The sequence below is a fragment of the Vibrio kanaloae genome (assembly GCF_024347535.1).
In the GTDB taxonomy this organism is placed as follows: Bacteria; Pseudomonadota; Gammaproteobacteria; order Enterobacterales; family Vibrionaceae; genus Vibrio; species Vibrio kanaloae.
In genome coordinates this window covers 2,245,693-2,303,161 of record NZ_AP025497.1, presented here as the reverse complement: position 1 = coordinate 2,303,161, position 57,469 = coordinate 2,245,693, and the positions used below count along the sequence as shown (strand labels likewise).

The following is a 57,469-nucleotide window of genomic DNA, read 5'->3' as shown; positions in this document are numbered from 1 at the left end:
CACACCGTGGTAATCCATTTGCACTTTGTCAGCGTCGCTATGAGGTAGTGATGTTGGTGTCGTGCAACCTAGCAATGCACCACTCATAGCTAAAGCGATTAATTCCTTTTTCATACGATTACCTTGTTATTTCATCAAATAAATCGCGAAGCCTATCCAGCTAGCGATCAGTAGTAGCCACGGTAATTTGCTGCCGAGATTTGATGTCGTTTCAACACTTGTTTCGATCGTGTCTTCTTGGTTTTGGTTCGCTTGTTGAGTCTGTTTCTCTTTCTGTACGCGTTTCTTGGCTTTATCAGCTTGGCGGCTGCGCTCTTTTTGTTGTTTTTTATAGAGTGCGATGCCTTTTTCGATTCCTTGAGCGATCAGCTTAGTTTGTTCTTTAGTTTGAGCTGGCTTTTGAGTCGCTTTGGCTATCTTCATGGCCTCTTGTTGAGATTCAACAGACGGCGTATTAGTCTTCTTTTTCATTCTGGGTTCGATAATTAAAACGGATTAGCTAATAAGATAACGCAAACCTAGTTAAGTATGAATGATTTGCGTTAAAGTGTTGGTTTGAAACTAAGTGAAAGTGAGATTTGTGCGGTACTCCATAGAACAATACGATAAGAACGGTTTTTTGAAAGCCCCAATCTTATTATGGTTGGGGTGGTTATTTCTGGCGAAAGCTTTGGTCGTTTTCATCGTTGCCGGCGCAAGCCGAGAGTCGGGCACTGATATCCTCGAGATCATCTACCCAGATCACCAAATGTTTTATATTGGGATTGCTTTGAGTATTCCTAGCTTGTTACTCATGTGGTTATTTGGACTACGAACTCCTGATAGAAGGCGCCTCAACAAAGTTGTGTCGTGGGGGCGCTGGGTCACTATAATGGCCATCTTGGCACAAGGTTCCCACACGATTTATTTAATCTATTTGGACAACGGATGGTTTCGTTGGTCGAATGGTATCACGTTGTTGTTGCTCTTGTGGTTAGCGCTTTATCTAACCAATAGTCATACTGCTAGAGATTGCTTTAAAGCGGTCGAGCACGAAGACTGATTCTCATCAAAACATTTGTCCCGTTCACAATTATACTTAGAAGCTAAAAATGAAAGGATTAATCTATGCTTAACATCTCAAATGAGCAGTCTCAAATTCAAAGTGCTATTTTGCCAGAATCTGGGCCTTTCGCTCTTTACGTTCAATTAAAAGTGAATGCTAACGCTGCGAATGTATTAGCAGAAATTCAAAAGCTTCCAACTTTAATTGACGAGCTAAACCAAACTCAACCCGATGCGTACTTAACAGCATCAATTGCGTTCTCAAAGGCTTTTTGGGAGCAGTTTGAGCAAGCAGCGCCTTCTGACTTAATTGATTTTCCTGCGCTTGGTGAGGGGGATATCACGGCTCCGAGCACATTGTCTGATGTTCTGATTCACTGTCATTCAAACCGACATGATCTGCATTTCTTCATCCTACGTAAATTGTTATCTGAAGTGGCAGCGGACGTGGAAGTTGTGGATGAAACTTACGGTTACCGCTTCCTTGATTCTCGTGACATGACTGATTTCGTGGATGGCACTGAAAACCCGAAAGATGCACAACGAGCTGAAGTCGCGATTGTTCCTGAGGGTGTATTTGCTGGTGGTAGTTATGTGATGGTGCAGCGTTTTGTGCACAACCTGCCAGCTTGGAATCGATTGAATGTATCGGCACAAGAGAAAGTGATTGGTCGTACTAAGCCAGATTCAATAGAGTTAGATGATGTTCCAGCTGCATCTCACGTTGGTCGTGTGGATATCAAAGAAGAAGGCAAAGGCCTTAAAATTGTTCGTCATAGCCTGCCTTACGGCACAGCAACGGGCGACCACGGTTTACTGTTTATTGCTTACTGTAATATCCGTCATAATTTTGATGCGATGCTGGAGAGCATGTACGGCGCGACAGATGGTAAAACAGACCAACTACTTCGCTTTACTAAAGCAGTGACAGGCGCTTACTATTTTGCTCCTTCAGCAGACATGTTGAGTGCATTAACGATTAAGTAAATCGTCTTAAAGATAGTCAGCAAAAGGAGCCTCAGGGCTCCTTTTTTATTAAAGCTTTATATGAACTGGTCGATATAATACCAATCGTTAGTTTTATTCATCTTTTTTGTAAGTAAAGGTCTATGGCTATAACTGTTAATACAAATGTCTCAGCGCTGGTGGCCCAGAGAAACCTCTCTAATGCCAACAACATGCTGAACCAATCTTTGGAGCGCTTAGCTTCAGGGAGCCGTATTAATAGCGCAAAAGACGATGCGGCCGGCTTACAAATCTCGAATCGATTGGAAGCGCAGATGAGCGGTATTGATGTCGCGGTTCGAAACGCTAACGACGGAATCTCCATTATGCAGACCGCAGAAGGGGCGATGAATGAAACCACCAATATCATGCAACGCATGCGAGATTTGTCATTACAAGCGAGTAACGGCTCGAATAGCCAATCGGAAAGAACGGCGATTCAAGAAGAAATTACTGCCTTAAACGATGAGCTGAATCGTATCGCAGAGACCACTTCATTTGGTGGTAAAAAACTCCTTAACGGTAGCTTTGGTAGTTCTTCGTTTCAGATTGGTGGCAGTTCTGGTGAAGCAGTGCAAATTGGCCTGAAAAGCATGCGTACGGATGACATCAACATGGGCGGTTTTAGTTATGTCGCCAATGGCATGGCCAATGACTCGTGGGAAGTGAAATCTAATCAGAATGATATGACGATGTCGTTTACCGATCGTTTTGGTCAGCCTCAGGAGATCACCATTAACGCGAAAACGGGCGATGATATCGAGGAGTTGGCGACCTATATCAATGGTCAAACGGATCTGGTCTCGGCTTCCGTCAATGATGAAGGGCAGCTTCAGATCTATATGTCTGGTGAAGATACCGCAGGCACGATTTCTTTTTCCGGTTCGCTCGCAAGTGAGCTTTCGATGTCGGCGGGTTATTATGAATCAGTCGATGACATCAATGTAACAGATGTGGGTGGTGCTCAACGCGCTGTTTCTATCTTAGATACAGCAATGAAGTATGTCGACAGTCATCGCTCCGAACTCGGCGCAATGCAAAACCGCTTTGATCATGCCATTAATAACCTTGAAAATGTCCATGAGAATTTGGCGACATCAAACAGTCGAATTAAAGATACCGACTACGCTAAAGAAACCACTCAAATGCTTAAACAACAAATACTGCAGCAAGTCAGTACCACTATTTTGGCACAAGCAAAGCAGGCGCCGAACCTTGCTTTAACGTTATTGGGTTAATAAATTCGTTCTAATCTTATAAAGAGATTTCGGATGAACACCAGTCATTTTAGCTAGTAGCAGCTCAACTTTTTACTCGTCCAACTTTTCCGTAACTTTAGCGTTTTCCTTCTCTTTTTTTGATAATTTTACTACCAGTCACGCTTTCTTCTCTTTTAATGCTATTTCTTTAATTTTATTGTTTTTTTTCTAAAGGTTTCACCATTCGAGCCGTTATTAAAAGTAACTTTGAGAGAACTACTTGGTTTTCCGAGACGTCGGAAACCGCTATACCGGAAAATCAATTGGAGAAATCACCATGGCAGTGAATGTAAATACCAACGTTTCAGCGATGACAGCGCAACGTTACCTAAATAATGCAAACAACGCACAACAAACATCAATGGAGCGCCTATCTTCAGGTTCTAAAATCAACAGCGCAAAAGATGACGCTGCGGGCCTACAAATCTCGAACCGTTTGAACGTTCAGAGTCGTGGTCTTGATGTTGCTGTACGTAATGCGAACGACGGTATCTCGATTGCACAAACTGCTGAAGGTGCAATGAACGAGACAACCAACATCCTGCAACGTATGCGTGATTTGTCTCTACAATCTTCAAACGGCTCAAACTCAAAATCTGAGCGTGTAGCGATTCAAGAAGAAGTAACCGCACTGAACGATGAACTGAACCGTATCGCGGAAACGACGTCTTTTGGTGGTAACAAGCTGCTTAACGGTACTCACGGGACTAAATCATTCCAAATCGGTGCGGATAACGGTGAAGCGGTAATGCTTCAACTGAAAGACATGCGCTCTGATAACGCTCAGATGGGTGGTAAGAGCTACCAAACTGAGAATGCAAAAGACAAAGATTGGAACGTTCAAGCAGGCTCTAACGACCTGAAACTGTCGTTCACTGATAACTTCGGTCAAGCACAAGAAATCGACATCAACGCAAAAGCGGGTGACGACATCGAAGAGCTAGCAACGTACATCAACGGTCAACAAGATTCTGTTAAAGCATCTGTGACTGAAGACGGCAAGCTACAAATGTTCACAGGCAATAACAAAGTGAGCGGCGATGTGTCTTTCTCTGGCGGTCTTGCTGGTGAGCTAGGCATCCAAGCGGGCAAAGAAGTCACAGTGGATACTATCGACGTAACGTCTGTTGGTGGCGCACAAGAGTCTGTAGCAGTAATCGATGCGGCACTTAAGTATGTAGACAGCCACCGTGCTGAACTGGGTGCTTTCCAAAACCGTTTCGACCACGCGATTAGCAACTTAGATAACATTAACGAAAACGTTAATGCTTCTAAGAGCCGTATTAAAGATACCGACTTCGCGAAAGAAACGACTCAGATGACTAAGTCTCAGATCCTTTCTCAAGCTTCAAGCTCGATTCTTGCTCAAGCGAAGCAAGCACCGAACTCGGCACTTAGCCTACTAGGTTAATCGATTGAAAAGCCACGTTGGCTATAAGCTGTGTTGAGCATAAGCGTTAACGTTAGGCTTCCACAAATTAGCTCGTGGTGAGAGATGAGCGCTAAACAGACCCAGCTTCGGCTGGGTTTTTTATTGCCTGTTGTTTGTCGAAATTATACCGCGTGCTCTAACATTAGGGGCAGCGTCTAGGGTGGCTTTAAGTCGCTTTAACAAGAAAGTAAGGGTGATGTTGGCAACTAATGATTGGTATTGCTGTAGTTGACTGAGGGCGTATTTACAACGAGGTGAGGTGTGACTTAGCACAGCTATTCAAGGAACTAGCAAAGTTAGCAGGCACAAAAAAACGCTACCCTTAAGATAGCGTTTTAATTAAAGCAGATAAGTAATCGAGATTACTTAGTTACTTTAAGAACTGGAGTTTCGCCAACAGTTACAGAACCAGAAAGCTTGTTCAGCTCCTTGATTTCGTCCATGTTAGAGATAACAACTGGAGTAAGCGTAGATTTCGCTTTCTCTTCTAGAAGCGCTAGGTCGAAAGTGATGATAGTGTCACCAGCTTTAACAGATTGACCTTCTTCAGCTACGCGAGTGAAACCTTCGCCTTTAAGTTCAACAGTATCGATACCGAAGTGAACGAAAAGCTCAACACCGTCGTCAGACTCGATAGAGAATGCGTGGTTAGTTTCGAAGATCTTACCGATAGTACCGTTAACTGGAGCTACCATTTTGTCGCCAGCTGGTTTGATCGCGATGCCGTCACCAACGATTTTTTCAGCGAAAACTACATCTGGCACATCTTCGATGTTTACGATTTCACCAGAAAGAGGTGCGATGATTTCGATTGCACCAGCATCAGCGCTGTCATCAGATACAAGCTTTTTCAGTTTGTCAAACAGACCCATTGTGTCATGCTCCTAACGTTTAGTTTTATTCTATAGAATATACTATACCAATCTAACAAATTAGACGACTATTTTTAGCCGTCTAACTTTATTAAGCATTTGGCGATTACTGAGTTTTCTCAGCGATGAACTTTTCTACGCAAGCTTCAATTTCAGCAGCTGTTGGTAGAGATAGTGCTTCGTCAGCCATAGCTTTAACTTCAGCGAAGTTAGAGTTACGGATTACTTTCTTAACTTTAGGGATAGAGATACCGCTCATAGAGAACTCATCTAAACCCATACCAAGAAGAAGTAGCGTCGCACGTTCATCACCAGCAAGCTCACCACACATACCTGTCCATTTGCCTTCAGCGTGTGATGCGTCGATCACCTGCTTGATTACTGTAAGAACAGCAGGAGATAGCGGGTTGTATAGGTGAGAAATCATTTCGTTACCACGGTCTACCGCAAGAGTGTATTGCGTTAGGTCGTTAGTACCGATAGAGAAGAAAGATACTTCTTTCGCTAGGTGATGTGCGATTGCAGCAGCTGCTGGAGTCTCAACCATTACGCCGATTTCGATTTCTTCATCGAAAGCTAGGCCTTCAGCGCGAAGTTCAACTTTGTACTCTTCGATTGCTTTTTTCAGTTCACGGATCTCTTCAACAGAAATGATCATTGGGAACATGATACGTAGTTTACCGTGTGCAGATGCACGTAGGATACCACGCAGTTGGTCACGTAGGATTTCACGACGATCCAAGCTGATACGTACTGCACGCCAGCCTAGGAAAGGGTTCATCTCTTGTGGAAGGTCCATGTATGGTAGGTCTTTGTCGCCACCAATATCCATAGTACGGATAATCACTGACTCGCCTTCCATTGCTTCTGCTACTTCTTTGTAAGCAGCGTATTGCTCTTCTTCAGTAGGAAGCGCGTCACGGTCCATAAATAGGAATTCAGTACGGTACAGACCAACACCTTCACCGCCGTTACGTAGGATACCGTCACAGTCTTTTACTGTACCGATGTTGCCACAAACTTCTACACGGTGACCGTCTAGAGTTTCAGCATGCAAATCTTTTAGTTTTGCTAGTTCAGCCGCTTCTGCTTCGAAATCTGCTTTGATTTTCTTAGCTTCTGTTAGTTCTGCTTCAGAAGGGTTGATGATGATCTTGTTGTTCATCGCGTCCAGCACAAGCATGTCGCCGTTCTTAACTTGCTTAGTGATATCGTTAGTACCAACGATAGCTGGAAGCTCAAGAGAACGTGCCATGATTGAAGTATGAGATGTACGACCGCCGATGTCACAAGCAAAACCAAGAACGTAGTCTAGGTTGATTTGTGCAGTTTCAGATGGCGTTAGGTCGTAAGCAACTAGGATAACTTCTTCATTGATGTCTGCTAGAGAAACAATGTTGATGCCTAGTGCATTTTTAACGAAACGAGTACCGATATCACGGATATCAGTTGCACGTTCTTTTAGGTACTCATCATCAAGAGACTCTAGTGCAACAGCTTGCTCTTCGATCACAGTGTGGATCGCGTTGTCTGCGTGCATTTTATCTTTCTTGATGAGTGCTAAAATCTCTTCTTCTAGCTCTTCATCTTCAAGCAGCATGATGTGGCCTTCAAAGATTGCTTCTTTTTCTTCGCCAAAAGTTTCAAGTGCTTTTTGCTTAACAACTTCAAGTTGTTGAGAAGATTTGTTGCGAGCGTCAAAGAAACGCTGAACTTCTGCTTCAACTTGAGCGTCTGAGATAGGTTGAGTGTTTAGGACAATTTCATCTTCTTGAAGTAGTAGTGCTTTACCGAAAGCAATACCAGGAGATGCTAGGATGCCTGAAATCATAGCTTTACCTTAGTTGTTCAACTGTAAACGGGAGAGTGTGTAAATTTAAGTCGTCGACTAATGCCGCGCTTATTCCTATCTATTTCGAACAAAGCCACTTTGATATGCAAAATGGCTTTGAAAGAAGGAGACCGTATTAGTGTAGTTGATCCATAAGAGCAACTAGGTGGTCTACAGCTTGTTGAGCTTGAGGGCCTTCAGCTGAAATAGTTACGTTAGTCCCTTTTACTAGGCCTAAAGTTTGTAGTTTGAACAGGCTTTTCGCGCTAGCGCTTTTGCCGTTAGAAGTCACAGTGATGTCAGCGTCGAAAGATTTTGCTTCTTTTACGAACTGTGCAGCTGGACGAGTGTGAAGGCCGTTTTCTGCTGTGATTTCTACTTGCTTCTCGTACATTTTATATACCCCAATTAATTTATTTTTTGTAAGTTTGTAACCAGATTAGCTTAACTGCTTTAGCCCAAATGCGCTAGAGACTGGTACGCCATGTTCGTGTTAGAACTTAGACTGGTTATAAATTTTTATCCAGCCATGGTCATCTTTTGTTGAGTACTCATGACTTTCTGAATTTGTTTATTGCTTCTTTTATTTTGAAGCGAAAAATAAAACAGACCCGATATTACCAAAGGTAGGGCAGGGATCAACAAAAAAGCCCCTAAACGGGGCTTTTTTGGACGAAAAATTGATTTGACCACATATTATTGTTGGTTCTCTTTTTCCGTAAAGAGACCTGCAAATAGGGCTGTACTTAGGTAACGTTCACCAGAGCTTGGTAGCACGGTAACAATGGTTTTTCCTGCAAATTCAGGGAGTTCTGCAATTCTGTTTGCCGCTACTACTGCGGCGCCAGATGATATGCCTGCTAGGATGCCTTCTTCTTTCATTAGCCGTTGAGCCATCTCAATCGCTTCTTCAGAAGTTACCGATTCTACGCGGTCAATAATGTCTAAATCTAGGTTTCCTGGGATGAAACCAGCACCAATACCTTGGATTTTGTGCGGAGCCGGCTTGATTTCTTCGCCCGCAAGCGCTTGTGCAATCACTGGAGACTCTGCTGGTTCAACTGCTACTGAGGTGATGGCTTTGCCTTTTTCACCTTTAATGTAGCGACTCGTACCAGTGATGGTGCCACCAGTACCTACACCGGCTACAAACACGTCGACTTCACCATCAGTTGCTTCCCAAATTTCAGGACCTGTTGTTTGTTCATGAATTTGTGGGTTTGCTGGGTTGTTGAATTGTTGTAGGAGTAGATATTTCTCTGGATCTGAAGCAACAATCTCTTCTGCCTTGGCGATTGCGCCGTTCATGCCTTTTGGTGCTTCAGTCAGCACTAGGTTTGCACCAAGCGCTTTAAGTAGCTTACGACGTTCTAGGCTCATTGACTCAGGCATCGTTAGCGTTAGCTTGTAACCGCGTGCGGCTGCTACAAATGCAAGTGCAACACCTGTGTTACCACTGGTCGGCTCAACAAGCTCGATACCTGGTTTCAGAGTACCTGCTTTTTCTGCTTCCCAGATCATGTTTGACCCGATACGACACTTGACACTGAAGCTTGGGTTACGAGCTTCGATCTTAGCTAGAACGTTACCTTTGCTTACTTTGTTAAGGCGGACTAGAGGCGTGTTACCAATCGTTAGGGTGTTGTCTTCGTAGATCTTGCTCATGCGATATTCCTTCATTTAATGACAGAACTAAACGTAGTATATCAATCACTTTACCGTCTAGTGTCTTTCGATGTTTGTTTAGCTTGAATTTAGGGTAAACAAGTTGAAAAAAAGTAAAAGGATTAAAAAGTTATATCATATAGATATGTAGCGGAGGTCACGCCTACCTTTATTGAGGTCAGAACTTAAAGAAGATAGGCGTTGTTAAAGAGAGAGTGAAGGTTATAGACGAGAACGCAGAGCTTGGTCTTTAAACTCAACAACCCACATGGCTGTGGCGCCACAAACCGCGACTGGCATCACGATCAGGTTTAAAATTGGGATTGTCGTAAAAACAGAAACAAGCGCGCCGAAGCTATAGGTCTTACCTTGTTTTTGTTTCAAATTGTTTCTCATATCATCAAATTTTATTTTATGGTTATCAAATGGGTAATCAGCGTACTGGATTGCGAGCATCCATGCGGTGAAGATGAACCATAAAAATGGTGCAACGGTTTGCCCCAGTGCTGGAATTAATAAAAGTAGGAATAAGCCGATCGCTTTTGGCAAAACGTAGACAAGCTTGCGCCATTCTCTGGCTAATATACGTGGCGTATCTTTGAGAACATCGAGTAAACCGTCGTCATTGACTTTATTGCCGCTAAGCAGTTCTTCTACCTTTTCCGAGAGCAAGCCATTGAACGGTGCGGCGATGAAGTTAGCGAGTGTGCTAAAAAAATACGAAAATGTTGCCAATACGGTTAGTACTAGTAGTGGCCATAAAATATATGACAACCATGATAAGAAGCTTGGTAATGCCCCAATCCATCCTTCAATCCAAGTGTTTAGGTTAGAGAAGATATAAAACAAAGCACCACCAACAAGTAATACGTTAGCGATAAGAGGAAGTAGCACAAACTTACGAATACTCGGTGATAAAGCGATCTTTATTCCGAAAATAAAGTAGCCAAAGCCTGAGCGAGGAATAGATTCAATAGTCATATTTAAATTGGGTCACATGTGAATTTGGTTAAATAGCAAACATCTCTAGTGTACTCGACCGAAATTAAGAAAAAAAGCGTGGCGAAAATCACATCAAGTAAGGAACTAATTGTATTAAGTTGTTCTAAAACGGTGGCTACTTTTGATAGAGTAGTGAGATTGGTCAAATTAACCTAACTTAGTGACAGCGTTTTAATAGCTAGTGACTACGAAAGCTGAGAGCGAAAAATGCAGGAATTGCGATTTGTACTCATTATTGTTGGCGCATTAGCTATCGCCGCATTATTGTTCCACGGTCTGTGGACGAGTAAGAAAGAAGGGAAAGCAAAGTTTGGAGATAAGCCGCTTGGTAAGCTTGAAAACGATCGCTTAGGTGAGCCTGAAAATATCCCAAACCGCTCATTCGCCCCAGAAGATGATTTCGAGATAATCAGAAAAGAACGTAAAGAGCCGGATTTTGCTGCTTCACCATCCGAGACTGATCCTTTGATTGACTCAGATCCGCTAACAGCACCACCAACGAAAGAAGTTTACGAAGATGATATTGAATTGAATGATCTTCCTTCTTTCAGTGTTGAAGAGCCAATCAAGGTTGAAAGCGAATCTAAAGAGATTGAAGAACAGAAGGTTGTTGAGCCTGAAGTTCCAAGTTTTGAGCTGACCGATGAGCAAAAAGAAAGTCACGCTGGTTTTCAAGAACAATATGGCTCGCTTGATGAAAAAGTAGATGAAACGATTGAAGAACCATTGGTGTCCAGTGAGCCGGTCGTTGCTGAAGAAACCATTGTTCCACAAGATGCCTCATCAATTGAGTCAGAAGTAAAGCAAGATGAAGACCTTGGTCTTGAAGTGATCGTTCTTAATGTACATTGCGCTGGAGAGGTTCCATTTATTGGCACTGAACTCTTCCGTAGCATGGAGAACAATGGTCTAATTTATGGTGAAATGTCTATCTATCACTGCTTTGCACAACCTAGTGATGATCCAAAAGTTATTTTCAGCGTAGCAAATATGATGCAACCCGGTACCCTAGAACACGATGATCCTGCTGACTTTACAACGAAAGGCATTTCATTCTTTATGACGCTGCCATGCTACGGTCAAGCTGATCAAAACTTCAATGTGATGTTGAGTGCAGCGCAAAAAATTGCTGACGATATGGGTGGAAATGTCCTAGATGAGTCTCGCAATTTAATGACACCAAGCCGTTTGTCTGACTACCGTAAACAAATCAGAGACTTTATGATGGCATCGAATGCCTAGCCGTATTCTTTAGCCTTGTAAATAATCTATATTTATAGAAAAGGGCTCCTAAGGGAGCCCTTTTTGATATTTCAATCACGATAGAGAATGATATGAAAGAATCGATTCAAGTTACCTTAGAGCAGTTAAGAGAAACTCTGCATTATCATGCCGTTCGTTATTACGTAGAAGATACTCCAGAGATTCCTGATGTCGAGTACGATCGATTAATGCAACAGTTGCTAAAAATCGAACAAGAAAACCCTGAACTCGTGACGGCTGATTCGCCAAGTCAACGTGTCGGCGGTCAGCCTTTAGATGGCTTCACTCAAGTGACCCATGAAATCCCAATGCTTTCTCTGGACAATGCATTCTCTGACGAAGACTTGGATGCGTTCAATAAGCGCATGTCTGATAGAGCTCCAACCGCAAACCTCAAAACTTTCTGTTGTGAACCTAAGCTTGATGGCCTTGCAGTAAGCTTGCTCTATGTGAATGGAACCTTGGTTCAGGCTGCGACTCGTGGTGACGGTGCTGTTGGTGAAAACATCACAGAAAACGTGCGCACGATCAGTTCGATTCCACTTAAGTTGCAAGGCAAAGGTTGGCCAGAGCGTATTGAAGTTCGTGGTGAAGTATTTATGCCAAAAGCGGGCTTCAATAAACTGAACGAACTGGCGTTGAAAAAAGGTGAGAAAGTCTTTGTTAACCCACGTAATGCCGCTGCTGGTAGCCTACGTCAGCTTGATTCACGTATTACGGCTAAACGACCTCTGGCTTTTTATGCCTACAGTGTTGGTGTTGTAGAAGGCGCAGAGCTTTCCAAGAGCCACTATCAACGCTTCTTGCAGCTGAAAGGCTGGGGTTTGCCAATGTGTCCTGAAACTAAACAGTTGAGCTCGTTAGAGGATGTAAAGGCGTACTACCAAGATATTATGGCACGTCGTGATGCTCTGTCTTATGAGATCGATGGCGTGGTTATCAAAGTCGACGATATTGCGGCGCAAGAAGTGCTTGGCTTTGTTGCTAGGGCGCCTCGTTGGGCTATTGCTTACAAGTTTCCGGCTCAAGAAGAAATCACTCTGTTAAATGACGTTGAGTTTCAAGTTGGCCGTACAGGGGCTATTACGCCTGTCGCTAAACTAGAGCCTATCTTTGTTGGCGGCGTAACGGTAAGTAATGCCACGCTGCACAACGCTGATGAGATAGCTCGTTTAGGTGTGAAGGTAGGCGACAGCGTTATTATCCGCCGAGCTGGTGATGTGATTCCGCAAATTGTGGCCGTTGTACAAGATCGCCGCCCAGCGACGGCGACAGACATTGTTTTCCCTGATGCTTGCCCTGTATGTAGTTCTGCCATTGAGCGTGTCGAAGGTGAGGCTGTTGCGCGTTGTACTGGTGGTTTGGTGTGTCAAGCACAGCGAAAAGAAGCGCTTAAACACTTTGTTTCGAGAAAGGCTCTCGACGTTGATGGGCTGGGCGTGAAAGTAATAGAACAGCTTGTAGATCGCGAAATGGTCGAAACTCCAGCAGACTTGTTTAAGCTCAGTGCAGGCGTGATTACGGTTCTTGACCGAATGGGGCCTAAGTCAGCACAAAACGTGGTGAGTGCGCTTAATAAGGCCAAAGAGACGACATTAGCGCGTTTTCTTTATTCACTCGGTATTCGTGAAGTAGGTGAAGCAACGGCAATGAACCTAGCGCAGCACTTCAAGACGCTAGAGCTGGTTCAAGCGGCAACTCACGAGCAGTTAGTCGAAGTGTCAGATATTGGTAACATCGTCGCTAGCCATATCACTGGTTTCTTTTCACAAGAGAAAAACAGAGCAGTAATCGACCAGCTAGTAGAGCTTGGTGTGAACTGGCCACAGCTCGAAGAGGCTGCCGATGACCAAGAACTACCATTAGAAGGTAAGGTCGTTGTGTTAACAGGCTCACTCTCTCAACTTGGTCGAAGTGAAGCTAAAGCTGCATTACAAGCGCTAGGTGCGAAAGTAACGGGCAGCGTATCTAAGAAAACCGACATCTTATTCGCTGGTGAATCGGCAGGTTCTAAACTAACCAAAGCACAAGATTTAGGTATCGAAATAAGAACAGAAGAAGATCTAATTGCCCTTATTTCGTAAGTAAATTCAGATAAAAAAAGCTCAAAGGCACTCCTTAAAGGGAGTGCCTTTTTTGTGTTTGTTATAAATTGATAGTCTTTTTAATTGTTGAGAATTTTGTTCCTATACGAACTATTAAGTTAGGACAGTGATGGCGCTCAATATTAATGAAATACCATTTTGGTTGTAAGATAAATGCGAGTCACTTCAATTTTATGGAAATTAAATTTAAGTCAAAGCATTGATTTAAATGAACTAAACTGGTTTGTTGTATAGGTTTTACAATTTATCGACTGAGATCACTAAGCACCCAGTAAATTTGCACTAACTCATATTTTTTTAGATGAAAATTAAGTTCTCATTGATCTTTTTGAGGGCGAAGTTAGTCTTAATGCCATGGATGCACACGATGTGTATAACCAGAAAGGAAATAGAGAATTCTGTGTTAAGGGTTCTCAAACAAGAAAAGGTATTTCTCTCTACGGCGGCCAACTTTAGGTGAGGAATATTTAAACAGCTATATCCATTTTTAGGAGTTTTATTCCATGGAACACAAAATTTTCAAACGTACTCTACTAGGTGCCTCAGTTGCACTTTTATCAACAGGCGTAATGGCGAAAGAAGTTGGTATTAACTCTGACTTCAACGTTGATGTTTACGGTGTTGCGGCTATCTCTTTAGTTAACTACAACACAACTGATAATAATGACTCTAGCTCTGGTTACGCAGTAGAGAATGAATCTCGTATCGGCTTCCGTGCTCATAAAGATATGTTTGATGACGTATTAATTACAATGCAGATCGAATCTGGTTACGTAGATAGTACAGACTGGGGACATGGTGGCGTTTCAGGCGGTGTGCTTGGTTTCCGTGATACTTTTGTTGGTGCTTCTGGCTCTTGGGGTAATCTACGTGTGGGTCGTGTTCTTACGCCACTATACGAAATTGTCGACTGGCCATTCTCTAACCCTGGTCTAGGCTCTGTATTCGATTGGGGCGGCATCAATGGTCACTACGATCGTCAATCTAACCAAGTACGTTACGACTCAGCTAAATTTGGTGGTTTCTCTTTTGCAGCTTCTGTTGGTCGTGATGATAACGACAACGGTGGTGGTGCAGCGACTCGTGATGCTAACTTCTTTGGCGCAAGCGCTAAATACAGCTTCGAAAAAGTAACATTTATGGGTGCAGTTGAATCTGGTACTCGTGTAGTTGCCGCTACTGGTGGTGATTGGTCATTTGATGAGAATGGTAATCCTGAGCAAGCTCCTGAAGTCGCTGGCTACGATGATGATACATTCGCATACATCGTTGGTTTTGAGGCTAGCCTACCTGCAGGATTCGGCTTTGCGGCTGCATTTAAAGGTGAAGAGCTAGATAACGGCATCCGTAAGCAAACACAAGATTCTTACTCTATCATTGGCCAATACTGGAATGGTCCAATTGGTTTTAAACTGGGTTACGCAGCGAACCTAGAGTCTGAACTTAACGGTAGCAAAGAAGCTAATACAGATAGCAATACTATCTCTGGTCAGCTAATGGCAGTGCACAACGGATTCGTACCTTACCTACGTGTTGCGGGCCGTACTGTTGGTGACGCTGATACAGATATCGTAACTCGCGTTGGTCTTGAGTACGGTTTCTAAGCTAGAATTATCAGCTTAAACAGTTAGATAAAAACCCAAACGCTGGTAAATTTTTTTGCCAGCGTTTTTCCATAGTGAACATAAGGAATTAGTCATAATGAATAAAGTTAGTGTGGTTGTATTATCATTATTTTTGGGAGCTTGTAGTTCACTCGATTCACAAAGTAATTTCGCAGATTCAGTTGCAGATGTGCAGTCAAAAGGTGGCTACATTCAAGTGACTGGCCAATCTTATGTTGCAGAAAACAGAGCAAATGTAGGCGCAGACATTATCAAGTCATCGCTCTACTTTACGTACAATAAAGAAGTAACACAGAATTCAGCTCCAGAATCGTCAATTACTATGGATGTAAGTTACTTCCAAAGTTACAAAGAGTACCAAACCGTAAGCTTTTTTGGTAAGACGATAGAGTTAGAAGATAGACAAGTTCCAAGAGAGAGCTGCAGCGAACACTGTACAAAAACTCAATATATTAAGTTTCCTCTAAGCGAAGCTGATATCCAGCAAGCAAGAGAAAAGAATTTAGAGTTTACGCTTGATGGACAAAACTCAATAATGAGTACAACTTTCATTGTGCCGAAAGCGTATATCGACACAATTTACAATGGCGCCAATAATCATACTGCGATTGCTATCGCTCCAGTAGCTGCGCCTGTTGCAGCTGTAGTTGCTGAAGAGCCAAAGGCGTCACAAGCTCAAGAGATGGTTAACTACTGGTATGGTCAAGCGACAAAAGAAGAGCAATCGGCAGTGACGAATTGGGCATTCCAAAATCGCAAGAACGCAACACCTGCACTACTAGAAGGCTCCAAAGAAATCGAAATGGTTTCATACTGGTTCAACAAGCTAGACAGTGAAGAAAAATCTCAAACTATGATTTGGCTTTTAGAGCAAGAGTAAGCCTCTAACGTTACGCTCTAGCTATGTTTTTCAACCGCAGTATTGTATAACAACAGTACTGCGGTGATACATTTTAGGCTTACAGGTAAGATTGTGAATATTGGTGAAGTAGCGAAACGTGTTGGTACAACAGCGAAATCCATTCGTTTTTACGAAAGCAAAGGAATGATGAGTCCTCCACTTCGTTCAGAAAACGGCTACAGACAATACGGCGAGATTCACATCGAACAGTTAGAATTTGTATTAAGAGCTAAAATGGTTGGGTTTACCCTTGATGAGTGTAAATCACTGGTTGAGTTGGCAATGAATCCCAATAGGCAAAGCTACGAGGTCAAGCAGAAAGCAACGCAGAAGTTAGATGAAATAGAATTAAAGCTTGCTGAATTAAATAAGATGAAAACTCAACTCCAAGCTTGGGTACAAGACTGCCCCGGCGATGCTTCAACGGAATGCCCTATTTTAAACAATCTATCTGGCCGCAGTTAGTTAGGTTATTTCCGTTACCAATAATTGTCAGGCTGTAAATTATATTACTAGCCTGACTTTAATCTCTTATCACAGCACTTTTCCGCCGTAATGTTTACAGATCAGCAATGGCACATGCGTGACCGCGTTACCATCCAAACACTTAACTATAGGCCCCATATTTCCGTTACCTGGAGACTGACTGCTCGCTAGAGCGCTTCCAAATGATAAACTGAAAACAGCCGTTAGAATTATTAAAAGATGTCTCATACGAACTCCATTAGGTTTATCTCTGATTGAGATAAGTCAAAGTATGGACAAGGAAATAAAAATTTCAAAAACTAGACGGACTTAACATTTTTAATAATTATAATTAAGCGGCAATAAGGCTAACTATTCATATATATAATGGAAAAGAAATCTGACTTTCTTATAGCTTTTTAGCTCAATCAAACTTTTTAGCTTTACGAAATAAGAACTTATTTTCTTTTCAATTCAATCTATCGCAATGATAATTCGAATATTATTAAGACACGAAAATCAAAAAAGCCTGCATCTGTTGAAACTGCAGGCTTTATATAGCACTTTATTATAAAGGTTCTATTATTAGAACTATTCCGTCTAAAGCGACAATCTTAATTTCGGTGCCAGATGGAATATCTTGGCTGGCTTTTGCAGACCAAGAAGAGTCACCGACCCTAATTCTACAGCTACCTTTGTTAACTGCTTCGGTAAGAAAAACGGTTTGACCTACCAGTTGTTTTTCTCTTTGGTTTAACTCTCGCCCCGCATCTGAGTGCTTGTCATTAGACAGTTGTCTTCTCCACCACAACCAAGTGGTGATCAACGAGAAGCTAGCAAAGGATAACCATTGCATCTGCCAGCCAATAGGTAGAGCACCCAAAAGGACACCGACCAGCATGGCAGATATGCCTATCCATAAAAAGTAACCAGCGGTTCCAATTAACTCAAGTGCTAGCAACGCTAGACCAAACGCCAACCAATGCCAATGGTTTACTTGTTCTAGTAATTCGACCATAAGTTAGTCCTTACTGCCTTTGTCACTCTTATGTGCAAACATTTCAGCGATACCAGCTACAGAACCCATTAGGCCTGTGGCTTCGAGTGGTAGCATTATGATCTTGCCGTTTTCAGCTTGGCCAATCGACTTTAGTGCCTCAGTGTAGCCCTGCGCAATAAAGTAGTTTACGGCTTGCATATCACCTTGAGCAATCGCTGTCGAAACCATCTCTGTTGCTTTCGCTTCTGCCTCTGCGGCACGCTCACGAGCTTCGGCTTGCAATATCGCTGCTTGTTTTTCACCTTCTGCTTTCAGGATCTCTGATTGCTTGTGACCTTCCGCTTTCAATATTTCGGCTTGTCTAACACCTTCTGCCTCTAGTATATCAGCACGCTTATTTCGCTCTGCCTTCATCTGGGCATTCATCGCAGCGGTAAGGTCGGCGGGTGGTTGTACGTCTTTAATTTCGATACGCGTCACCTTTACGCCCCAAGGGTTGGTTGCTTGATCGACGATATTCAGTAACTTGGTATTAATCATGTCACGCTGGCTGAGCATTTCATCCAGCTCCATAGACCCAAGTACTGTACGGATATTGGTGAGGGTTAGATTGCGAATCGCATGCTCAAGATCGTTCACTTCGTAGGCCGCTTTAGGGGCATCGATAACCTGAACAAAACAAACCGCATCAATAACTACGTTCGCGTTGTCTTTAGAGATGACTTCTTGCGCAGGGATGTCGAGAACGCGCTCCATCATGCTGATGCGCTGTCCTACTTTATCTATAAATGGAATGATTAGGTTAAGACCCGGCTTGAGCGTTAAGGTATATCGCCCGAAGCGTTCAACTGTCCAGTTATTGCCTTGTGGGACGGTTTTCACACCAGCGAAAATAAATAGTAATGCGACGGCAGTAAAGATGCCAATAGTAATTAATGTATCAATATCCATACAAAATCCTTTGTAAGTGTAAGTTTTTGATAGTCCACTATTGATACTGGCTCATATTTAAAATCTGAGCAAATTTATAAATGAGAAACGGGCTATAAAACATTGATTTTATAGCCCGTTTTGCTTTTTTTTTACGACAAGCTAAAGGGTGACTTTATCACTTATAGTTCATTTCAATAGCATGCTTTACTGATTGTTAGTAGAGCAATGAGTACAGTTGGCGACGGTACTTACTCGCAACGGGATTACCTTGTCCAAGTGCACTTAAAATATCCATGAACTCTTTTTTCATGTCGCCATCGAGAGTGTTGAGATCTTTGGCTAAAAAGGACCACAGTAGGTTCATTGATTCTTCGCTACGGTTTACTTGATGGTATTGCAGTGCCAGTTCAGATGCCGTTTTAGCGTCGCTTGGATTTTGCTGAAGAGCGGTTTCTAATGCTTGTATCTCTGGGCTGTCTGATGCCTGTTTGTGAAGTTCCAGTTTTGCAACTAAGCCTTTGTAGTAGTTGTCTTGGTACTCTAGGGGGATTGTCGCTAGTTGAGTTTCAGCAAGGTCAAACTGTTGCGTTTCTAATAAACATTCAGCGATCGCCAGTTTTACTTCACCCTTACTTGTTAACTCTGCCGGTAATTGCTGTATCGCGGCTAGTGCCTGTGCGTGTGCACCGGTTTGCATTTGTTCTAGAGCTTGGCGTAAAGCGAGTTCATCTTGACTAGGTAGGTGTTTACTAAGCATTTCTACAATTGCTTCTATGCTTTGGGGACCACCGAGTCCATCAACAGGTTGGCCATTAACAAAAAGTGCAACGGTCGGCAGTGCTTGAACACCGAACTGGCTAGCAATGGCTTGTTCTTGCTCACAATTCAACAAGGCTAAGGTGAAAGCGCCATTGTATTGCTGAGTTAATGTTTGTAGTTCAGGAATGATTTGGGCGCTCTCTTGGCTCATTGGTGCCCAAAAATGGATGAGTACAGGGGTCTGCATCGAACCTTCTAATACTTGACGAAAGTTCTGCTCATTAAGTTCAACAACATGCGGAGATTGCATTTACGTTCCTTGAGGTTTGTTTTTGTGGATACGTTGCAAATATGGGGGGATTAGTCGGTAACTTCAAGATCTAACTCGGTTATCTCAGATAAAAAGCCCCAAAAATAGAAAAACGCTATGCTTCGATGTTGATAGAGTTGTTATCTCAACATGGAAGGCATAGCGTTATCATTGAGGTGTTCAGTGAGGCGTAGCGTGGGATACTCAAAACAGAATAAACAACGTAATGGCCAGACTCACACCTACCCAATTAAGGCGTTTTAAAGTCATGAAATATCCAGAAGTCGATTCATCAGTTGGGAATAATTGATGATATTGGCTAAATAATGACATCTTATTGTTACGAATAAATTACATCGTTACATTAAAGTTTGCGATCATGCATTCAAAGTTAGTAATTTATGCGGCTTTTCTCAAAATAGGGTCTAGCAACCGGCTTGGTAGGACCCTTTTTAACACTGCGAACACCTTGGTTGGTGTAGTCACTCGGTACCTTAACTTAGGCTTATCGGCTGTTAGAGCGTGAAAAACGGGCTCAATGCAACTCTCAGCAGGAAGGACAAAAGCGTTGTTCGACGACTCTTTTTCAAGTCGGTCTTTTTGTTGCTGGTAAGCTTCCTGGTGCACACTGCCAGAAATGTTGATCCATTTATTAAACGCTTTCAGGGCGTTGGTTCTAAATTGAGTCTCAATCGGGCCTGGCTGCAATAGCGAGATATGTATTCCACTACCATAAAGCTCTAAACGCAGTGTATCCGTCCAGCCTTCAATCGCGAATTTGGAAGCATTGTAGGCACCGCGATATTTCATAGCGGCGAAGCCTAACACTGAACTGTTCTGTATGATGCGCCCTTCGCCACGTTCACGCATGTGAGGGAGTAGCTGACAAACAAGATGGTGCCAGCCGAAGACGTTCGTTTCGAATTGTTCTCTGAGCCCTTGAGTTGGTAGGTCTTCCAACGCGCCTGCCTGACCGTAGGCGCCGTTGTTGAACAATCCATACAACCCGTTAGGTGCGAACTCAATCGCAAGCTTGGCCCCATGTTCAATGCTTTCTTGGTTGGAAAGATCTATTTGAATGCAGGTGAGACCTTCATCTTGAAGGCGTTGAACATCTTGTGGGTCACGGCAAGATGCAATGACATGAAAACCGCGCTTTTGCAGTGCATGAGCACATGTATATCCAATACCCGTTGAGCAACCGGTGATAAGAATCGACTTTTTCACGCTTAATCCTTTATTAGAGTCTCTATAACTCTAGGGTAAAGAATTAGTCTTGATGTTGTAACAAGTTTTTTAGTGCAGGCTCGATTCTTGAGTAACTAAAGATAAATCCCATTTCGGTGAGTTTCTTTGGTTTGGAGCGAATGCTGTCGAATAATAAACAAGCGGATTCACCCATCAGAAATGACATTACCCATTTTGGCGTGAACAAGAAGTGTGGTCGACCTAATTGTTTGGCTAATGTGCTACTGAACAGCTTGTTAGTCACAGGGTGCGGAGCGCACATATTAAACTCGCCCTGAGCGTGAGGAATAGACAATAAGTGGTTGATGGCTCTCACCATATCCAGCATGTGAATCCATGGCATGTACTGTTTGCCTGAACCCAATGGTCCACCGACACCGAGTTTGTAGGGCATCAGCATCTTCTTTAGCGCGCCGCCATTTTCGCCTAACACAATACCCGTTCTGAGTAGTATTACACGCGTGCTATCTGATTGGGCTTGCCTAGCAATCTCTTCCCAGTGAGCACAAACTTTATGAGGAAAGCTTTCATCCTTTACTTGCAACGATTCATCAAACGGATGCTGCTGTTGATCGCCATAGTAACCGACGGCTGAGCCACTAATAAAAGCCTTGGGTGGGTTGTTGCTAGCATTAATCAACTTGACTAGCTGCTTGGTGATCTGCCAGCGACTGTTACAGATTCTCGCTTTTTGAGCTTCGGTCCAACGTTTGTCTGCAATCGGTTCGCCTGCAAGGTTAACCACCACATCGAAGTCATTGAGATCGCTCAGTTCATCAAGGGACTGAATGTAATGAAGGTTGTTCTGGTTCAGGTGATTTAGGTTTTTCTTTGCATTTTCAGGGCTCCGCGTCAGCAATGTCACATCATCAGTGTTCCAACTCTTGACTAATTCAGACCCAATAAACCCCGTACCACCCGTTAACAATATCTTCATACCAATCTCCCTATTAAACATAATTATAGACATGACTTGTTTTTTATCGCCAATCAATACGAAAAAATCACTATAGCGATCAATTGGTTTCAATCGTGTGATACCTAAATTACGCCTTTTTCAATTTACTAAAGAGTGAAGTTAAATTCATCAGGTCAAGATGTGTATCGCTATCACACTTATGGATTTTACTTGGATATGTTACCAACTGCGTAATATTTATCACATAAGGAATGATAAGGATTTGCCATGATTATTAGTAACCTATAACCAGAACCAATTTAAGCAATAAGGAGTTACGATGACGGCAGTGCTTGCTTTGTTTCGAGCCATGTTAGGTAGCTTGCGAGATCTATTGCCTATCGTCGCGGTGATCGCCTTCTTCCAGCTTGCCGTCTTACAAGAGCCGCTTCCTCATATTTTTTCGATTTTAACCGGATTAGTGCTAGTCGTTTTTGGGCTCACTTTCTTTATCTTTGGCCTTGAAATGGGGCTGTTTCCAATTGGCGAATCGATGGCTCAAGCATTTGCCAGAAAGGGGAGTGTGTTCTGGTTGTTGATCTTCGCTTTTTGTTTGGGGTTCGGTACCACCATAGCCGAGCCTGCGTTAACTGCGGTGGCGGCTGAGGCTGCGGAAGTGGCAGCCGAGGGAGGTGTTATCCCCAATACGTTAGATGAAATGGAAGAATATGCAGACGGTCTGCGTTTCACTGTAGCATTGTCGGTGGGTATCGCCATCTTACTTGGGGTGCTGCGAATCTTAAAAGGGTGGCCAATTCAGTACATGATCATCGGTGGTTATATTGGTGTGGTGGTGCTCACCGCTTTCGCCCCTGAAAATATCATTGGGATAGCGTATGACTCTGGTGGAGTGACTACATCCACGATCACCGTTCCGTTGGTGACAGCTTTAGGGGTCGGCTTAGCCTCAGCAATCAAAGGCCGCAATCCTATGGTTGATGGCTTTGGGTTGATCGCCTTTGCGTCACTGCTGCCGATGATGTTTGTCATGGTTTATGGGATGGTGGTGACATGATCACTGCTCAGCAATTTATTGATACTTTTTTAGGCACCTTGATGGATGTGATTCCAATTACGGTGATCATATTTGGTTTTCAATTTGCGGTGCTGCGTAAGCCAGTCAATAACCTAGCCAAAGTGCTGATCGGTTTCTTTTATGTCATCCTCGGTTTGTCTCTATTCTTGATGGGGTTGGAGCTCGCGTTGTTTCCTTTGGGGGAGACGATGGCAATGCAATTGACCGAGATAAGCTTTCTGACTGATTTTAAGGTCAGCTCTGGCCTAGCATTGGTTTGGTTTGATTACTACTGGGTTTACTTTTTTGCATTCTGCATCGGTTTTAGTACCACTATCGCCGAGCCTTCGTTAATTGCGGTGGCGATTAAGGCGAACCAAGTCTCAGGTGGCAGTATCAGCGTTAATGGGCTGAGAATTGCGGTGGCATTGGGTGTCGCTATTGGTATCTCACTCGGAAGCTATCGGATCGTTGCGGGCGATCCTATCCATTACTACATCATTTTTGGCTATGTCGTTGTGGTCATCCAAACCTTTTACGCCCCTAAGCTTATTATTCCATTGGCCTATGATTCTGGCGGGGTGACGACATCTACCGTGACTGTGCCTTTAGTGACGGCTCTTGGATTAGGGCTCGCTTCAACCGTCCCTGGACGAAACCCAGTGATTGATGGATTCGGCTTAATTGCCTTTGCCAGCTTATTCCCGATTATTTCGGTAATGAGCTATGCCCAAATAACACAATGGTTAAATCGTTCATCCCCCCCTAAGGAGAGTAAAGATGCGCTTTAAACTTATCTTAGCGTTTGTAGAAGAGAGCAAGACAGACAGTGTGCTCGATGCCGCCCGTGATGCTGGCGCCACTGGAGCAACGGTGATTAACAATGCTAGAGGGCAAGGCCTGAACCAAAAACGCACCTTCTTCGGATTAACGTTAGAGGTGCAAAAAGATGTGTTGTTGTTTGTCGTCGAAGAGCATTTGGCGAGACATATTTTAGAAACCATCGGTGAAGTTGGGGAGTTCGACCAAGAATCAGGACAAGGGATCGCAGTACAGATCGATGTAGAAGATGCGGTCGGGGTCGCGCACCAAGTTGAGACTTTAACAAAGGTTGTGGAGGATGAGCTATGAGTACCAGTGAAAAGATCCGAGTAGGCGATGTCATGGCCAATACGTATGTGATTATCGATGGGCTAACCACGGTGTTAGAAGCTATTGATATGGCGAAAAAGCACAAAGTGAAAGCGATCATTGTCGATAAGCGCCACGATGATGACGAGTACGGTATCGTCTTGATGAATGATATTGCCAAGAAAGTGTTAGCGAAGAATCGATCTCCTAAGCGAACCAATGTTTATGAAATTATGACTAAACCAGCTTTGAGTGTGTCTGCAGATATGAATGTGAAGTATTGTGCTCGTTTGTTTGAGCGCTTTGGTATCAGCCGTGCTCCAGTGGTCCGTGAGCACAAAATAGTCGGTATGGTTAGTTACAATAATATCGTGATCAACGGTATGGCGAGAGATGACGTGTAGCATTTAGATACGTACAATAGACTCATAAATTTTATGGAGAAGTACGTGTGAAATTATTTTTTGCTTCAGACCTACACGGTTCGCTGCCAGCAACAGAAAAGGCATTAGAACTCTACCAAGCGTCTGGTGCGCAATATTTAGTGCTATTGGGTGACATTCTGAATCATGGGCCAAGAAATCCGATTCCAGAAGGATACAATCCACCAGCGGTTGCAGAGAAGTTGAATGCGTTTTCTCAAGAGATCATTGCCGTTCGTGGTAACTGCGACAGTGAAGTGGATCAGATGTTGTTGTCTTTTCCAATGATGATGGATTACTCATGGGTGTTATTGGAATCGGGTCAGCGTATTTTCTTAACTCATGGTCACCTGTACAACACAACGAAGCGACCAGCACTGAAAGCGGGCGATATTATTGCTCACGGCCATACCCATATTCCAGTTGCTGAGTACCAAGATGATATCTTCATTTTTAACCCTAGCTCGGTAACATTCCCACGAGAAGGGCACGCAGCAAGCTATGGCTTGTATGAAAACAATACGTTTAAAGTGATCAGCCTTGAGGGAGAGCTACTGGTGAGTGGACTACTCTAAATATATGGTTGCAGCTACGAAAGGTTTACTTTGAGTCTGAGTGGCCCAGATCTCTATCTGGAGCAATGATGTTTCGTACTCTTTGCTTCAGAACTTTAGCCTCAGGAAAACCTCCGTCCGCTTTTCTTTCCCAAATCTGTATCCCATTACAAAAGATCTCGAATCGCCCACCCGTATCTGGGTGAAGACTAACTTGATTAATCTCTTCACTAAAGGTATGGAGCAACTCTTGGCATAGCCAGCTTGAGCGCAACATCCAATTACATTGGCGGCAGTAGTGTATTGCTATCGTTGCTTGCGATACTGTTGGGGTTGTTGGATTTGATTCCGTATTCATAGTTAATCCTTTTAATTTTCTATATCAATAGTTTGACGCCAACGGCAAACGTCAATATTTCAAAGGCCGTTTTGACCGTCTGATTACTTGAACGGTTGGCTAGAAATGCACCTAGGCTCCCGCCTATAAATGAGCTAAGTAGAAGTATCGGTAGCCACAACCAGTATATCGGCGCACCAGCCTGTACGATTGCGATACCACCAATGCCATTCCAGAACAAACCAACGCATATCATAGTTAGTGCCACGGCCTGCTTATAAGTAAAACCAAACCAGCGAACCAGAAATAAGGTCACCAACAGCCCTGAACCGGCAGTAAGTGAGCCGTTGATGATACCAATTAGCGCAAGCCCAATACCACCTATGATGTAACCTTTGGCGTCTCGGTTTTTGAGTTGTTCATCTTGTCCCAACTGCTTCTTTAGTCGGGAGTAAACGCCAAGTGCTAAGATCATCGCCCCAAGCACTTTCTGTGCAATGTCGTCGGGAATCAGGAGCACGATATTAGCCCCACTTACCACACCGATACTACCCACAGCTATCAGGTAACAACAAATTTTCCAGCTTAGCGTTCCGCCTTTAATATGGCTATAGGCAGCCCCCAAACCTAACGCGACACTCGCGACTTTGTGAGTCGCTAAGGCGACCGAAAAGGGTAGGCCAAGAAAGATAAGCAATGGGAATTGAAGCAGCCCGGCACCGCCACCTGATAAGGAGGCGAGGGTATTGGCGATTAATGAACCAAAGAAGAGGGCAAGTGAGTTAATCCAGTCCATAGAGTCTCGTATTTGTCAAAACAGCGAACAAAAAAGGGGCATCATGCCCCTTTTTCTATTGGTCTACCGCTTAATGGTATTCAGCTATTCATATACAGTAAATAGCGCCCCATTATTAGTTTGAAAACAATACGGTAGAACCGTGATTTAAGCTAGTCAGTAACAGCGCTTTCGGATTAATGATATCAATTCGACGGCTTTGTTCAGCATCCATCTTGATCACCTGAGTTATGAGGTCTAATTGATCTTTAGAGAAATCCTGACGTTGAGCCGACGTGACATCTTTAAACTCAGTCGGAGAGATGAGTAAGTAATTATCGTTGATGTCCCACTGGCCAGTTTCGGATATGTTGATCACATTCGCTGGCGCAGTTTGGGTGCTGTAAAGCCTGACTATTGACATTCTTAAGTAGGTACCGTTTGGTAAATATTTCGCATTCGATGACAGTTCTACTTTACGAAGTGGGCCGATAGAGTCGGCTTGCTTGTTGTCGCTAATCAGAGTCACCATTTTTGCTTGCCACTCGTGTTGAGTTAACAGGTGTTCTATTTTTGCATCATTACCCCAATACAACCAACCACTTAAAAACGCGGAAATAACCAGTAGAATAATGGAAACTTTTAATTTCATGTTACTGATCACCTTTACAAATGTCGTTTAAATCCGACTGGTTGGCGTAAATTTTAAGGGTTATATTCTCGCTCGAATATTCTTGTGGGTGGATATAGTTAAGAGCAAGATTATTGGTTTGCCCACCTGTTGCAATCACTTCCGTTGGCTTCAATATACCTGCGTGATTTTTGTTGTAGTACAAGACACACTTTTTAATTGCGGGTAGCCAACTGGTTAGATCTGGGTGGTTGATTGGTGACTGCACTTTCACGCCATCCACTTCAGCTAATGTTTTGAACTCGGATTCTGCCGGGTTAGTCAATGTTAAAACCAGAACCGGCATAATGAAAGCAACAAGTAGCAACCAAAACGTTAACCACTTATTTGTGCTTTTAGTCGGAGTTACATTAGGAGCTCGTGTTGGCTCAGCTTCTACATCGGTTTCTTGAACCTTTGTTACTGGTTCTGGTTCAGCCGTTTCAGCAATGACTTCTTCCGTCATTGTCGTGTTAGCGAACGTTAAGCTAGGTTCTACGTCATCTTCGGTAATTTCAGCGGATACTGGCTGATCATTTGATGACATTGGTGCTGAACGTTCAACGGTCGCAATAAATTGATATCCGCGCTTTGGGACCGTCTTTACAAATTCTGGAGATTTGGTCGAATCTTTCAGCATCTTTCTTAGCGTCGATACTGCTTGAGTTAAGCTTGAGTCATCGACCTCAAAGCCTTGATCTCGCCAAACATATTCATGCAATTCATTGCGAGTGATAACTTCATTGGGCCTTTCTGACAGCATTAGGAGAATGCGGCTTTCATTACTACCAAGACGTACGACTTCGCCATCGCTTAGTTGATCAACAAGTGAATTGCTGTTTGGATCAAATACAAACCGCTGTGCGAGAATAAGCTTTGTGCCGATATTGCTCATTGAATTCTTCTATTTTGGGTGGTTTTGGGTGAGAAATAGACAAACATTAGGTGAAGTTCAGTCAATTCTTCACCAAATCATGGCTTCTTTTATGTTCTTTTATATTTATAACACTCAAGGATAATAAAAACAGATCAAAAAAACAGTGTTTTTATGGTTTTTGACCTTGAATTTACATTTGTCATCCTCATGTTAATGAACACAAGAGTGACATAAAGTGTTACGCCCTTAAAATTATTCAACATAAAGTATAGATGTTTTGGAGTAAAAATGAGCGAAACAGCAACGCAAAATAAAGAGACTCGTGGCTTTCAATCTGAAGTGAAACAACTACTTCATCTAATGATTCACTCACTGTATTCAAATAAAGAAATCTTCCTACGTGAGCTTATCTCTAACGCATCTGACGCGGCTGATAAGCTTCGTTTTCAAGCCTTATCAAATGGTGACCTTTACCAAGGTGATGCAGATTTAGGTGTAAAACTTTCATTCAATGCTGAAGCAAACACCCTAACGATTTCAGACAATGGTATCGGCATGAGCCGCGACAACGTTATTGAACATTTAGGTACGATCGCTAAATCAGGCACTGCGGACTTTTTCTCAAAATTGTCTGAAGACCAAAGTAAAGACTCTCAACTGATTGGTCAATTTGGTGTTGGTTTTTATTCTGCATTCATCGTGGCAGACGCAGTAACCGTTCGCACTCGTGCGGCAGGTTTAGCGAGCAATGAAGCCGTTCAATGGCACTCTGCGGGAGAAGGCGATTACACCATTGAAGACATCACCAAAGAGTCTCGTGGTACTGATATTATTCTTCATATGCGTGAAGACGGGAAAGAGTTCCTTAATGAATGGCGTCTGCGTGAAGTGATTGGTAAATACTCTGATCACATCGGTATCCCAGTTTCTATCTTAACTGCTGTTAAAGATGACGAAGGTAAAGACACCGAAGAGAAACACTGGGAACAGATCAACAAGGCGCAAGCGCTTTGGACTCGTAACAAATCTGATATCGACAAAGAAGAGTACCAAGAGTTTTACAAGCACGTATCTCATGACTTTGCTGACCCACTAACGTGGAGCCACAACAAGGTTGAAGGTAAGAACGACTACACAAGTCTGCTTTACATCCCAGCCAAAGCACCTTGGGACATGATGAACCGTGACCATAAGAGCGGTTTAAAGCTTTACGTGCAGCGTGTATTCATTATGGATGATGCTGAGCAGTTCATGCCATCTTACATGCGTTTCGTTCGAGGCTTGATTGACTCAAATGATCTACCTCTCAACGTGTCTCGTGAAATCCTGCAAGATAACAAGGTAACTCAATCTCTACGTGGTGCATGTACTAAACGTGTTCTAACGATGCTTGAGCGCATGGCGAAGAATGACAACGACAAGTACCTAGAGTTTTGGAAAGAGTTTGGCCTAGTAATGAAAGAAGGCCCAGCTGAAGACATGGCGAACAAAGAGAAGATCGCTGGTCTACTTCGTTTCTCGTCAACGGAAGTGGATTCTGCTGAACAAACTATCAGCCTAGCGTCTTACGTTGAGCGTATGAAAGAAGGCCAAGACAAGATCTATTACCTAACAGCAGATAGTTACGCTGCCGCTAAGAACAGCCCACACTTGGAGCAGTTCAAAGCAAAAGGTATTGAAGTCGTTCTAATGTACGATCGCATTGATGAGTATGTAATGAACTACCTAACTGATTTTGACGGTAAGCAGTTCCAATCGATCACTAAAGCGGGCTTAGATCTAAGCAAGTTTGAAGGCGAAGGAGAGAAAGAGAAGCAAAAAGAGACCGAAGAAGAGTTCAAATCTGTTGTCGAACGCACTCAAGCTTACCTAGGTAATCGTGTTAAAGAGGTTCGTACTACTTTCAAGCTAGCAACAACGCCAGCAGTGGTTGTGACTGATGATTTCGAAATGGGTACGCAAATGGCTAAGCTTCTCGAAGCTGCGGGTCAAGCTGCACCTGAAGTTAAGTACATCTTTGAGATTAACCCTGAGCACGCTCTAGTTAAACAGATGGCAGACGAAGCGGACGAGCATGCGTTCGGCCGTTGGGTTGAGCTGTTACTTGGCCAGGCTATGCTGGCTGAAAAAGGCTCAATGGAAGATCCGTCACAATTCTTGGGTGCAATCAACGAGCTACTAACAAAACGTTAGTCTTTCGACTTTGGGCTAAGCCAATAATTGTATTAAAAAGCTCGCAAATGCGGGCTTTTTTTATGAACGTCTTTGAAAACTCATTAAACGTGGTCAACGTCACCGTTATCGTGGCAATAAATGCTACCAATGCATTCTTTAGTCGTAAATTCAGCCAAATTGAATATTAATGTGATAGAATGCTCGACCTAATCAGCTGAGAGAGAGAAAGCATCGTCTCCAGCTGTATGATTTTTAAACGTTATACCGAAACTTACCGTTTTGCTTCTGTTTACAGTTTTGCTTAACCTCTACTGTTATCTAACGCTTTCTGTTTATCTTAAAAATGAACTAGGAAGGTAGGATAGTGAGCTTCGGTATAAATCATAATTTTATAAGAGGATTAAACATGCGCATCATTCTTCTAGGTGCTCCTGGCGCGGGTAAAGGTACTCAAGCTAACTTCATCATGAACAAATTTGGTATCCCTCAAATTTCAACTGGTGACATGCTACGTGCTGCTATCAAAGCGGGTACTGAGCTTGGTAAGCAAGCAAAATCAGTAATCGACGCTGGTCAGCTAGTTTCTGATGAAATTATCCTTGGTCTTATCAAAGAGCGTATCGCTCAAGATGACTGCGAAAAAGGTTTTCTACTAGACGGCTTTCCACGCACAATCCCACAAGCTGATGGCCTAAAAGAAATGGGTATTGCTGTTGATTACGTTGTTGAATTTGACGTAGCTGACGATGTGATTGTTGAGCGTATGGCTGGTCGTCGTGCTCACCTTTCTTCAGGTCGTACATATCACACTGTGTACAACCCGCCTAAAGAAGAGGGCAAAGATGACGTAACTGGCGAAGAGCTAGTGGTACGTGATGACGACAAAGAAGAAACAGTTCGTGCACGTCTAGGTGTATACCACGATCAAACAGCGCCGCTTATTTCTTACTACGGTAAAGAAGCGGAAGTCGGCAACACTAAGTACCTTAAATTCGACGGTACTAAGCAAGTTGCTGAAGTTAGTGCAGAACTTGAGAAAGCACTAGCATAATTGGCTAACAGCCAGTTTTAGAATTTGATATATTAGAAGCGACCTTATGGGTCGCTTTTTTTGTTCCAAATTTTAGTACGATACCAATCTCGATAAGTTTGATTGCGCTGATTTAAGGTTTTTAGCCCTGATGATGGATAGCAGTTTAGAGTTTGAGGTACCTCACGTTCAGAATGATTATTCAAACATTTGGTATGCTCAATGATCTTGAACTTATGTAGATTAGTATATTACTTTCCAGAAAATTACATATGAGTCTCAGGTATCTATGGAAAATAATAAAAAGCAGGGCGTGTTACTGGTGAACTTAGGGACTCCAGATTCGGCGACCCCAGCTGGCGTTCGTCGATTTTTGAGTGAGTTCTTACATGACAAGCGAGTGGTTAACCTAACGCGTTGGCTCTGGTGTCCTATTTTGCACGGGGTGATTTTACCGATTAGAGCGCCGAAAGTGGCTAAGCTATATCAGTCGGTCTGGATGGATGAAGGCTCACCACTGCTTGTGTACTCCCAAAGACAAGCTAAAAAACTCCAGAAAAAACTAAAGATGCCGGTTGCACTGGGTATGACCTATGGCAACCCAAGCCTAAAGTCGGGTGTTGAGCAGCTGATGGAGCAGGGCGTTGAAGATATCATCGTACTGCCTTTATATCCTCAGTACTCTGGAACAACCACAGCGGCTGTTTCTGATGGTTTAACCAAAGCGTTTAAGCAGATGCCAGTAATTCCAAGCTATCGCTTTATTCGTGATTACTACGCGCACCCTAGTTATGCCAAAGCACTGGCTGAAAGCGTTCGCAGTCATTGGGAGAAAAATGGCAGAGCCGATCACTTGGTTTGTTCGTTCCATGGTATTCCTAAGCGCTTAGCTGATGAAGGTGACATCTATCCTCAACATTGTGAGGCGACAACAAAACTGCTTGCTGAAGAGTTAGGCTTATCTGAGGAAGATATCACCATGACATATCAGTCGCGATTTGGTCGAGAAGAGTGGTTGAAGCCTTACACAGATGAAACGCTTGAGTTACTACCAAGTAAGGGCATTAAGAGTATCGATATTATGGCACCGGCGTTCTCAGTAGACTGCTTGGAAACATTGGAAGAAATTTCTGATCAGTGTAAAGATACCTTCATTGAAGCTGGTGGCGCGGACTTTAGTTATATTATGTGCCTTAACGACAGAGGTTCGCACATCGATATGATGGCAGAGCTAGTGGCTCTTCACCGTTAATTGATATGTAGGCTCTATACATTACAAAAGGGCTGCTCATTGATTGAGCAGCCCTTTTTAATTAATGTTCTGAAGTCATTTTAGATATTAGATATTAGATATTAAGCGACAGATGTTTCTGCTGACTGATCTGCTTTTGATTCTGTGTCAAGCGTCATGTTGGTTTCTACGCCATGCATCCATGACACAAGTTTACCAGCACAAAGCAGCAATAATATGCCACTAGCCGTTGCGGTAATCGCTATACCACTGAAGATTGCCATAGCACCAAACTCGCCTACATGAGAACCAACCAGACCTGCTACGTAGTTTGCCACCGCGTTGAAGCCAAACCAAGCGCCCATCATCAGAGAGGCTAAACGAAGCGGGGCTAGCTTAGTGACCAACGACAGGCCAATGGGCGATAGACAAAGTTCACCAAGGGTATGGAAGAAGAAAGCACCCACCAACCATAACATTGATGTTTTCACTGCTAGGTCACCACCTTGTTCCATTACCGCGCCCATCATGCACACGAAACCCAAAGCTAAGAAGAACAAAGCCATAGCAAACTTCACCGGGGAGTTTGGTTCACGCTTACCAAGCTTAACCCAAAATGCGGCAATGAATGGCGCAAGAGTAATGATGAAGAATGGGTTTAGGGACTGGAACCACGCGGCAGGTACTTCAAAACCACCAATCATACGGTCAGTATATTGTTGCGTGTAGATGTTCATCAGACCACCTGCTTGTTCAAAGCCAGCCCAGAAAACGATCACGAACAGACCCATAATTAAAATCACTTTTAGTCTGTCAAATTCTTCTTTGGTTAGTGGATCTTTTTCTTTAGATTTGTTTAAGGCTTTTGCTCGAGCTGCAGCAGGCACTGAACCTATGTTACCTAACCATGATTGAGCCATAGTCACTTGCATGATCAAACTAATAATCATACCAATGCCAGCGGCTAGGAAGCCGGCTTTCCAGCCGAAAGAGTCGACTGCAACACCCGAAATTAATCCACCAAGCAGTGCGCCTAAGTTGATGCCCATATAGAAAATAGTGAAAGCACCATCACGTCGGTTGTCGCCTTCTCGGTACAAGTCACCAACCATGGTCGAGATGTTTGGTTTAAACATACCGTTACCACTGATAAGCAGAGCTAAACCGAGGTAAAGAGCATTTACTTGGTCTAAGCCAATAAAGCCATTGGGTAGAGCAAGTGTAAATTGGCCTAGCGCCATTAATAAACCGCCAATCAGGATCGATTTACGTTGTCCTAAGTAATTATCTGCAATCCAGCCACCGATTAAGGGTGTAATGTAGACTAAGCCAGTATAAATACCGTAGAGATCAAGTGCGTCTTTCGTTGACCAACTGAGCCCACCGTTAATAGTGGTGTCGGTTAAAAATAAAACCAGAATTGCACGCATTGCGTAATAGGAAAAACGTTCCCATAATTCTGTGCTAAAAAGTAGGAATAGGCCTCTAGGATGGCCAAAGATATTGTGATTGCTTGGCATAAGTTTTACTAACTTCAGGTATTAAAAGATTTTATAGTAACTTATGTATACAGAGTGGAATAAAAAACTGCAATAGATGTTTTTTGTAGTTTTTAAAGTGTATCTATGTAAGGTGCTGATATTAATGGTTTTTTATTGAGTTTTGTTCTGAAAGGAGGCGATGAAAACTAATTTTCCAGATTTGAACTGGATGATTAATGCGCCTTCTTTAGTGCCTATCGAATGGTGTTTTACTTATGTATTAGTACGGTGTATGGGTTGGTCGAAAATGAAAATGCGATCTAATAGGTTTTTTATATGCCAATACCTTCTATATTCCTTATTTGTATGTAAATCTTATCGCTGTACAATATCTAATTGCATTTTTGAAGGCTATTTTCTTGGTAAATAGCTCTATTCGGAAGATTACTCTGTTGATAACGGTTCATATTATTACGCCTAATTAAACCGTTTTATGCTGTGGTAAGATGTCCCAAAATAAAATAAATGGCTAGTAAAAATGAAACGTTGGTATTTAGTCTACTGTAAGCGTGGTGATCAAAAACGCGCACAGCAGCACTTGGAAAATCAGGGGGTAGAGTGCTTTTATCCCCAAATCGAAGTTGAAAAGTCAGTTCGAGGAAAAGAAAAACGGGTCAAAGAACCGTTATTCCCTTCTTATATATTTGTCCGCTTCGACTATGAGCAAGGTCCTAGCTTCACAACCGTTCGTTCAACCCGTGGTGTTGTGGACTTTATTAAGTTTGGTGCAAGGCCACATGAGGTCCAAGGAGACTTGGTGTTTGAGCTCAAAGAGTTTGAGAAGTGCTGCAGTAACGAAGTGGAAGACTGTTGTGTTGAGTTTGAATCTGGGCAGGTAGTTAAGATTCAGAGTGGCCAGTTTGCTGGGGTTGAAGCTATTTTCGATCAGAAAGACGGTGAAGCTCGCTCTATTATGCTGGTAAAAATGATCAGCCAAGTGGTTCCAATCAGTATTGAGAACGAAGCACTACAAGCTCACGCATAAGTGCAGCAATACAAAAAACAGGCTTAAAACGAAAAAGGCGCATTATGCGCCTTTTTTAGTCTTTAGGGATTGTTCAAAACACGTTAAGCGTTGTAAGCATCGTTGTGAACGGTTTGAACTGCACGGCCTGATGGGTCGACACAGTTTTTGAATGACTCATCCCACTCAATCGCTTTCGCTGATGAACAAGCGACTGAAGGGCCGCCGGGTACACATTCTGCCGCTGAATCTAGAGGGAATAACTCTTCAAAGATTTCGCGGTAAGCGTAACCTTCTTTAGTTGTTGGCGTGTTGTAAGGGAAGCGAAACTTAGCAGCTTCCATTTGTTGATCCGTGACTTTCGCTTCAGCTGTTGCTTTCAACGTATCAATCCAATCGTAGCCTACACCATCAGAAAACTGTTCTTTTTGACGCCAAGCGATTGAGTCTGGAAGGTAGTCCTCGAAACACTCACGTAGGATGTGTTTTTCCATCTTACCGTTACCACACATCTTATCTTCAGGGTTCAGACGCATTGCGACATCGATGAACTCTTTATCCAAGAATGGTACTCGGCCTTCAACACCCCATGCCGCTAGCGATTTGTTTGCACGAGCACAATCGAACATGCTTAGAGCAAGCAGTTTACGAACGGTTTCTTCGTGGAATTCTTTCGCGTTTGGCGCTTTATGGAAGTACAGATAACCACCAAAGATCTCATCAGCACCTTCACCAGACAGTACCATTTTGATGCCCATTGCTTTTATCTTGCGAGCAAGCAAGTACATTGGCGTTGATGCACGAATCGTCGTTACATCATAAGTTTCGATGTGATAGATAACATCACGGATGGCATCTAAGCCTTCCTGAATGGTGTAAGTCATCTCATGGTGTACAGTCCCGATTTTGTCCGCAACTTCACGAGCAGCGATAAGATCTGGTGCGCCTTCTAGGCCAACTGCGAATGAGTGCAGCTGTGGCCACCAAGCTTCAGATTGCTCATCATCCTCGATACGCATGGCAGCAAAACGTTTAGCGACTGCTGAAGTGATTGATGAATCAAGACCACCAGATAGAAGTACACCGTAGGGAACATCAGTCATTAGTTGACGCTTAACAGCAGCTTCTAATGCCTCAGTCAGTTCTTCTTTGCTTGTGCTGTTACCTTGAACGGCAGCATATTCGTTCCAATCGCGAATGTAGTAGCGTTGAGGCTCTGCATCTTTTGAAGAGTAGAAGCTACCAGGGGGGAACTCACTGATCGTCTTACATACAGGTACTAGCGCTTTCATTTCAGAAGCGACGTAGTAGTTACCGTGCTCATCATAGCCTTGATAAAGCGGGATGATTCCGATGTGGTCACGACCCACTAGGTACTCGTCTTTGTCTTCGTCATACAATACGAACGCAAAAATACCGTTAAGTTCTTCTAATAGCTCTGCGCCCATTTCTTGGTATAGGGCAAGAATCACTTCACAGTCAGAATCCGTCTGAAACTGGTACTTGTCTTCATAGCGTGCGCGAAGTTCTTTGTGGTTATAGATTTCACCGTTTACTGCAAGAATGTGCTTTTTGTCTTGGCTGTATAGCGGCTGGGCACCACTGTTAAGGCCAACGATAGCTAAACGCTCGTGAGCGAGGATGGCTTTCTCACCAGCATAGATGCCAGACCAATCAGGGCCGCGGTGACGAAGCTTTTTAGACATTTCTAAAGCAATAGGGCGAAGTGCTGCGGCATCACTTTTAATGTCGAGAATGCCAAATACTGAACACATAGAACTTCCTTTTAAATAATTTCTAAATCAACTGTATTCAATTTGCCATTTTGGCTAAAAAAAGCAACCAGATGTGAGTAAAAAAATAATATAAAGGCTCGTACATTAGAAATAATCTAATAATAGTGTTGTTTTTGTGTTTCCTATCTAATTGCAGTTGGTTTTTTATACGAAAGCCTCTCAAAAGTGCACAAGTTCGCAATTTTGAGAGGTTTGGAGAGAGGTTTTAGACTAGATTTTATTGATGTTTGGGTTTAATTGTTCACATACATGCCGAGCAAAGCCACTACCCGCTTCACTGTAAATGTTGAATGCCGCATCGACGCCATTTTCTTTTAATGTTTCGAGTTGATCCGGATATTCGGCAATCGCTGCAATTTGACCTTTAAAATTACGCGACTTCAATTGTTCTATAGCGGTTTGATTACCTTGGTGATGAGGCATCGCTAATATCACCAGTTTTACATTGGCTGTATCTAAAATTCGTTCCCAAAAGTCTGGGTCAGTTGCGTCGCCAGAAATTACGTTTCTTCCGTGGCTTCTGTGGTTGTGCGCAGCATCTTCACGCACCTCCACACCTAAGCTGACTTTGCCGTAGCGTGAACGTAGCTCGTCGTAGGCACCGGTACCAATTCGTCCCATGCCAAGGATAAGCACTTGAGCACGACCAGGGTCGATAAGTTGGTCTCGTTGGTGAAGTTTCTCTGCGGCGTGCTCTTTTAGCCACTTTCTGGATTGTTGATAAAGTTTGTGACCAGCTCTATTTAGAGGAGCGGCGATTAAGAACGAAAGTGATACGGCAATAGCCACAGCCACTAAGATGTCACCAGACATCCAACCCATTTTAAAAGCGAGGCCACCGACTATGAGGCCAAACTCACTGTAGTTAAACAGTGATAGAGAAGCGAGGAGTGATGTTCGAACACGGAACTTAAAGCGGTTGAGTACTAAGAAATAAAGTAAACCTTTGACTGGTAGCAACAATAAGAATAGGACAGCGAGCATAAATCCTTGAATGGTTGGTTGCTCGGATAAGCCAATGTTCAAGAAGAAGCAAATAAGGAAAAGCTCTTTAAGGTTAAACAGTGATTTTGATAGCTCTGAGGCTTTAGGGTGGCCTGCTAGTAACATACCTAGGATAAGGGCACCTAGATCTGGTTTCATGCCAACAAGCTCGAACAGGCCGGCGCCTATCACTAACGCAAAGAAAATGCCGAACAGAACTAACATTTCACCGTGCCCAACCCAATCAAGTACTTTGTAGAAAAGGGGGCGTAAGAACGGAAGAGCGAATAATGCGATGGCATACCACTCTGGAATTTTTCCTGTAGATGCTGTCAAAAAGACCACGGCAAAAATATCCTGCATTACCAGAATACCTATCGCTAATGTTCCGTAGGTCGCATTCATTTCTCCTTTCTCTTGCAGGGACTTAACTGCGAATACGGTACTAGAGAAAGAGAGGGCAAAGCCAAGTAAAACGATTTGTTCCATCGACATGGCAGCTAGCGATGAAATACCTAAGAGCTTAAAACCAAATAGGGCGGCCGCAAAAAACAGAGTCGATAAAAGATTGTGGATTGTTGCCCCTGCCCAGATTTCCTTAGAGAGTAAGGTTTTGATGTCGAGCTTTAAGCCAATAGTAAACAGGAGTAGCGTGACACCGAGGTCCGCTAAGGTAATGATGGTGTCATTGGTTTGAAAGCCTAGAGCATAGAGCCCAAAACCTGCGACCAGAAAGCCAACTAACGGGGGAAGGTGACACTTTAAAGCAATAAATCCTGCGATAAACGCAGTGGATATTAATATAAGTTCCATAACTTGTTGTTTTAGTTCCCTAGCTTAAAAAAAACGGGCCGTGTTCATACAAACACGGCCCGCGGAAAATCAGAATGGTTTTCTTTAGTCTTCGAGTAGCTTTTGAAGTAACACGCCGTTGAGCATAGCGCGCTTAATCATGGCAAAAGCTCCCATCGTAGGATGTTTGTCGATCTGCGATGCTACAATAGGTAAGCCGCTATGGAAAGTCGTTAAAGACTGATTCTCTACATTGCGCTTAATTGCAGGGAAAACAACCTCTTGTGCCTTCGTAATGTCACCGGCAATGATCACTTTTTGAGGGTTAAATAAGTTAATCGTCATTGCGATAGCCTTACCTAATTGGTTCCCTACGCGAACTAAGCTCTGCTTGGCCAGTTCGTCACCGTTGATAGCATGGTCACAAACATCTTGAATAGTAATATGTTCAAGTTCTGTTAAAGAAGACTTATAGCCTTGCTTAATCAGTTTCTGTACTCGTTCAATAATCGCAGGGTTCGCAGCTACTGTTTCAAGACAACCGAAATTACCACACTGACACTGTTCACCTAGGGGATCAATTTGGATATGGCCAATTTCCCCAACGTTACGATTGTGGCCAAGGAAGACTTGGCCATTAACGATAATGCCAGCTCCAGTACCACGGTGAACGCTCACTAAGATCGAATCTTGGCTGTCTTTACTTGCACCGAAATAGTGTTCGGCAAGCGCCATCCCTCTAACGTCATTGCCAACAAAGCAAGCCACATGGAATGTGTCGCGAATAATGTCGCTCAATGCTAGGTTATCGATATCCGTGTTTGGCATATACTCAACGACGCCTGTCGTAGGGTTCACCAAGCCAGGAAGAGTGATACCAATGGCAATCAGTTGGTCGATCTTTGGTTGATGTTCTGCAATGAAAGTCTTCAAATTATTGAGCAAACCTTGGGTCAGGTCTGATTGATCTGAATAATCAAGGTCTTGCTGCTGAAAAGCCAATTCACGACCACCTAGATCATGAAGGCTCACTTGAATGTAGTCTCGCCCTAAGCGTACAGCAATGGAATGAAAAGGTTCTACTTCTGTAGTTAGAGAAATAGCGCGCCTACCGCCAGTAGACGCTTGTTGCGCTACCTCTTTAATTAGGCCGCGTTCTAAAAGTTGGCGGGTAATTTTTGTAACACTTGCCGGTGCGAGTTGGCTTACATCTGCCACTTGTATACGACTGATAGGCCCTTGTTGGTCTATTAGTCGATATACCGCTGCACTGTTTAGTTGTTTAACTAAGTCTACGTTACCTATTTGTCCGCCATTCATACTTAATTATGCTCGTATTGTCCGTTAACAACAGTCGCTTTAACGTTAAAGTCTCGGTCAAATACAGCGAGGTTTGCGACCATGCCTTTTTTGATTCGACCTAGCTTACTTTCTACACCAATAGCTGTAGCTGGGTATAGCGTAGCCATGCGGAGAGCTTCGTCTAAAGCGATACCAGCGTGCTCAACTGTATTCTGAACTGCTTCAATCATAGTCAGAGCTGAGCCGCCCAGTGTGCCGTTTTCATCAACACACTTACCATCACGGTAATATACTTTCTTACCGACAAAAATAAAGTATTCCATGTTAGCACCTGCAGGAGCTGTGGCATCCGTCACTAATACCAACTTTTCTCCCTTGATTTTATGCGCAATTCGGATGTTAGCGTAATCAACGTGGAAGCCGTCAGCAATAATACCGGCGTAAACCTCAGGGGTATCGTAAATCGCACCAACAACGCCTGGTTCACGACCAACCATCGGAGTCATTGCGTTGAATAGGTGAGTGGCGAAGGTAATACCTGATTCAAAACCTTGACGCGCTTCTGCGTAAGTTGCGTTGGTGTGACCTATAGAAACTACTACGCCAGCTTTGTGTAGACGCTCGATATGTTCAGGGTCGTTAAGCTCGGGAGCTAGTGTTACTTTTGCAACAAGGTCGCTGTTCTCACAGATAAGCTCAATCATATCGCTATCGGATTTACGAATGTGATCTACGTTGTGGATGCCTTTCTTAGCAACGTTTAGGTACGGACCTTCAAGGTGCAAGCCTAAAGATTGGTTTTGGTATTGGTTGTGGTACTCGCGAGCTGCCGTGATAACGGCGCGCATGTCTTCATCTGATGAAGTGATTAGCGTTGGAAGGAAGCTAGTACAACCGGATTGCAGGTTTGCTTTGTGCATGATCTGCATTGTGTCAGCAGTGATCTCATCGTTCAGCATTACACCGCCACAACCGTTCAGTTGTAGGTCAATGAAACCCGGGCTTAGGTTCGCACCATTTAGGTCGCGAATCTCAATGCCTTCTGGAATTTCAGAGATTGGACAGACTTTTTTGATTAGTTCGTTTTCGATTACAACAGCATGATCAGTGAGAACATCACTACCTGTGTAAATTTTACAGTTACTTAGCGCGTACATAGTCAGCTAATCCTTATTTCGTGAGATCTTTAAAATTTCTTCGTTACGTAAATGTGGACTTAGTTTGCAGGCATCATTTACATAACGATTTATTCCCTATGGTCAAACAGATTTAAAAATGAAGTTAACTCAAAGCTTTGAAATTTAAGGTTTAATTAAATGTTAGCCATACATTAATATTGAACGTTAACTGTTATTCACATGGCTAGATATACGAATAGCCCCCTCTTTTCCAACTATGAATTAGATTTAAATCTTATCTATAAATACCCATTTTTTGAATGATAAAATAAGTTTTATGATCTCGCTAGCAAAAACCTCTGGATTTGGTAAAAACTGGTGATTAGGATCACAAATGGTAAGGTTTTAATTTGCGGGGCAAAATTAATTGAATACACTGAAAAGGACTAAATTGAGAGACTAAAATAAGTTTCTCAAACGAATTCTAAAAATCCTATAGGGGGAAACAACTGGTGAATATTTTAGGATATGCACAGAAGTTAGGTAAGGCGTTAATGCTACCTATCGCAACGCTTCCGATTGCGGCGCTTCTATTACGTTTAGGTCAAGGCGATCTACTTGATATTCCATTTATGGCTCAAGCTGGTGGCGCTATCTTCGGTAACCTACCATTGCTATTTGGTCTAGGTATCGCAATTGGTCTTTCTAAAGACGGTAACGGTGCTGCAGGTCTTGCTGGCGCTGTGGCTTATTTTGTACTAACAGCGACAGCAACGACAATTAACGCAGACGTTAACATGTCATTCTTTGGCGGTATCTTCGCGGGTATCATCGCAGGTCACTCTTACAATGCTTTTCATGCGACACGTCTTCCTGAGTGGCTGGCATTCTTTGCGGGTAAACGTTTAGTTCCGATTATGGCTGGTCTATTTGCACTTGTTGCTGGTGCTGTATCTGGTGTGGTTTGGCCTGGAGTTCAATCCGGTTTAGATACGCTAGCTCATGCTGTCTCAACGTCTGGCGCTATCGGCCAATTCGTTTATGGTACGCTTAACCGTGCACTTATCCCTGTAGGTCTACACCACGTATTGAACTCATACTTCTGGTTTGGTATGGGTACATGTCAAGAAATCATCGTTGCTGGTCAAGGCGCATTCGCTAACATCACTCAACTTTGTGTTGACCCAGCGCTTGCTAAAACTCTAGTTGTTGGCCAAGAGCACACATTCACATTCGCTAACTCTGTAACTCCAGAAATCACTACTGTAGTTAAAGAAGTGACTGAAACTGTTAAATCTGGCGACCTACACCGTTTCTTCGGCGGCGATAAAGGCGCTGGCGTATTCATGAACGGTTTCTTCCCAGTAATGATGTTCGGTCTACCAGGTGCAGCACTTGCAATGTACCTAGCTGCTCCTGCTGAAAAGCGTAGCCAAGTTGGTGGTGCACTGTTCTCAGTTGCATTCTGTTCATTCCTAACAGGTATCACAGAGCCGCTAGAATTCATGTTCGTATTCCTTGCTCCTGCTCTATACGCAATGCACGCTGTATTTACAGGTCTGTCTCTAGTCGTTGCTAACATGTTTGGTACTCTGCACGGTTTCGGTTTCTCTGCTGGTCTTATCGACTTCGTATTGAACTGGGGTCTAGCAACTAAACCATTCGTACTACTACTAATCGGTCTTGGCTTCGGTGCTCTATACTTCTTCACTTTCTCTTTCGCAATCCGCGCTTTCAACTTGAAATCGCCAGGTCGTGAAGATGATGACGAAGCTGTTGCTGCTCCTGTTGGCGATGCACCAAAGGGCGACCTTGCACGTCAATACCTGAAAGCTCTAGGTGGTCACGACAACCTAACTTCAATCGACGCTTGTATCACTCGTCTACGTCTAACTCTTAAAGACCGCTCTGTTGCAGATGAAGTTGTTCTTAAGAAACTAGGTGCTAAAGGTGTGGTTAAACTAGGTGAAAATAACCTACAGGTTATCCTAGGCCCACTAGCTGAAATCGTAGCTGGCGAAATGAAAGCTATCGGTGCAGGCGAAGACCTATCTGATGTAAAACTTCCATAGTAAGGGAAGTCCTTAATTAAGACGTAAAGTTACTCTTAAGTAAGTGTCAAATTGAAAGCCTCCCACATGGGAGGCTTTTTTGTGCCTGTGATTTAAGTTCGGTGAACAAGGTTCGTTCTATTCTTTACCGAATAGTAGAAATAATCACAATTAACGGACGGTTCTTATTGTGCAAAGGCAAAGAATTGTGGATGATTAGCAACAATGATCTTTCTACCTTTGACTGGCGCTACAAGCGAGCGTTTTCTTGGAGGCGGAAGATAACTTTCTCTGACAATACTAAATACATAGAGGTGCTATAGATGAGTGAAGCTGAGGCTCGTCCATCGAATTTCATTCGCCAAATTATTGATAAAGATTTAGCTGATGGTACACACAGTAGCGTGCATACTCGTTTCCCGCCGGAGCCAAATGGCTACCTGCACATTGGTCACGCTAAATCTATTTGCTTGAACTTTGGTATTGCTCAGGACTACCAGGGACAATGTAATCTTCGTTTCGATGATACAAACCCTGAAAAAGAAGACGTTGAATACGTTGAGTCAATTAAGAATGATGTAAGTTGGTTAGGCTTCGAATGGTCTGGTGATATTTGTTACTCATCAAACTACTTCGATACGCTTTACGCTTATGCTGTGGAATTAATTAATAAAGGCTTAGCGTATGTTGACGAGCTAAGTCCTGATCAAATCCGTGAGTACCGTGGCACGCTAAAAGAGCCAGGTAAAGCGAGCCCATACCGCGACCGCAGCCCTGAAGAGAACCTAGCGTTGTTTGAAAAAATGCGTGACGGTGGTTTCGAAGAAGGCAAAGCGTGTCTACGTGCTAAGATCGACATGAGCTCTTCATTCATGGTGATGCGCGATCCTGTTATCTACCGTGTTCGTTTTGCTAACCACCATCAGACAGGTGACAAGTGGTGCATTTATCCAATGTACGACTTCACTCACTGTATTTCTGATGCGTTGGAAGGTATTACTCACTCTATCTGCACTCTTGAATTCCAAGACAACCGTCGTTTGTACGACTGGGTGTTAGATAACATTACGATTGACAGCCAACCTCGCCAGTATGAGTTTAGCCGCTTGAATCTTGAATACACAGTGATGTCTAAGCGTAAGCTGAACCAACTTGTGGTTGAGAATCTAGTTCAAGGTTGGGATGACCCTCGTATGCCTACTATCTCTGGTTTACGTCGTCGCGGGTTTACTCCAAGTTCGATTCGTGAATTCTGTAAGCGTATTGGTGTAACGAAGCAAGAGAATATGATTGAGTTCGGTTCGCTTGAATCTTGTATTCGTGATGACCTGAATGAAAATGCACCTCGTGCGATGGCTGTTCTGGATCCTGTGAAGGTAGTGATCGAGAACTACGAAGCAGATACAGTAGAAACGCTAACCGTTGCAAACCACCCAAATAAGCCAGAAATGGGTACTCGTGAAGTACCATTTACACGTGAAGTTTGGATTGAGCGTGATGACTTCCGTGAAGAAGCAAACAAGAAGTACAAGCGTTTGGTTCTAGGTAAAGAAGTTCGTCTACGTGGCGCTTACGTGATCAAAGCAGAACGTATCGAAAAAGATGCAGAAGGTAACATTACGACTATCTTCTGTTCTTACGATAACGAAACTCTGGGTAAGAACCCTGCAGATGGCCGTAAAGTGAAAGGCGTTATCCACTGGGTATCAGCTAATAAAGCACTGCCTGCTGAGATTCGTTTATACGATCGTCTATTCACAGTGGCAAACCCAGCCGCTGCTGACGACTTTGCAGCAACGCTGAACCCTGAATCTCTGGTTACGCTAAACGGTTTTGTTGAGCCTAGCTTAGCTGAAGGCGTGGCAGAGCAAGCGTACCAGTTTGAACGTACCGGTTACTTCTGCGTAGATTCGAAAGACTCTAAAGCAGACGCGCTAGTATTCAACCGTACAGTTGGCTTGCGTGACACTTGGGGTAAAGCTGAAGCTTAATAGCTCTGTTTCTCAAAGCTTAGTTTCTCAAGATGCGATTAATAAAAAACCGGCTTAGAGCCGGTTTTTTTGTATCTGGATAAAATAACAAATTGTGGGTCAAGCTGATGTGAATCTTACTACCGCATGAGCCCAAATAAAAAACGCCGGCCTAGCCAGCGTTCTTTGTTACTTCTTCGCTTTATGTGCGTCTGGGTTGCCTTTGCAATCCCCAGTGATGCTTTTACCATACAGATACAAACTGTGGTTAGTTAGCTGTACGTTGTAGCGTTGAGCGATTTCTTTTTGTCTTTCTTCGATAAGATCATCAGAGAATTCGATAACTTCACCGCAGTCTAGACACACTAGGTGGTCATGGTGATGCTGTGTTGAAAGTTCAAATACAGACTTACCGCCTTCGAAGTGGTGGCGAGTTACAATGCCAGCGTCATCGAATTGGTTAAGCACTCGATAAACGGTCGCAAGCCCGATCTCTTCACCTAGGTCGATCAGCTTTTTATATAAATCTTCAGCACTAATATGTTGGCAGTCTGGTTGTTGTAATACTTCTAAAATTTTGAGCCTTGGGAGGGTCACTTTAAGACCAGCATCTTTTAGCGCTTGATTGTTGTCTGACATATACTTTCCTGTTGATGATCTGCAGCAATTAACAGTATTCAATATTAATACCATTATAGTTTAGTCAGGCATAACAATAAACCACGAACTTATAAGGGTTTCTATCCAGCATCACAATCTGTTTTGTAAATTGGAAGTATCTCACTTATAGTGGAGGTAAGACCAGTAACGGTCGCGGGATTTCTAATGTGAACATGGAATGTTGTCATGAACAAGCAACTTGCAAGAATATATAAACCAAGCATTGTAAGGTTCGCACTCAATGTTTGGCCTCCGTTTTGGGGCGCTGGTATTAAGATAGCCCATATTAGCTCTGATTTCAGGGTAGTAAAGACGGTGCTCAAGCTGCGTTGGTGGAATAAAAATGCCAATCGTACTCAATATGGAGGTAGTATCTTCTCCTTAACCGATCCGGTTTACTCGTTGATGTTAATGGGAATTTTAGGTGAGAGGTACTATGTGTGGGATAAAGAAGCGAGCATTAACTTTATCAAGCCTGGCCAATCTGACTTGTATGCAGACTTTGAGATAAGCCAAGGACAACTTGATGAGATTTATCGGCAGACGCAGCTTGGAGAAAAGTGTTTCCCAGAATTCATTATCTATGTAAAAGATAAACAGGGGAATGTGGTATCAGAAATCCAGCGAACCTTGTATGTAAGGAAGAAGCCACAATTTAGAGAAGATGACGATAAAGCCTTAGAAGCGGAATGTTAGTCTTTGAGTATTAAACAGAAAAACCTCCATTTAGGAGGTTTTTCATTATCTATATAGTTGTAATTAATTGTAACAATTAACAACCGTTAGAGGATTAGTCTTCTAGCTCTGCAAGGCACATCTCTTCGTGGATTTGTTTAACCCAGTTAGATACACGCTCATCGGTTAGCTCTGGTTGACGATCTTCATCAATACATAGACCAACGAATTGGCTGTCGTCACCTTCAACTAAACCTTTTGATGCTTCAAATTCGTAGCCTTCAGTTGATGTGTGACCTAAGATCGTACCACCTTTCGCTTCTACGATGTCACGGACAGTACCCATAGCATCACAGAAGTACTCTGCGTAATCTTCTTGATCGCCACAACCGAAGATAGCAACAAGTTTGGTTGAGAAGTCAATTGCTTCTAGTTCTGGGAAAAAATCATCCCAATCACATTGAGCTTCGCCGTAATACCACGTAGGAATACCAAGCAGCAGTAGATCGAAGTTATCGATATCCTCTTTGCTGCTTTTTGCAATGTCTTGAACGTGAACGAGCTGTTTGCTCAATTGCTTTTGAATCATCTTAGCAACAGCTTCAGTGTTACCTGTATCGCTACCAAAGAAGAGACCTACACTTGCCATAGAATCATTACCTTTCATTTTGTCTGTTGTCGGTGTAATAAAGTTCGGAAGGGAGTCATTAGATCCCTGTTCCTTCCCAGCTTAGTTGGATTATCCCTTTGGCGATAAAACCTGCACAACCAAGGAAAAGTACTAACCATACGATGCGACGACCAAATACAGGGACGTTTCCCTGCTTTAGAACATCTCTAATTGCCATACCGATCAAAAAGAAAATCGCGGCAAATAGGAGATCTAAACCAACAGATTCAATGATGTTCATGTAGTCGTAAAGCATGGGAACCTTATATACCAATTTTGCTTGGGCGCACTATATCACTGTTGTGAGATAAAGTTAATCTACACTGATTACACAGTTCTCATTTATCTGCATGAAAAAGAGTACTTAAGCGATGAACTTTCTGATTGCTCTGAGTACTTCGGCTGGCTTTTCTGCATGCAGCCAGTGCCCCGTGTTTGCGATGACATGAGCTTTCGCATTAGAAAATTGCTGCTGAACAGCAGTTTGATGTTCAGCCGTGAGGTAATCAGAATCCCCACCTTTTATCAGCAAGGTTTTGACCGACGTTTTATCAATAGGTTTCCAACCAATGATCTGCGAGTAATTAGCGAGCAGTGACGCAACATTGAAACGCCATTCCATAACCCCTTGTTCTGATTTAAACAAAGATTTGGTCAAGAACTGACGAACGCCATCGATCTCGATATGGTTTGCGAGAACTTTAAGGGCGTCTGCGCGCGATGTTGGCTTTTCTTTTATTATAGCTTGTAGGCCAGCGAAGACGTTGTCATGGCGGTTTTTTGTGTAGGCGACAGGTGCCATGTCTAAGACAACTAACTTGCGCAGTGTAAGGTGCTCTGTCAGTGCCATCGCTACTTTGCCTCCCATTGAGTGCCCAATGACAGTGACATCTTGTAGCTCAAGATCATTCAACAATTGAGCGACATCCTGTGCCATCGCTTGATAGTTGTGAGTGTCACTATGGAAAGATTGACCGTGGTTGCGTAGATCGACACTAAGCACCTGATGATCGGCTTTTAGATCCCTAGCGAGTAAGCCAAGGTTGTCCAGATTACCGAATAATCCATGGATCAAAACAATGGTGTGACCCTCACCTTCAATTTTATAGTTGAGCTGTACTGACATTTTTATCTTATTCATGGTGGGTTTGACGTAGAGTATCCGCGCGGATCTCGCTATAATCCCCCAGAGTTTAAACATTGAGATTGTGAAAAGCGAATGAAAACAATTGAGGTTGATGAAGACCTATACCGTTTTATTGCGGGTCAGACAGAACGTATTGGCGAAAGCGCTTCAGATATTCTGCGCCGCTTGTTACAGGTTGATAGCCAAGGTATGGCTCCGATCGAAGAGATCGTTGAGCCAAAAGGTATCGTTGTTAGCAAAGAAGTCGGCTTTACTCCAGAGAAGGTCGATGGCGTTAAAGAAATGCGCTCACTACTAATATCAGATGAGTTTGCGTCACTAAAGAAAGCCATTGATCGTTTCATGCTGGTGTTATCGACACTGCATAAAATCGACCCTGAAAGCTTTTCAGAAGCAACTCAAGTAAAAGGCCGCAAGCGTGTTTACTTTGCAGATAACGAAGCGACTTTGCTAGAAAATGGCAATACAACTAAGCCTAAGGCCATCCCACAAAGTCCTTTTTGGGTTATTACTAATAACAACACTAGCCGTAAAAGACAGATGGTTGAGCAGCTTATGAGCCGTATGAGTTTTCAAGCAGAATTGATAGAAAAAGTAACAGGTTCAATTTAACGAAACCTGATTTAAACCTCATAATATCCATGGATAAGTAGATATTATGAGGTTTTTTTGTTTTTAAATTTTATATATAAGGATGTCTAAAATGGCTATGCACCCTCGTGCTGGGCAAAAAGCTCAGCAGGAAGATCTTCATAATATTCCGGCTTTAGTGGCTAACTATTTCTTACAGCAACCGGATGCTAACAACCCAGATCATAAAGTATCGTTTGGTACTTCTGGCCACCGTGGTACCGCAGACAAATCAACATTTAACGAAAATCACATTCTAGCGATTGCACAGGCAGTTGCTGAGGTTCGTGCCGAGCAGGGGACAACAGGCCCACTTTTCTTAGGTAAAGATACTCATGCTCTATCTGAGCCTGCGTTTTCTACTGTTATCGAAGTGCTTGTAGCGAACGGTGTTGAAGTTATTATTCAAGAAAAAAATGGCTTTACTCCAACACCAGGTGTCTCGCACGCGATCCTTACGCACAACCTAGCGAATGATAAAAAAGCTGACGGCATTGTTATCACACCTTCACATAATCCTCCTCAAGACGGCGGTATCAAATACAACCCGACACACGGTGGTCCTGCTGGAGCTGAATTAACTCAAGCGATTGAAGATCGCGCGAACGTTATTATCGCTGAGCAAATGCAGGGTGTTAAGCGCACTCCTATCGCACAGGCTAAACAGTCCGAGTTAGTGAAGGAAGTAGATCTCGTTGCCCCATACGTTGCTGATTTGGTTAACGTGGTTGATATGGAAGCGATTCAGAAAGCAAACATCAAAATTGGTGTTGATCCACTAGGTGGCAGCGGTATCGATTACTGGCGTCAAATAGGTAAAGCGTACAACTTAGATCTTACTTTGGTAAGTGAAGCCGTTGATCCTTCGTTCCAGTTTATGTCTTTAGATAAAGATGGCGTGGTTCGTATGGATTGTTCTTCTCCGTACGCGATGGCAGGTTTACTGGCGCTTAAAGATGACTATCAACTAGCGTTTGGTAATGACCCTGATTACGATCGCCACGGTATTGTTACGCCAAAAGGCTTAATGAATCCAAACCACTTCCTAGCAGTATGTATTGACTACTTATACCGTAACCGTGAAGGTTGGGGCAAAGATGTTGCTGTTGGTAAGACACTGGTATCAAGCGCTCTGATTGACCGCGTTGTTGCTGATTTAGGTCGCGAGCTTTGCGAAGTGCCAGTTGGTTTCAAATGGTTCGTTGATGGCCTTTATAACGGTCAGTTTGGTTTCGGTGGTGAAGAGAGTGCAGGTGCATCTTTCTTACGTAAAGACGGTACGCCTTGGTCAACAGATAAAGATGGACTGATTCTTTGTCTACTTGCGGCTGAGATCACAGCAGTTACTGGTAAGAACCCACAAGAATACTACGAAGAACTTGCTGCTAAACACGGTGAATCTAAGTACAACCGTATTCAAGCAGTAGCCAATGGCGCACAAAAAGACGTGCTTAAGAAGCTATCTCCAGAGATGGTTTCAGCTGAGACGCTTGCTGGTGATGCAATTACTGCACGCCTAACGCATGCTCCAGGTAATGGCGCTGCGATTGGCGGCCTAAAAGTGACGACAGAGAACGGTTGGTTTGCTGCTCGTCCATCAGGCACTGAAGACATCTACAAGATCTACTGTGAAAGCTTTAAAGGTGAAGAGCACCTAAAAGCAATCGAAGCAGAAGCTCAAGAGATAGTTAACCAAGTATTTGCTGCCGCTGGTCTATAATCAAATCTCGATTACTAGAGTCACCAAATAAATAGTAGAAGGGTTGATGTGAAAGCATCAGCCCTTTTTATTTGTCTGTGAGTAAGTGGCTAAGACTAAGTCAACTCAATGGATTAGCCGTGTGGCCAACTTTGTGGCATCACAAACCAGAACTGCCCAGACTTGGTTTGTCCGTGAACGAAGCGATCACCAAACTCAGTAAGAGGTTCACAGGTGAAGTCATCAGTGCCAGCTGCCCATTGCTCTTTGGTGAGAGGGTAGAGTACTTCAGAGATTAAATGGGCTTGGTTTTGATAGCACCAAAAACCGTTTACTTGGCTTGAATTAATGTCGTAACCCAAACATTCAGTAGGTACTTTTTGATCTAAGAAGGGGTTGGTATATAGACGACCCTGCATGAGGAGATGTTTTGAGTCGACATCGATCTCTGGATATTGCTTAACAAAGGCCGTTGAAGACGACATACCCAATTGGTGGCTCAACATCCTATCGAGCTTCTTATCTAATTGGTCATGAGCGTTAGGACCAAACCATGTTTGTTCATGAAGTAGGTAAAACTTAATCGCCACTTCCCAATGTTGCAGTTTTTGGCTGCTCTCTTCTTCGAGAATAAAGTCGATAGCACCTAGTGTTCTACCTTCAACATTAATCTGAATCTCATCGTACTTGATCGAATAATTATCCGAAGCACCGATAACTTGTTCACATAGGTGCTGGTAGAGGAAACCTAACCTAGGGTTACCATTATATGTATGTGATGAATCGATAGTATGAGGGCCTGAGAAGCCCTTGAGATCAGAAACGGGTGGTTTGATTTCCAGTAACGGTGGCGAGTCGATAACCCATTGGTAAAAACGTTGCAGTGCTGTCATCTTTTCCTCATAAACATAGCTCTTTATAAACATAACCCTGGGGCTTTCGACATTCTACCCGTAAATTGATATAACGGCGTTATTATAAAGGTAAGCTGGAAATAAAAATGAATAACTTACAATTAGAAAAGCTACTGAACGAAAAACTTCAGCCACAGCAGATTAAAGATTACTGTCCTAATGGTCTTCAAGTAGAAGGTGCTTCTGAAGTGAAGCGAATTGTAACTGGTGTAACAGCTTCTCAAGCACTGATTGATAAAGCGGTAGAATTGAGTGCCGATGCTTTGTTAGTTCATCATGGTTACTTTTGGAAAGGTGAGTCAGAAGCCATTCGCGGTATGAAAGGCAAGCGCATTCGCACTCTGATTAAAAATGACATTAACCTTTTTGGTTATCATTTACCTCTCGATATTCATCCTGAGCTTGGCAACAACGCCAAGCTAGCTGAGCTACTCGATATTGAGATAGAAGGAGGCTTAGAAGGGCACCCACAATCGGTTGCTATGTTTGGTAAGTTGAAAGCGCCAATGACAGGTGCTGAGCTTGCAGATAAAGTTAACCAAGCTCTGAGTCGTAAACCACTGCATATCGCTCCTGAAAACCAAGACAAACTGATTACCACTGTGGGTTGGTGCACTGGTGGCGGTCAAGATTACATTGAACTTGCCGCGTCTCAAGGTATTGATGCTTTTATCTCTGGTGAAATTTCAGAGCGCACAACGTACTCAGCTCGTGAGCAAGATATTCATTACTTCGCTGCAGGTCATCACGCAACAGAGCGCTATGGTGTGAAGGCATTAGGTGAGTGGCTAGCAAACGAACATGGTATAGATGTTGAATTTATCGATATTGATAACCCAGTATAGCCACATTTAGAGGTTGTAACTCTCTGGATATTTGTACCTTCATTGAAGTGATACGAAATACTGGTATACAAAAAAGGGTTGATGTTAATACATCAACCCTTTTTGATTTCAATTGATTAGAAAAGTCGAAACCTTACTATTCGCGTTCGTGTATCGCTTGGAAATCACGCTGCTCTTGACCAGTATACAACTGACGAGGGCGACCGATACGATTCGTCGGATCGCTGTGCATTTCGTTCCAGTGTGCAATCCAGCCGACAGTACGAGACATCGCAAAGATTACCGTAAACATAGATACTGGAATGCCAATTGCTTTCAGAATGATACCTGAGTAGAAATCTACGTTCGGGTATAGCTTCTTAGAAACAAAGTACTCATCAGAAAGAGCGATACGTTCAAGTTCCATGGCTACGTCAAGTAGTGGATCTTGAATATTTAGCTCTTTAAGTACTTCGTGACATGCTTCGCGCATTACTGTTGCACGTGGATCGTAGTTTTTGTAAACACGGTGACCAAAGCCCATCAAACGGAATGGGTCATCTTTATCTTTTGCTTTCGCAACGTATTCTTCAATTTGATCTACGCTACCGATCTCTTCAAGCATACGCAGACAAGCTTCGTTTGCACCACCGTGAGCTGGGCCCCAAAGTGATGCGATACCAGCTGCGATACACGCAAACGGATTAGCACCCGATGAACCAGCCAGACGTACAGTGGACGTTGAAGCATTCTGTTCGTGATCTGCGTGTAGGGTCAAGATCTTATCCATAGCACGAGCAACGATAGGATTCACTTCATACTCTTCACATGGATTTGCAAACATCATGTGTAAAAAGTTTTCCGCGTAACCTAGGTCGTTACGTGGGTAGATAAACGGTTGACCGATTGAATATTTATAACACATTGCGGCCAGTGTTGGCATTTTTGAAATCAAGCGGTAAGCCGCAATTTCACGGTGTGTGTCGTTGTGAATATCAAGTGAGTCGTGGTAGAACGCTGCTAGAGCGCCTACAACACCACACATTACAGCCATAGGGTGAGCGTCACGGCGGAAACCGTGGAAGAAACTAGCAATTTGCTCATGCACCATAGTGTGACGTGTTACGGTAGTCTTGAACTTTTCGTACTGAGTTCGAGATGGGGCTTCACCGTAAAGAAGTATATAACACACTTCTAAGTAATCAGCGTTATTGGCAAGTTGGTCTATTGGATAACCACGATGTAAAAGAATACCTTTTCCACCGTCAATAAAAGTGATTTGAGACTCACAGGATGCAGTGGCAAGAAAACCAGGGTCAAAAGTGAAAAAACCGTTAGAACCTAGTGTTCGAACATCGATCACAGGCGTACCGAGTACACCCTCTGTAATCGGCAGCTCGATTGGCGCTTGACCTTCAATGTGAAGGGTCGCTTTCTTATCCGCCATAACAATCTCCTTTGTTTATTATTTAATCCATCCAGGATGTTTATGTGCCGTTTTTTTACTGGTCTTACGTGAGAAAGTCAATTTTTCTGCAGCTTTGTGTGCACTTGTTAGTGTTTTTTAGATTAAATTCGTTAAAAGTCTGGTCTGTGTAGCATTATTTGTTACGTCAATTGTATTAGAATGTTGCCAGCCGTATAGTGGCGCTGAAAAGTTTGGTTAAAACCTTATAAACGAAAGGCTAAGAAGAAATGTGAGGTGGCTTTCTTAGTCTAGCGATTAACAAATATTTTACAATTATCTAAGGCTCAACTTCAGTTATTTGTTAAGTTAATGTTAAATTTTGAAGGTTTGCGATCAAATTTTGTCCATAACAATATCATAAGGTTATTTAATGACCATAATGCTCAATGGAGCTGAGTGAGCAAGCCCGTGAAAGAAAGAAAGACAAGACCTGTTAATTTAGATTTACAGACCATCCACTTTCCGATCACAGCAATAGCTTCCATCCTACACCGTGTGTCTGGGGTGATAACTTTTGTCGCGATTGGAATTTTGCTTTGGTTACTATCCATTTCCCTCTCATCCCCAGTAGGCTTTATGGAAGCTAGCGACATTGTCGATGGTTTCTTCGTGAAGTTTATTCTGTGGGGCATTTTAACCGCTTTGGCTTACCACATTGCTGGTGGTATTCGTCACCTTCTTATGGACTTAGGTCACTTTGAAGAGCTGGAGTCTGGCGCTAAGAGCGCTAAGGTTGCATTCGCAGCAACAGCGGTATTGTCTCTATTAGCGGGGATCTTAGTATGGTAAACAACGTTTCCACTTTTGGTCGTAATGGTGTTCACGATTATCTATTGATTCGTGCAACTGCCATCATTATGACGCTTTACACTATCTACCTAGTGAGCTTCTGTGCTTTCTCTGGTGATATCTCTTACGCATCTTGGACGCAATTCTTTGGTGGAACCTTCACTAAAGTCTTCACCATGTTAGCGCTTACTTCTGTTTTGGTTCACGCGTGGATCGGCCTATGGCAAGTACTAACTGACTACATCAAATGCGCAAAACTGCGTGTTGGTCTTCAAGTCGGTGTTGTTGCAGTTCTTCTTGGATATTTCTTCTCTGGTCTGTTTATTTTGTGGGGTGCGTAAGTGACTATTCCTGTTCGTGAGTTTGATGCCGTAGTTATCGGCGCTGGTGGTGCAGGTATGCGTGCCGCACTGCAAATTTCTGAGCAAGGCCTTTCTTGTGCATTGCTTTCTAAAGTTTTCCCTACTCGTTCTCATACGGTTTCAGCGCAAGGCGGCATCACTGTTGCTCTTGGTAACGCGCATGAAGACCATTGGGAACAACATATGTATGACACAGTAAAAGGTTCTGATTACATCGGTGACCAAGACGCTATCGAATACATGTGTAAAAACGGTCCTGAGTCGGTAATCGAACTCGAAAAAATGGGCCTACCTTTCTCTCGTTTTGAGAACGGTACTATTTACCAGCGTCCTTTCGGTGGTCAATCTAAAAACTTTGGTGGTGAGCAAGCGGCTCGTACCGCAGCTGCAGCCGACCGTACTGGTCACGCACTGCTTCATACGCTTTACCAACAAAACATTAAACACAAAACGACGGTTTTCTCTGAGTGGTATGCACTGGATCTTGTTAAAAACGAAGATGGTGCAATCTTAGGTACTACCGCGCTTTGTATGGAAACGGGCGAGGTTTGCTACTTCAAAGCGAAGGCAACAATCCTTGCGACTGGTGGTGCTGGTCGTATCTACGCATCAACAACCAATGCACACATTAACACTGGTGACGGTGTTGGTATGGCGATTCGTGCTGGCGTTCCTATGCAAGACATCGAAATGTGGCAGTTCCACCCAACGGGTATCGCTGGCGCAGGTGTATTGGTAACAGAAGGGTGCCGTGGTGAGGGGGGTTACCTTCTCAATAAAGATGGCGAACGCTTCATGGAACGTTATGCACCAAACGCTAAAGACTTAGCGGGTCGTGATGTTGTTGCTCGTTCAATGATGGTTGAAATTCGTGAAGGTCGCGGCTGCGATGGTCCTTGGGGTCCACACATCAAGCTGAAACTTGATCACCTAGGTAAAGAGACACTTGAGTCTCGTCTTCCTGGTGTATGTGAACTGTCTCGTACCTTTGCTCACGTTGATCCAGTGAAAGAGCCAATTCCAGTAATCCCAACATGTCACTACATGATGGGTGGTGTTCCAACACAAGTTTCTGGTCAAGCTATTACGCAAACTGAAGACGGTAGCGATGTTGAAATCCAGGGCCTATTTGCTTGTGGTGAAATCGCATCAGTATCAGTACATGGCGCCAACCGTCTAGGTGGTAACTCACTACTTGATTTGGTCGTATTTGGTCGTGCAACAGGTCTACACCTAGGTGAGACACTGAAGAAGCAAGACGAAGCGAAACCAGCAACAGAAGCTGACATTGAGCGTTCACTAGAACGTTACAACCGTTGGGAAAACAGCACTGACGGTGAAGACCCAGCGCAAATCCGCAAAGATCTACAGCAATGTATGCAGAATAACTTCTCTGTATTCCGTGAAGGTAAAGCAATGGCGGAAGGCCTAGAAGAGCTTAAAGCGATTCGCGAGCGTCTGAAGAATGCACACCTATCTGACAAATCGACAGAGTTCAACACGCAACGTATCGAGTGTCTAGAGCTTGAAAATCTGATGGAAACGGCATTCGCAACGGCTGTTGCTGCAAACTTCCGTACAGAGAGTCGTGGTGCACACGCTCGATTCGATTTCCCTGACCGTGATGATGAGCAGTGGCTATGTCACTCTCTTTACAATCCAGAGTCAGAGAGCATGACTAAGCGTGGTGTCAATATGGAACCTATTCATCGTGAAGCGTTCCCACCTAAAGCTCGTACGTACTAAGGAGATATGATCATGAAACTTAATTTCTCTTTATACCGTTACAATCCGGATGTCGACCAGAAGCCTTATATGAAGGAATACACCTTAGAGGTGGATGAAGGTTCAGACATGATGCTTTTGGATGCGCTTATTCTGTTGAAAGAGCAAGATCCAACTATCTCATTCCGTCGCTCATGCCGTGAAGGTGTATGTGGTTCGGATGGTTTGAACATGAATGGTAAAAACGGTCTGGCGTGTATCACTCCATTGTCTGCGCTTTCTGGCCAAGACAAGATTGTGATTCGTCCATTGCCTGGCTTGCCTGTTGTTCGTGACCTGATTGTAGACATGACTCAGTTCTACGATAACTACGAGAAAGTGAAGCCATTCTTAGTGTCTGATGGCAATGTACCACCGGCACGTGAAAACTTACAAAGCCCTGAGGAACGTGCGCACTTAGATGGATTGTACGAATGTATCATGTGTGCATGTTGTACAACATCTTGCCCATCGTTCTGGTGGAACCCTGATAAATTCATCGGACCAGCAGGCCTGCTTGCAGCGTACCGTTGGCTAATTGATAGCCGAGATACAGCGACAGATGAACGTTTGTCCGATCTTGATGATGCATTTAGCGTTTTTCGTTGCCATGGCATCATGAATTGTGTAAGTGTTTGTCCTAAGGGATTAAATCCGACGAAAGCGATTGGTCACATCAAGACCATGTTAGTGAATCGCTCGGTTTAAGTGATATGAAAAATTGCCGCCCTAGAAGCTTTGGGGCGGCCTTTTAATAGCTCGGCATAGACCGCAGCAAACGTGAAAACTACTGGTTAAGGGAAAATATGCACAACGGCGTGATGAAGGCATGGCTCGAGTCTTCACACTTGGCTGGCGCCAATGCAACGTACGTAGAAGAACTCTACGAACTGTATCTAAGTGACCCCGACTCGGTAAGTGACGAATGGAGAAGTGTTTTCGAAGAATTGCCTGTGCAAGCTTCAGAAACGGTGGAACAACCACACTCTCGCATTCGTGAATACTTCCGTCGACTCGCTCAAGAAACAAAGCATTACAATGTCCAAGTTAGTGATCCAGATGTCGATGCGAAACAAGTAAAGGTTCTGCAACTTATCAATGCTTATCGATTCCGAGGGCATCAAGCTGCAAATTTAGACCCCCTAGGTTTATGGAAAAGAGATACAGTCGCTGAACTGGATCCCTCTTTCCACACTCTTACCCAAGATGACCTCAATGAGACGTTTAACGTCGGATCTTACGCCATTGGCCAAGAGACGATGGTACTTAAAGATCTCTACAAATCTCTAAAGCAAACGTATTGTGGCTCTATTGGTGCTGAATACATGCACATGACGAATACAGAGCAAAAACGTTGGATTCAACAACGTTTAGAGTCTGTTTCTGGTCAACCCTCCTTCGATAAAGAAGAAAAGCAAGCTTTCCTAGAAGAGCTAACCGCTGCTGAAGGTCTTG

56 protein-coding genes (2 of these 56 running past the window's edge) are annotated in these 57,469 nt (G+C 43.3%); 29 read left to right on the top strand and 27 right to left on the bottom strand.

Translation table 11 applies throughout. From position 1 onward, the window contains the following. Positions 1–114: the 5' portion of a DUF4156 domain-containing protein gene (locus tag OCV24_RS10395; RefSeq protein WP_136981210.1), read on the bottom strand. 219 nt of this gene lie to the left of the window's left edge; only the first 114 of its 333 coding nucleotides appear in the window; the start codon lies at positions 112–114; the stop codon falls past the left edge of the window. A gap of 12 nt (positions 115–126) precedes the next feature. Next, positions 127–471, bottom strand: a complete 345-nt coding sequence (locus OCV24_RS10390) for a DUF2956 domain-containing protein (RefSeq protein ID WP_136996678.1) — start codon at positions 469–471, stop codon at positions 127–129. A gap of 109 nt (positions 472–580) precedes the next feature. On the opposite strand from OCV24_RS10390, the gene OCV24_RS10385 reads away from it, so the two are divergent. The 4 genes from OCV24_RS10385 (at position 581) to OCV24_RS10370 (ending at position 4,719) form a co-directional block, all read left to right on the top strand. Next, entirely contained in the window at positions 581–1,042 is a 462-nt protein-coding gene (locus OCV24_RS10385; RefSeq protein WP_060468291.1) for a DUF2919 domain-containing protein, read from the top strand. A 65-nt stretch (positions 1,043–1,107) separates the two neighbouring features. Continuing rightward, complete coding sequence (locus OCV24_RS10380; RefSeq protein WP_136981212.1) at positions 1,108–2,031, top strand: Dyp-type peroxidase; 924 nt, start codon at positions 1,108–1,110, stop codon at positions 2,029–2,031. 122 nt (positions 2,032–2,153) lie between these two features. After that, positions 2,154–3,287 (top strand): flagellin, encoded by a 1,134-nt coding sequence (locus OCV24_RS10375; RefSeq protein ID WP_150879129.1) that lies wholly within the window; start codon positions 2,154–2,156, stop codon positions 3,285–3,287. A 298-nt stretch (positions 3,288–3,585) separates the two neighbouring features. Continuing rightward, entirely contained in the window at positions 3,586–4,719 is a 1,134-nt protein-coding gene (locus tag OCV24_RS10370; RefSeq protein WP_065311174.1) for a flagellin, read from the top strand. 383 nt (positions 4,720–5,102) lie between these two features. Here OCV24_RS10370 and crr read toward each other — a convergent pair whose 3' ends face one another. The 5 genes from crr to cysZ all read right to left on the bottom strand — a co-directional run bounded on the left by crr (position 5,103) and on the right by cysZ (position 10,089). Then, on the bottom strand, positions 5,103–5,612 hold the full coding sequence (crr, locus tag OCV24_RS10365; RefSeq protein WP_004737851.1) for a PTS glucose transporter subunit IIA: 510 nt from the start codon (positions 5,610–5,612) through the stop codon (positions 5,103–5,105). Positions 5,613–5,718: 106 nt separating this feature from the next. After that, entirely contained in the window at positions 5,719–7,443 is a 1,725-nt protein-coding gene (gene ptsI, locus OCV24_RS10360) for a phosphoenolpyruvate-protein phosphotransferase PtsI (protein ID WP_017056362.1), read from the bottom strand. Positions 7,444–7,579: 136 nt separating this feature from the next. After that, positions 7,580–7,837, bottom strand: a complete 258-nt coding sequence (locus OCV24_RS10355; protein WP_004734263.1) for an HPr family phosphocarrier protein — start codon at positions 7,835–7,837, stop codon at positions 7,580–7,582. Positions 7,838–8,139: 302 nt separating this feature from the next. Further along, positions 8,140–9,108 (bottom strand): cysteine synthase A, encoded by a 969-nt coding sequence (gene cysK / locus OCV24_RS10350; protein ID WP_046224675.1) that lies wholly within the window; start codon positions 9,106–9,108, stop codon positions 8,140–8,142. A 222-nt stretch (positions 9,109–9,330) separates the two neighbouring features. After that, the gene (gene cysZ / locus OCV24_RS10345; RefSeq protein ID WP_046224676.1) at positions 9,331–10,089 is read right to left on the bottom strand and encodes a sulfate transporter CysZ; all 759 of its coding nucleotides are present in this window, start codon (positions 10,087–10,089) and stop codon (positions 9,331–9,333) included. A 228-nt stretch (positions 10,090–10,317) separates the two neighbouring features. Between cysZ and zipA the strand changes: the two genes are divergently transcribed. The 5 genes from zipA (at position 10,318) to cueR (ending at position 16,469) form a co-directional block, all read left to right on the top strand. Next, positions 10,318–11,352: a cell division protein ZipA gene (gene zipA, locus OCV24_RS10340; protein WP_077680147.1), complete on the top strand. Its 1,035-nt coding sequence runs from the start codon at positions 10,318–10,320 to the stop codon at positions 11,350–11,352. Positions 11,353–11,444: 92 nt separating this feature from the next. After that, positions 11,445–13,457, top strand: a complete 2,013-nt coding sequence (gene ligA / locus OCV24_RS10335; RefSeq protein ID WP_150877761.1) for an NAD-dependent DNA ligase LigA — start codon at positions 11,445–11,447, stop codon at positions 13,455–13,457. Positions 13,458–13,981: 524 nt separating this feature from the next. Further along, positions 13,982–15,082 (top strand): porin, encoded by a 1,101-nt coding sequence (locus OCV24_RS10330; RefSeq protein ID WP_017056367.1) that lies wholly within the window; start codon positions 13,982–13,984, stop codon positions 15,080–15,082. A gap of 97 nt (positions 15,083–15,179) precedes the next feature. Next, positions 15,180–15,983, top strand: coding sequence for a DUF2057 family protein (locus OCV24_RS10325; protein ID WP_017056368.1), 804 nt, complete (start codon positions 15,180–15,182; stop codon positions 15,981–15,983). 93 nt (positions 15,984–16,076) lie between these two features. Then, positions 16,077–16,469 carry a Cu(I)-responsive transcriptional regulator gene (cueR, locus tag OCV24_RS10320; RefSeq protein WP_017056369.1) on the top strand — a complete coding sequence of 131 codons (393 nt, stop codon included), beginning with the start codon at positions 16,077–16,079 and terminating at the stop codon, positions 16,467–16,469. Between the two features lie 568 nt (positions 16,470–17,037). On the opposite strand, the gene OCV24_RS10315 is transcribed toward cueR, so the two are convergent. The 5 genes from OCV24_RS10315 to OCV24_RS10295 form a co-directional block, all read right to left on the bottom strand. Continuing rightward, the gene (locus OCV24_RS10315) at positions 17,038–17,487 is read right to left on the bottom strand and encodes an NfeD family protein (RefSeq protein WP_136981151.1); all 450 of its coding nucleotides are present in this window, start codon (positions 17,485–17,487) and stop codon (positions 17,038–17,040) included. 3 nt (positions 17,488–17,490) lie between these two features. After that, positions 17,491–18,420, bottom strand: coding sequence for an SPFH domain-containing protein (locus tag OCV24_RS10310; RefSeq protein ID WP_017056372.1), 930 nt, complete (start codon positions 18,418–18,420; stop codon positions 17,491–17,493). Between the two features lie 196 nt (positions 18,421–18,616). Then, positions 18,617–19,471 (bottom strand): co-chaperone YbbN, encoded by an 855-nt coding sequence (locus OCV24_RS10305; protein ID WP_017056373.1) that lies wholly within the window; start codon positions 19,469–19,471, stop codon positions 18,617–18,619. Positions 19,472–19,870: 399 nt separating this feature from the next. Then, on the bottom strand, positions 19,871–20,698 hold the full coding sequence (locus OCV24_RS10300; RefSeq protein ID WP_137026689.1) for an SDR family oxidoreductase: 828 nt from the start codon (positions 20,696–20,698) through the stop codon (positions 19,871–19,873). 43 nt (positions 20,699–20,741) lie between these two features. Continuing rightward, positions 20,742–21,656, bottom strand: a complete 915-nt coding sequence (locus OCV24_RS10295) for a TIGR01777 family oxidoreductase (protein WP_150877763.1) — start codon at positions 21,654–21,656, stop codon at positions 20,742–20,744. Positions 21,657–21,957: 301 nt separating this feature from the next. Between OCV24_RS10295 and OCV24_RS10290 the strand changes: the two genes are divergently transcribed. Genes OCV24_RS10290 through yfcE form a run of 5 tightly spaced genes read left to right on the top strand, consistent with a single transcriptional unit; the run spans position 21,958 to position 24,820 of the window. Beyond that, complete coding sequence (locus OCV24_RS10290; protein WP_017056376.1) at positions 21,958–22,692, top strand: DUF1538 domain-containing protein; 735 nt, start codon at positions 21,958–21,960, stop codon at positions 22,690–22,692. Then, a complete protein-coding gene (locus tag OCV24_RS10285; protein ID WP_150877765.1) occupies positions 22,689–23,483 on the top strand; it encodes a DUF1538 domain-containing protein in 795 nt (264 codons plus the stop codon). Before OCV24_RS10290 ends, OCV24_RS10285 begins: the two co-directional genes overlap by 4 nt. Continuing rightward, the gene (locus OCV24_RS10280; RefSeq protein ID WP_017056378.1) at positions 23,473–23,823 is read left to right on the top strand and encodes a P-II family nitrogen regulator; all 351 of its coding nucleotides are present in this window, start codon (positions 23,473–23,475) and stop codon (positions 23,821–23,823) included. The genes OCV24_RS10285 and OCV24_RS10280 overlap by 11 nt, the downstream gene beginning before the upstream one ends. Further along, on the top strand, positions 23,820–24,227 hold the full coding sequence (locus tag OCV24_RS10275) for a CBS domain-containing protein (RefSeq protein WP_017056379.1): 408 nt from the start codon (positions 23,820–23,822) through the stop codon (positions 24,225–24,227). The genes OCV24_RS10280 and OCV24_RS10275 overlap by 4 nt, the downstream gene beginning before the upstream one ends. A 47-nt stretch (positions 24,228–24,274) precedes the next feature. Further along, a complete protein-coding gene (gene yfcE / locus OCV24_RS10270; RefSeq protein WP_017056380.1) occupies positions 24,275–24,820 on the top strand; it encodes a phosphodiesterase in 546 nt (181 codons plus the stop codon). Between the two features lie 25 nt (positions 24,821–24,845). On the opposite strand, the gene OCV24_RS10265 is transcribed toward yfcE, so the two are convergent. The 4 genes from OCV24_RS10265 to OCV24_RS10250 form a co-directional block, all read right to left on the bottom strand. Beyond that, a complete protein-coding gene (locus OCV24_RS10265) occupies positions 24,846–25,157 on the bottom strand; it encodes a SelT/SelW/SelH family protein (RefSeq protein WP_017056381.1) in 312 nt (103 codons plus the stop codon). Positions 25,158–25,176: 19 nt separating this feature from the next. Next, positions 25,177–25,932 carry a sulfite exporter TauE/SafE family protein gene (locus tag OCV24_RS10260; protein ID WP_150877767.1) on the bottom strand — a complete coding sequence of 252 codons (756 nt, stop codon included), beginning with the start codon at positions 25,930–25,932 and terminating at the stop codon, positions 25,177–25,179. A gap of 115 nt (positions 25,933–26,047) precedes the next feature. After that, positions 26,048–26,563 (bottom strand): regulatory protein ToxS, encoded by a 516-nt coding sequence (locus OCV24_RS10255; protein WP_017056383.1) that lies wholly within the window; start codon positions 26,561–26,563, stop codon positions 26,048–26,050. A gap of 1 nt (position 26,564) precedes the next feature. Further along, positions 26,565–27,476: a transcriptional regulator gene (locus OCV24_RS10250; protein WP_077680126.1), complete on the bottom strand. Its 912-nt coding sequence runs from the start codon at positions 27,474–27,476 to the stop codon at positions 26,565–26,567. Between the two features lie 270 nt (positions 27,477–27,746). Between OCV24_RS10250 and htpG the strand changes: the two genes are divergently transcribed. The 3 genes from htpG (at position 27,747) to hemH (ending at position 31,915) form a co-directional block, all read left to right on the top strand. Continuing rightward, complete coding sequence (gene htpG, locus OCV24_RS10245) at positions 27,747–29,651, top strand: molecular chaperone HtpG (protein WP_150877769.1); 1,905 nt, start codon at positions 27,747–27,749, stop codon at positions 29,649–29,651. 388 nt (positions 29,652–30,039) lie between these two features. Continuing rightward, positions 30,040–30,684, top strand: a complete 645-nt coding sequence (gene adk, locus OCV24_RS10240) for an adenylate kinase (RefSeq protein ID WP_046224691.1) — start codon at positions 30,040–30,042, stop codon at positions 30,682–30,684. A gap of 268 nt (positions 30,685–30,952) precedes the next feature. Further along, the gene (gene hemH / locus OCV24_RS10235; RefSeq protein WP_150877770.1) at positions 30,953–31,915 is read left to right on the top strand and encodes a ferrochelatase; all 963 of its coding nucleotides are present in this window, start codon (positions 30,953–30,955) and stop codon (positions 31,913–31,915) included. 101 nt (positions 31,916–32,016) lie between these two features. Here hemH and OCV24_RS10230 read toward each other — a convergent pair whose 3' ends face one another. Beyond that, positions 32,017–33,414 carry a peptide MFS transporter gene (locus OCV24_RS10230; RefSeq protein ID WP_102506597.1) on the bottom strand — a complete coding sequence of 466 codons (1,398 nt, stop codon included), beginning with the start codon at positions 33,412–33,414 and terminating at the stop codon, positions 32,017–32,019. Positions 33,415–33,913: 499 nt separating this feature from the next. On the opposite strand from OCV24_RS10230, the gene rfaH reads away from it, so the two are divergent. Continuing rightward, positions 33,914–34,420 carry a transcription/translation regulatory transformer protein RfaH gene (rfaH, locus tag OCV24_RS10225; protein ID WP_017056389.1) on the top strand — a complete coding sequence of 169 codons (507 nt, stop codon included), beginning with the start codon at positions 33,914–33,916 and terminating at the stop codon, positions 34,418–34,420. An 83-nt stretch (positions 34,421–34,503) separates the two neighbouring features. On the opposite strand, the gene asnB is transcribed toward rfaH, so the two are convergent. From asnB to nagA, 4 genes are all read right to left on the bottom strand, one after another. After that, positions 34,504–36,174, bottom strand: a complete 1,671-nt coding sequence (asnB, locus tag OCV24_RS10220; protein ID WP_017056390.1) for an asparagine synthase B — start codon at positions 36,172–36,174, stop codon at positions 34,504–34,506. 231 nt (positions 36,175–36,405) lie between these two features. Then, positions 36,406–37,992, bottom strand: coding sequence for a cation:proton antiporter family protein (locus OCV24_RS10215; RefSeq protein WP_017056391.1), 1,587 nt, complete (start codon positions 37,990–37,992; stop codon positions 36,406–36,408). An 84-nt stretch (positions 37,993–38,076) separates the two neighbouring features. Beyond that, positions 38,077–39,291: a DNA-binding transcriptional regulator NagC gene (gene nagC, locus OCV24_RS10210; protein WP_017056392.1), complete on the bottom strand. Its 1,215-nt coding sequence runs from the start codon at positions 39,289–39,291 to the stop codon at positions 38,077–38,079. 2 nt (positions 39,292–39,293) lie between these two features. Next, on the bottom strand, positions 39,294–40,430 hold the full coding sequence (gene nagA, locus OCV24_RS10205; RefSeq protein ID WP_017056393.1) for an N-acetylglucosamine-6-phosphate deacetylase: 1,137 nt from the start codon (positions 40,428–40,430) through the stop codon (positions 39,294–39,296). A 515-nt stretch (positions 40,431–40,945) separates the two neighbouring features. Here nagA and nagE point away from each other — a divergent pair. Continuing rightward, the gene (gene nagE / locus OCV24_RS10200) at positions 40,946–42,463 is read left to right on the top strand and encodes an N-acetylglucosamine-specific PTS transporter subunit IIBC (RefSeq protein ID WP_017056394.1); all 1,518 of its coding nucleotides are present in this window, start codon (positions 40,946–40,948) and stop codon (positions 42,461–42,463) included. A 302-nt stretch (positions 42,464–42,765) separates the two neighbouring features. After that, positions 42,766–44,433, top strand: a complete 1,668-nt coding sequence (gene glnS, locus OCV24_RS10195) for a glutamine--tRNA ligase (protein ID WP_017056395.1) — start codon at positions 42,766–42,768, stop codon at positions 44,431–44,433. Between the two features lie 168 nt (positions 44,434–44,601). Here the strand turns inward: glnS and fcrX are convergent, their stop codons facing one another. Continuing rightward, entirely contained in the window at positions 44,602–45,051 is a 450-nt protein-coding gene (gene fcrX, locus OCV24_RS10190) for a ferric iron uptake transcriptional regulator FcrX (protein ID WP_004734226.1), read from the bottom strand. A gap of 207 nt (positions 45,052–45,258) precedes the next feature. Between fcrX and OCV24_RS10185 the strand changes: the two genes are divergently transcribed. Beyond that, complete coding sequence (locus OCV24_RS10185) at positions 45,259–45,768, top strand: DUF4442 domain-containing protein (protein ID WP_017056396.1); 510 nt, start codon at positions 45,259–45,261, stop codon at positions 45,766–45,768. A 94-nt stretch (positions 45,769–45,862) separates the two neighbouring features. Here OCV24_RS10185 and fldA read toward each other — a convergent pair whose 3' ends face one another. From fldA to OCV24_RS10170, 3 genes are all read right to left on the bottom strand, one after another. Beyond that, a complete protein-coding gene (gene fldA, locus OCV24_RS10180; RefSeq protein WP_017056397.1) occupies positions 45,863–46,396 on the bottom strand; it encodes a flavodoxin FldA in 534 nt (177 codons plus the stop codon). A gap of 58 nt (positions 46,397–46,454) precedes the next feature. Then, on the bottom strand, positions 46,455–46,673 hold the full coding sequence (locus OCV24_RS10175) for a DUF2788 domain-containing protein (RefSeq protein WP_017056398.1): 219 nt from the start codon (positions 46,671–46,673) through the stop codon (positions 46,455–46,457). Positions 46,674–46,781: 108 nt separating this feature from the next. Next, positions 46,782–47,543 (bottom strand): alpha/beta fold hydrolase, encoded by a 762-nt coding sequence (locus tag OCV24_RS10170; RefSeq protein WP_137007572.1) that lies wholly within the window; start codon positions 47,541–47,543, stop codon positions 46,782–46,784. A gap of 93 nt (positions 47,544–47,636) precedes the next feature. Between OCV24_RS10170 and seqA the strand changes: the two genes are divergently transcribed. Next, complete coding sequence (gene seqA / locus OCV24_RS10165) at positions 47,637–48,176, top strand: replication initiation negative regulator SeqA (RefSeq protein ID WP_017056400.1); 540 nt, start codon at positions 47,637–47,639, stop codon at positions 48,174–48,176. A 91-nt stretch (positions 48,177–48,267) separates the two neighbouring features. Continuing rightward, complete coding sequence (pgm, locus tag OCV24_RS10160; protein ID WP_102506592.1) at positions 48,268–49,914, top strand: phosphoglucomutase (alpha-D-glucose-1,6-bisphosphate-dependent); 1,647 nt, start codon at positions 48,268–48,270, stop codon at positions 49,912–49,914. A 113-nt stretch (positions 49,915–50,027) separates the two neighbouring features. On the opposite strand, the gene OCV24_RS10155 is transcribed toward pgm, so the two are convergent. After that, positions 50,028–50,786 carry a DUF1853 family protein gene (locus OCV24_RS10155; protein ID WP_077680117.1) on the bottom strand — a complete coding sequence of 253 codons (759 nt, stop codon included), beginning with the start codon at positions 50,784–50,786 and terminating at the stop codon, positions 50,028–50,030. A 107-nt stretch (positions 50,787–50,893) separates the two neighbouring features. Between OCV24_RS10155 and OCV24_RS10150 the strand changes: the two genes are divergently transcribed. Beyond that, entirely contained in the window at positions 50,894–51,652 is a 759-nt protein-coding gene (locus tag OCV24_RS10150; protein WP_017056403.1) for a Nif3-like dinuclear metal center hexameric protein, read from the top strand. A gap of 136 nt (positions 51,653–51,788) precedes the next feature. On the opposite strand, the gene OCV24_RS10145 is transcribed toward OCV24_RS10150, so the two are convergent. Further along, positions 51,789–53,078 (bottom strand): citrate synthase, encoded by a 1,290-nt coding sequence (locus OCV24_RS10145; protein WP_017056404.1) that lies wholly within the window; start codon positions 53,076–53,078, stop codon positions 51,789–51,791. 417 nt (positions 53,079–53,495) lie between these two features. Here OCV24_RS10145 and sdhC point away from each other — a divergent pair, with 417 nt between their 5' ends. From sdhC to sucA, 5 genes are all read left to right on the top strand, one after another. Then, a complete protein-coding gene (gene sdhC / locus OCV24_RS10140; RefSeq protein ID WP_019820486.1) occupies positions 53,496–53,888 on the top strand; it encodes a succinate dehydrogenase cytochrome b556 subunit in 393 nt (130 codons plus the stop codon). Then, positions 53,882–54,229, top strand: coding sequence for a succinate dehydrogenase, hydrophobic membrane anchor protein (gene sdhD / locus OCV24_RS10135; RefSeq protein WP_010436768.1), 348 nt, complete (start codon positions 53,882–53,884; stop codon positions 54,227–54,229). The genes sdhC and sdhD overlap by 7 nt, the downstream gene beginning before the upstream one ends. Next, positions 54,230–55,996: a succinate dehydrogenase flavoprotein subunit gene (gene sdhA / locus OCV24_RS10130; RefSeq protein ID WP_060468257.1), complete on the top strand. Its 1,767-nt coding sequence runs from the start codon at positions 54,230–54,232 to the stop codon at positions 55,994–55,996. 12 nt (positions 55,997–56,008) lie between these two features. After that, positions 56,009–56,722: a succinate dehydrogenase iron-sulfur subunit gene (locus OCV24_RS10125; RefSeq protein ID WP_017056408.1), complete on the top strand. Its 714-nt coding sequence runs from the start codon at positions 56,009–56,011 to the stop codon at positions 56,720–56,722. Positions 56,723–56,820: 98 nt separating this feature from the next. Continuing rightward, on the top strand, positions 56,821–57,469 hold the 5' end (the start) of the coding sequence (gene sucA / locus OCV24_RS10120) for a 2-oxoglutarate dehydrogenase E1 component (protein ID WP_150877772.1). 2,168 nt of this gene lie beyond the right edge of the window; only the first 649 of its 2,817 coding nucleotides appear in the window; its start codon is at positions 56,821–56,823; its stop codon lies off the right edge, out of view.

Excerpts from the sequence above, each read along its gene's own strand:
- glnS (WP_017056395.1), top strand. The coding sequence starts at position 42,766 with ATGAGTGAAGCTGAGGCTCGTCCATCGAATTTCATTCGCCAAATTATT.
- OCV24_RS10250 (WP_077680126.1), bottom strand. The coding sequence starts at position 27,476 with ATGAGCAATATCGGCACAAAGCTTATTCTCGCACAGCGGTTTGTATTT.
- ligA (WP_150877761.1), top strand. The coding sequence starts at position 11,445 with ATGAAAGAATCGATTCAAGTTACCTTAGAGCAGTTAAGAGAAACTCTG.
- OCV24_RS10295 (WP_150877763.1), bottom strand. The coding sequence starts at position 21,656 with ATGAAGATATTGTTAACGGGTGGTACGGGGTTTATTGGGTCTGAATTA.
- asnB (WP_017056390.1), bottom strand. The coding sequence starts at position 36,174 with ATGTGTTCAGTATTTGGCATTCTCGACATTAAAAGTGATGCCGCAGCA.
- OCV24_RS10370 (WP_065311174.1), top strand. The coding sequence starts at position 3,586 with ATGGCAGTGAATGTAAATACCAACGTTTCAGCGATGACAGCGCAACGT.
- OCV24_RS10310 (WP_017056372.1), bottom strand. The coding sequence starts at position 18,420 with ATGGATATTGATACATTAATTACTATTGGCATCTTTACTGCCGTCGCA.
- OCV24_RS10355 (WP_004734263.1), bottom strand. The coding sequence starts at position 7,837 with ATGTACGAGAAGCAAGTAGAAATCACAGCAGAAAACGGCCTTCACACT.
- fldA (WP_017056397.1), bottom strand. The coding sequence starts at position 46,396 with ATGGCAAGTGTAGGTCTCTTCTTTGGTAGCGATACAGGTAACACTGAA.
- zipA (WP_077680147.1), top strand. The coding sequence starts at position 10,318 with ATGCAGGAATTGCGATTTGTACTCATTATTGTTGGCGCATTAGCTATC.
- OCV24_RS10380 (WP_136981212.1), top strand. The coding sequence starts at position 1,108 with ATGCTTAACATCTCAAATGAGCAGTCTCAAATTCAAAGTGCTATTTTG.
- OCV24_RS10375 (WP_150879129.1), top strand. The coding sequence starts at position 2,154 with ATGGCTATAACTGTTAATACAAATGTCTCAGCGCTGGTGGCCCAGAGA.
- hemH (WP_150877770.1), top strand. The coding sequence starts at position 30,953 with ATGGAAAATAATAAAAAGCAGGGCGTGTTACTGGTGAACTTAGGGACT.
- sdhD (WP_010436768.1), top strand. The coding sequence starts at position 53,882 with ATGGTAAACAACGTTTCCACTTTTGGTCGTAATGGTGTTCACGATTAT.
- OCV24_RS10280 (WP_017056378.1), top strand. The coding sequence starts at position 23,473 with ATGCGCTTTAAACTTATCTTAGCGTTTGTAGAAGAGAGCAAGACAGAC.
- OCV24_RS10145 (WP_017056404.1), bottom strand. The coding sequence starts at position 53,078 with ATGGCGGATAAGAAAGCGACCCTTCACATTGAAGGTCAAGCGCCAATC.
- OCV24_RS10330 (WP_017056367.1), top strand. The coding sequence starts at position 13,982 with ATGGAACACAAAATTTTCAAACGTACTCTACTAGGTGCCTCAGTTGCA.
- OCV24_RS10230 (WP_102506597.1), bottom strand. The coding sequence starts at position 33,414 with ATGCCAAGCAATCACAATATCTTTGGCCATCCTAGAGGCCTATTCCTA.
- OCV24_RS10290 (WP_017056376.1), top strand. The coding sequence starts at position 21,958 with ATGACGGCAGTGCTTGCTTTGTTTCGAGCCATGTTAGGTAGCTTGCGA.
- nagC (WP_017056392.1), bottom strand. The coding sequence starts at position 39,291 with ATGAATGGCGGACAAATAGGTAACGTAGACTTAGTTAAACAACTAAAC.
- OCV24_RS10215 (WP_017056391.1), bottom strand. The coding sequence starts at position 37,992 with ATGGAACTTATATTAATATCCACTGCGTTTATCGCAGGATTTATTGCT.
- OCV24_RS10150 (WP_017056403.1), top strand. The coding sequence starts at position 50,894 with ATGAATAACTTACAATTAGAAAAGCTACTGAACGAAAAACTTCAGCCA.
- OCV24_RS10125 (WP_017056408.1), top strand. The coding sequence starts at position 56,009 with ATGAAACTTAATTTCTCTTTATACCGTTACAATCCGGATGTCGACCAG.
- nagE (WP_017056394.1), top strand. The coding sequence starts at position 40,946 with ATGCTACCTATCGCAACGCTTCCGATTGCGGCGCTTCTATTACGTTTA.
- seqA (WP_017056400.1), top strand. The coding sequence starts at position 47,637 with ATGAAAACAATTGAGGTTGATGAAGACCTATACCGTTTTATTGCGGGT.
- pgm (WP_102506592.1), top strand. The coding sequence starts at position 48,268 with ATGGCTATGCACCCTCGTGCTGGGCAAAAAGCTCAGCAGGAAGATCTT.
- OCV24_RS10185 (WP_017056396.1), top strand. The coding sequence starts at position 45,259 with ATGAACAAGCAACTTGCAAGAATATATAAACCAAGCATTGTAAGGTTC.
- OCV24_RS10305 (WP_017056373.1), bottom strand. The coding sequence starts at position 19,471 with ATGCAATCTCCGCATGTTGTTGAACTTAATGAGCAGAACTTTCGTCAA.
- OCV24_RS10255 (WP_017056383.1), bottom strand. The coding sequence starts at position 26,563 with ATGAAATTAAAAGTTTCCATTATTCTACTGGTTATTTCCGCGTTTTTA.
- rfaH (WP_017056389.1), top strand. The coding sequence starts at position 33,914 with ATGAAACGTTGGTATTTAGTCTACTGTAAGCGTGGTGATCAAAAACGC.
- OCV24_RS10325 (WP_017056368.1), top strand. The coding sequence starts at position 15,180 with ATGAATAAAGTTAGTGTGGTTGTATTATCATTATTTTTGGGAGCTTGT.
- OCV24_RS10175 (WP_017056398.1), bottom strand. The coding sequence starts at position 46,673 with ATGCTTTACGACTACATGAACATCATTGAATCTGTTGGTTTAGATCTC.
- htpG (WP_150877769.1), top strand. The coding sequence starts at position 27,747 with ATGAGCGAAACAGCAACGCAAAATAAAGAGACTCGTGGCTTTCAATCT.
- adk (WP_046224691.1), top strand. The coding sequence starts at position 30,040 with ATGCGCATCATTCTTCTAGGTGCTCCTGGCGCGGGTAAAGGTACTCAA.
- OCV24_RS10265 (WP_017056381.1), bottom strand. The coding sequence starts at position 25,157 with ATGAATACGGAATCAAATCCAACAACCCCAACAGTATCGCAAGCAACG.
- cysZ (WP_046224676.1), bottom strand. The coding sequence starts at position 10,089 with ATGACTATTGAATCTATTCCTCGCTCAGGCTTTGGCTACTTTATTTTC.
- ptsI (WP_017056362.1), bottom strand. The coding sequence starts at position 7,443 with ATGATTTCAGGCATCCTAGCATCTCCTGGTATTGCTTTCGGTAAAGCA.
- OCV24_RS10285 (WP_150877765.1), top strand. The coding sequence starts at position 22,689 with ATGATCACTGCTCAGCAATTTATTGATACTTTTTTAGGCACCTTGATG.
- OCV24_RS10170 (WP_137007572.1), bottom strand. The coding sequence starts at position 47,543 with ATGTCAGTACAGCTCAACTATAAAATTGAAGGTGAGGGTCACACCATT.
- crr (WP_004737851.1), bottom strand. The coding sequence starts at position 5,612 with ATGGGTCTGTTTGACAAACTGAAAAAGCTTGTATCTGATGACAGCGCT.
- OCV24_RS10155 (WP_077680117.1), bottom strand. The coding sequence starts at position 50,786 with ATGACAGCACTGCAACGTTTTTACCAATGGGTTATCGACTCGCCACCG.
- OCV24_RS10390 (WP_136996678.1), bottom strand. The coding sequence starts at position 471 with ATGAAAAAGAAGACTAATACGCCGTCTGTTGAATCTCAACAAGAGGCC.
- OCV24_RS10315 (WP_136981151.1), bottom strand. The coding sequence starts at position 17,487 with ATGGTCGAATTACTAGAACAAGTAAACCATTGGCATTGGTTGGCGTTT.
- OCV24_RS10275 (WP_017056379.1), top strand. The coding sequence starts at position 23,820 with ATGAGTACCAGTGAAAAGATCCGAGTAGGCGATGTCATGGCCAATACG.
- cysK (WP_046224675.1), bottom strand. The coding sequence starts at position 9,108 with ATGAGCAAGATCTACGAAGACAACACCCTAACGATTGGTAACACGCCT.
- fcrX (WP_004734226.1), bottom strand. The coding sequence starts at position 45,051 with ATGTCAGACAACAATCAAGCGCTAAAAGATGCTGGTCTTAAAGTGACC.
- OCV24_RS10260 (WP_150877767.1), bottom strand. The coding sequence starts at position 25,932 with ATGGACTGGATTAACTCACTTGCCCTCTTCTTTGGTTCATTAATCGCC.
- nagA (WP_017056393.1), bottom strand. The coding sequence starts at position 40,430 with ATGTACGCGCTAAGTAACTGTAAAATTTACACAGGTAGTGATGTTCTC.